Source organism: Butyricimonas sp. (assembly GCF_019423355.1).
Taxonomy (GTDB): domain Bacteria; phylum Bacteroidota; class Bacteroidia; order Bacteroidales; family Marinifilaceae; genus Butyricimonas; species Butyricimonas faecihominis.
The window spans coordinates 1-57671 of record NZ_JAHZBP010000002.1 but is presented as its reverse complement, the minus strand read 5'-3'; the positions used below and the strand labels follow the sequence as shown (position 1 = coordinate 57671).

Annotated in this window: 46 protein-coding genes (1 of these 46 running past the window's edge); 30 read left to right on the top strand and 16 right to left on the bottom strand. The window is 46.5% G+C overall.

Going from position 1 to position 57671, the window contains the following annotated elements; genetic code table 11:
* From QVC79_RS02945 to QVC79_RS02885, 13 genes are all read left to right on the top strand, one after another.
* Positions 1 to 191, top strand: partial view of a DUF4843 domain-containing protein gene (locus QVC79_RS02945; RefSeq protein ID WP_270593867.1) — the final stretch only. Its footprint begins 505 nt before the window's first position; 191 of the gene's 696 nt are visible here — the last part of the coding sequence; its start codon lies off the left edge, out of view; it ends in the stop codon at positions 189 to 191.
* A 22-nt stretch (positions 192 to 213) separates the two neighbouring features.
* Entirely contained in the window at positions 214 to 1737 is a 1524-nt protein-coding gene (locus QVC79_RS02940; RefSeq protein WP_270593868.1) for a PKD-like family lipoprotein, read from the top strand.
* Between the two features lie 149 nt (positions 1738 to 1886).
* Positions 1887 to 2828, top strand: coding sequence for an ABC transporter ATP-binding protein (locus QVC79_RS02935; protein WP_270593869.1), 942 nt, complete (start codon positions 1887 to 1889; stop codon positions 2826 to 2828).
* 11 nt (positions 2829 to 2839) lie between these two features.
* A complete protein-coding gene (locus QVC79_RS02930; RefSeq protein ID WP_270593871.1) occupies positions 2840 to 5140 on the top strand; it encodes a Gldg family protein in 2301 nt (766 codons plus the stop codon).
* Between the two features lie 25 nt (positions 5141 to 5165).
* On the top strand, positions 5166 to 6101 hold the full coding sequence (locus tag QVC79_RS02925) for an ABC transporter ATP-binding protein (protein ID WP_151411472.1): 936 nt from the start codon (positions 5166 to 5168) through the stop codon (positions 6099 to 6101).
* Positions 6102 to 6109: 8 nt separating this feature from the next.
* Entirely contained in the window at positions 6110 to 8398 is a 2289-nt protein-coding gene (locus QVC79_RS02920; protein WP_270593874.1) for a Gldg family protein, read from the top strand.
* A 149-nt stretch (positions 8399 to 8547) separates the two neighbouring features.
* Positions 8548 to 9879 carry an SWIM zinc finger family protein gene (locus QVC79_RS02915; protein WP_270593876.1) on the top strand — a complete coding sequence of 444 codons (1332 nt, stop codon included), beginning with the start codon at positions 8548 to 8550 and terminating at the stop codon, positions 9877 to 9879.
* Positions 9863 to 11335 (top strand): DUF5691 domain-containing protein, encoded by a 1473-nt coding sequence (locus QVC79_RS02910; RefSeq protein WP_270593877.1) that lies wholly within the window; start codon positions 9863 to 9865, stop codon positions 11333 to 11335. Before QVC79_RS02915 ends, QVC79_RS02910 begins: the two co-directional genes overlap by 17 nt.
* Positions 11336 to 11451: 116 nt before the next feature.
* The gene (locus QVC79_RS02905; protein ID WP_270593878.1) at positions 11452 to 12531 is read left to right on the top strand and encodes an ATP-binding protein; all 1080 of its coding nucleotides are present in this window, start codon (positions 11452 to 11454) and stop codon (positions 12529 to 12531) included.
* A gap of 117 nt (positions 12532 to 12648) precedes the next feature.
* Positions 12649 to 14952: a DUF5682 family protein gene (locus tag QVC79_RS02900; RefSeq protein WP_270593879.1), complete on the top strand. Its 2304-nt coding sequence runs from the start codon at positions 12649 to 12651 to the stop codon at positions 14950 to 14952.
* A gap of 80 nt (positions 14953 to 15032) precedes the next feature.
* Positions 15033 to 16157 (top strand): VWA domain-containing protein, encoded by a 1125-nt coding sequence (locus tag QVC79_RS02895; protein ID WP_270593881.1) that lies wholly within the window; start codon positions 15033 to 15035, stop codon positions 16155 to 16157.
* Positions 16154 to 17020, top strand: coding sequence for a GNAT family N-acetyltransferase (locus QVC79_RS02890; RefSeq protein ID WP_164719588.1), 867 nt, complete (start codon positions 16154 to 16156; stop codon positions 17018 to 17020). The genes QVC79_RS02895 and QVC79_RS02890 overlap by 4 nt, the downstream gene beginning before the upstream one ends.
* Before the next feature lie 391 nt (positions 17021 to 17411).
* On the top strand, positions 17412 to 18416 hold the full coding sequence (locus QVC79_RS02885) for a YwqG family protein (protein WP_124316297.1): 1005 nt from the start codon (positions 17412 to 17414) through the stop codon (positions 18414 to 18416).
* A 66-nt stretch (positions 18417 to 18482) separates the two neighbouring features.
* Here QVC79_RS02885 and QVC79_RS02880 read toward each other — a convergent pair whose 3' ends face one another.
* On the bottom strand, positions 18483 to 19712 hold the full coding sequence (locus tag QVC79_RS02880) for a mechanosensitive ion channel family protein (RefSeq protein ID WP_124316298.1): 1230 nt from the start codon (positions 19710 to 19712) through the stop codon (positions 18483 to 18485).
* A 320-nt stretch (positions 19713 to 20032) separates the two neighbouring features.
* Positions 20033 to 22996, bottom strand: coding sequence for a PEP/pyruvate-binding domain-containing protein (locus QVC79_RS02875; RefSeq protein ID WP_124316299.1), 2964 nt, complete (start codon positions 22994 to 22996; stop codon positions 20033 to 20035).
* Positions 22997 to 23539: 543 nt separating this feature from the next.
* On the opposite strand from QVC79_RS02875, the gene QVC79_RS02870 reads away from it, so the two are divergent.
* The 8 genes from QVC79_RS02870 (at position 23540) to QVC79_RS02835 (ending at position 31584) form a co-directional block, all read left to right on the top strand.
* Positions 23540 to 23893, top strand: coding sequence for a hypothetical protein (locus tag QVC79_RS02870; protein ID WP_124316657.1), 354 nt, complete (start codon positions 23540 to 23542; stop codon positions 23891 to 23893).
* A gap of 13 nt (positions 23894 to 23906) precedes the next feature.
* Positions 23907 to 24887, top strand: a complete 981-nt coding sequence (gene bioB, locus QVC79_RS02865) for a biotin synthase BioB (protein WP_270593889.1) — start codon at positions 23907 to 23909, stop codon at positions 24885 to 24887.
* Between the two features lie 37 nt (positions 24888 to 24924).
* The gene (gene bioA, locus QVC79_RS02860; protein WP_270593890.1) at positions 24925 to 26208 is read left to right on the top strand and encodes an adenosylmethionine--8-amino-7-oxononanoate transaminase; all 1284 of its coding nucleotides are present in this window, start codon (positions 24925 to 24927) and stop codon (positions 26206 to 26208) included.
* A 65-nt stretch (positions 26209 to 26273) separates the two neighbouring features.
* The gene (locus QVC79_RS02855; RefSeq protein WP_270593891.1) at positions 26274 to 27431 is read left to right on the top strand and encodes an aminotransferase class I/II-fold pyridoxal phosphate-dependent enzyme; all 1158 of its coding nucleotides are present in this window, start codon (positions 26274 to 26276) and stop codon (positions 27429 to 27431) included.
* A gap of 91 nt (positions 27432 to 27522) precedes the next feature.
* Positions 27523 to 28173: a DUF452 family protein gene (locus QVC79_RS02850; protein ID WP_124316654.1), complete on the top strand. Its 651-nt coding sequence runs from the start codon at positions 27523 to 27525 to the stop codon at positions 28171 to 28173.
* Complete coding sequence (gene bioC / locus QVC79_RS02845) at positions 28164 to 28922, top strand: malonyl-ACP O-methyltransferase BioC (protein WP_124316653.1); 759 nt, start codon at positions 28164 to 28166, stop codon at positions 28920 to 28922. The genes QVC79_RS02850 and bioC overlap by 10 nt, the downstream gene beginning before the upstream one ends.
* Before the next feature lie 167 nt (positions 28923 to 29089).
* Positions 29090 to 29779: a dethiobiotin synthase gene (bioD, locus tag QVC79_RS02840; protein ID WP_124316652.1), complete on the top strand. Its 690-nt coding sequence runs from the start codon at positions 29090 to 29092 to the stop codon at positions 29777 to 29779.
* Entirely contained in the window at positions 29776 to 31584 is a 1809-nt protein-coding gene (locus QVC79_RS02835) for a peptidase U32 family protein (RefSeq protein WP_270593895.1), read from the top strand. The genes bioD and QVC79_RS02835 overlap by 4 nt, the downstream gene beginning before the upstream one ends.
* Here QVC79_RS02835 and QVC79_RS02830 read toward each other — a convergent pair whose 3' ends face one another.
* Positions 31585 to 31905 carry a DMT family transporter gene (locus QVC79_RS02830; protein ID WP_087420125.1) on the bottom strand — a complete coding sequence of 107 codons (321 nt, stop codon included), beginning with the start codon at positions 31903 to 31905 and terminating at the stop codon, positions 31585 to 31587.
* Between the two features lie 109 nt (positions 31906 to 32014).
* Between QVC79_RS02830 and QVC79_RS02825 the strand changes: the two genes are divergently transcribed.
* Complete coding sequence (locus QVC79_RS02825) at positions 32015 to 32557, top strand: Crp/Fnr family transcriptional regulator (protein ID WP_124316650.1); 543 nt, start codon at positions 32015 to 32017, stop codon at positions 32555 to 32557.
* 141 nt (positions 32558 to 32698) lie between these two features.
* Positions 32699 to 33886 (top strand): clostripain-related cysteine peptidase, encoded by a 1188-nt coding sequence (locus tag QVC79_RS02820; RefSeq protein WP_270593896.1) that lies wholly within the window; start codon positions 32699 to 32701, stop codon positions 33884 to 33886.
* Positions 33887 to 34452: 566 nt separating this feature from the next.
* On the opposite strand, the gene QVC79_RS02815 is transcribed toward QVC79_RS02820, so the two are convergent.
* Positions 34453 to 35592 carry a M20 metallopeptidase family protein gene (locus QVC79_RS02815; protein WP_270593897.1) on the bottom strand — a complete coding sequence of 380 codons (1140 nt, stop codon included), beginning with the start codon at positions 35590 to 35592 and terminating at the stop codon, positions 34453 to 34455.
* Between the two features lie 96 nt (positions 35593 to 35688).
* Between QVC79_RS02815 and QVC79_RS02810 the strand changes: the two genes are divergently transcribed.
* Positions 35689 to 36753: a DUF2157 domain-containing protein gene (locus QVC79_RS02810; protein ID WP_270593898.1), complete on the top strand. Its 1065-nt coding sequence runs from the start codon at positions 35689 to 35691 to the stop codon at positions 36751 to 36753.
* 3 nt (positions 36754 to 36756) lie between these two features.
* Positions 36757 to 37221 carry a YqaA family protein gene (locus QVC79_RS02805; RefSeq protein WP_124316646.1) on the top strand — a complete coding sequence of 155 codons (465 nt, stop codon included), beginning with the start codon at positions 36757 to 36759 and terminating at the stop codon, positions 37219 to 37221.
* Between the two features lie 11 nt (positions 37222 to 37232).
* On the opposite strand, the gene QVC79_RS02800 is transcribed toward QVC79_RS02805, so the two are convergent.
* The 4 genes from QVC79_RS02800 to QVC79_RS02785 all read right to left on the bottom strand — a co-directional run bounded on the left by QVC79_RS02800 (position 37233) and on the right by QVC79_RS02785 (position 40751).
* Positions 37233 to 38006 carry a TPM domain-containing protein gene (locus QVC79_RS02800; RefSeq protein ID WP_124316645.1) on the bottom strand — a complete coding sequence of 258 codons (774 nt, stop codon included), beginning with the start codon at positions 38004 to 38006 and terminating at the stop codon, positions 37233 to 37235.
* A gap of 58 nt (positions 38007 to 38064) precedes the next feature.
* A complete protein-coding gene (locus QVC79_RS02795) occupies positions 38065 to 38499 on the bottom strand; it encodes a TPM domain-containing protein (RefSeq protein WP_124317869.1) in 435 nt (144 codons plus the stop codon).
* Positions 38500 to 38626: 127 nt separating this feature from the next.
* Positions 38627 to 39217 carry a LemA family protein gene (locus tag QVC79_RS02790; RefSeq protein WP_087420133.1) on the bottom strand — a complete coding sequence of 197 codons (591 nt, stop codon included), beginning with the start codon at positions 39215 to 39217 and terminating at the stop codon, positions 38627 to 38629.
* Positions 39218 to 39326: 109 nt separating this feature from the next.
* Positions 39327 to 40751 carry an MFS transporter gene (locus QVC79_RS02785; RefSeq protein ID WP_270593899.1) on the bottom strand — a complete coding sequence of 475 codons (1425 nt, stop codon included), beginning with the start codon at positions 40749 to 40751 and terminating at the stop codon, positions 39327 to 39329.
* Positions 40752 to 41101: 350 nt separating this feature from the next.
* On the opposite strand from QVC79_RS02785, the gene QVC79_RS02780 reads away from it, so the two are divergent.
* On the top strand, positions 41102 to 42262 hold the full coding sequence (locus QVC79_RS02780) for a DEAD/DEAH box helicase (RefSeq protein ID WP_270593900.1): 1161 nt from the start codon (positions 41102 to 41104) through the stop codon (positions 42260 to 42262).
* A gap of 69 nt (positions 42263 to 42331) precedes the next feature.
* On the opposite strand, the gene QVC79_RS02775 is transcribed toward QVC79_RS02780, so the two are convergent.
* The 5 genes from QVC79_RS02775 to QVC79_RS02755 form a co-directional block, all read right to left on the bottom strand.
* Entirely contained in the window at positions 42332 to 43531 is a 1200-nt protein-coding gene (locus tag QVC79_RS02775) for an acetate/propionate family kinase (protein ID WP_270593901.1), read from the bottom strand.
* A 46-nt stretch (positions 43532 to 43577) separates the two neighbouring features.
* Positions 43578 to 44579, bottom strand: a complete 1002-nt coding sequence (gene pta / locus QVC79_RS02770; RefSeq protein ID WP_270593902.1) for a phosphate acetyltransferase — start codon at positions 44577 to 44579, stop codon at positions 43578 to 43580.
* A gap of 129 nt (positions 44580 to 44708) precedes the next feature.
* Positions 44709 to 45173, bottom strand: a complete 465-nt coding sequence (locus tag QVC79_RS02765; protein WP_087420138.1) for an alanyl-tRNA editing protein — start codon at positions 45171 to 45173, stop codon at positions 44709 to 44711.
* A gap of 3 nt (positions 45174 to 45176) precedes the next feature.
* Positions 45177 to 46226 (bottom strand): virulence RhuM family protein/type II toxin-antitoxin system death-on-curing family toxin, encoded by a 1050-nt coding sequence (locus QVC79_RS02760; RefSeq protein ID WP_270593903.1) that lies wholly within the window; start codon positions 46224 to 46226, stop codon positions 45177 to 45179.
* A 4-nt stretch (positions 46227 to 46230) separates the two neighbouring features.
* Positions 46231 to 46680 (bottom strand): hypothetical protein, encoded by a 450-nt coding sequence (locus tag QVC79_RS02755; RefSeq protein ID WP_270593904.1) that lies wholly within the window; start codon positions 46678 to 46680, stop codon positions 46231 to 46233.
* Between the two features lie 220 nt (positions 46681 to 46900).
* Between QVC79_RS02755 and fabG the strand changes: the two genes are divergently transcribed.
* A complete protein-coding gene (fabG, locus tag QVC79_RS02750) occupies positions 46901 to 47647 on the top strand; it encodes a 3-oxoacyl-[acyl-carrier-protein] reductase (RefSeq protein ID WP_087420141.1) in 747 nt (248 codons plus the stop codon).
* 60 nt (positions 47648 to 47707) lie between these two features.
* Here fabG and QVC79_RS02745 read toward each other — a convergent pair whose 3' ends face one another.
* Both QVC79_RS02745 and QVC79_RS02740 read right to left on the bottom strand, forming a co-directional pair.
* Positions 47708 to 49333 (bottom strand): sensor histidine kinase, encoded by a 1626-nt coding sequence (locus QVC79_RS02745; protein WP_270593905.1) that lies wholly within the window; start codon positions 49331 to 49333, stop codon positions 47708 to 47710.
* Positions 49330 to 50244 carry a helix-turn-helix domain-containing protein gene (locus QVC79_RS02740; protein ID WP_270593906.1) on the bottom strand — a complete coding sequence of 305 codons (915 nt, stop codon included), beginning with the start codon at positions 50242 to 50244 and terminating at the stop codon, positions 49330 to 49332. Before QVC79_RS02740 ends, QVC79_RS02745 begins: the two co-directional genes overlap by 4 nt.
* A 276-nt stretch (positions 50245 to 50520) precedes the next feature.
* On the opposite strand from QVC79_RS02740, the gene QVC79_RS02735 reads away from it, so the two are divergent.
* The 3 genes from QVC79_RS02735 (at position 50521) to QVC79_RS02725 (ending at position 55972) form a co-directional block, all read left to right on the top strand.
* Positions 50521 to 51504, top strand: a complete 984-nt coding sequence (locus QVC79_RS02735; protein ID WP_270593907.1) for a DUF6340 family protein — start codon at positions 50521 to 50523, stop codon at positions 51502 to 51504.
* A gap of 13 nt (positions 51505 to 51517) precedes the next feature.
* Positions 51518 to 52675 carry an iron-containing alcohol dehydrogenase gene (locus tag QVC79_RS02730; RefSeq protein ID WP_087420145.1) on the top strand — a complete coding sequence of 386 codons (1158 nt, stop codon included), beginning with the start codon at positions 51518 to 51520 and terminating at the stop codon, positions 52673 to 52675.
* A 111-nt stretch (positions 52676 to 52786) separates the two neighbouring features.
* Complete coding sequence (locus tag QVC79_RS02725; protein ID WP_270593908.1) at positions 52787 to 55972, top strand: UvrD-helicase domain-containing protein; 3186 nt, start codon at positions 52787 to 52789, stop codon at positions 55970 to 55972.
* Between the two features lie 60 nt (positions 55973 to 56032).
* Here the strand turns inward: QVC79_RS02725 and QVC79_RS02720 are convergent, their stop codons facing one another.
* Positions 56033 to 57421: a DUF5723 family protein gene (locus tag QVC79_RS02720; RefSeq protein ID WP_270593909.1), complete on the bottom strand. Its 1389-nt coding sequence runs from the start codon at positions 57419 to 57421 to the stop codon at positions 56033 to 56035.
* Positions 57422 to 57671: the final 250 nt, after the last annotated feature.

The following is a 57671-nucleotide window of genomic DNA, read 5'->3' as shown; positions in this document are numbered from 1 at the left end:
GAACTTACTCGCAGAAGAAATTTGTTCTATTCCTTCAAGTGACAGAGGCTGACCTGACGGGGGCAAGCGACAGCGAGAAACGAGCTTATGCTTTGGAATTTAAGCAATACCTGATTGACCATCGCGGGGAACCGGAAACGATAGACGAGAACGGGCAACCCATGACAGTTCCGGTGTTAGGTTTGGAGTAATAATAGTTTGATAAAGATGAGTATGAAAACAATAAAACTATTTTTAGGATATTTGATAGCAATAATAATGCTATATTCCTGTATTGACGATGAGGGGAATTATGATTACACGGAATTAAAAACCGTGGTGATCAGTAATGTATCCAGTAATTGGTCAACCCCTCTGGGTGAAGAATATGTTATTACCCCGGTTATTGATTATGGAGGTGCAGATTCTACCGAATTTGTTTATGCATGGGTAAGCGAGATTCAGGAGGAATGGAGTGATACTATTTCAAGAGAGAAAGTGTTACGATATACTTTTAAGGAAATTGCACGTTACATGACCGTATTCATCGTGGAGCATGTACCGACCGGTTCATTGACATCGAAACAGATTGATATTAACACGGTATCACGTTATTCCACGGGGTGGACAATTTTATCCGAACAAAATAATAAATCTATTTTGAGTTATGTTCGGGCCGAGCAAGCGGGTGAAAATGAAATAACCTATAATCTTTTTGAAAATATTTACACGGAACTCCGTGGAGATGATTTGGGAACCGGGCCAATCCGCTTGGGACGACATTTTTCTAGTGCAAGTGATGAGATTCTGGTTATCCAAGAAAGTGGTGCTGTAGAAATAAGTGGTCTTGATTTCTCGAAAGTGATTACCACGAAAGAGGAATTTGTAAAAAAAGACTATCCTTCTGGTTTTGTACCGAAACAAGCGGAGTATGGCAGTCGGTTAGAGGCTATTTTAGGAACCGATGGAAATCTTTATACCCGAATAAACCCGAATGGAAGTTTTCAAGTATGCCAATATAATGATGTTCCTGCGATTAGTAATGCTAAAATTGCTAATATGTACTACTGTGCGTATTTGGGTTATATTTATATGTATGATGAATTGAACCACCGAATGATGGGTATGTATGATAGTCCTCAGCTATATACGGAGAAAATCATCTATGTTAGTATGCATCCGGATAGTACGCATTTGCCAACTTTTACTCCAATAAATAATATGGGCGAAGGTACTCAAGTGATGTATATTGATTCGTATAGCGTGGAAGGTGCTTCCGGGAGAGATTTCGTGCAGATTATTAAAAAAGGGTCTGATTATTATTTCCAAACCTATAAAGCTGCTTTTCCTGCTTTAGGTGATGCGAACCTGTATGTCTATGGTGGTAAAGAAGAATTGTTTGTCGGGAATGGTTACGTGAACGATAATTCTAAATATTGCATGGATGGGAGTTCGTACTTCTATTTTACGGCGGGAAATGTTCTTTACTATTGGGATCGGGTGAGTAAGGTTGAGCCGTACTACACGTTTCCCGGTGGAGCCACAATTTTGGATATAGAGCGTTACGCTTACGAGGACAGGGAGGAAATAGCGGTAGGTCTGGATAACGGAGAATTCTATATACTGGATGCGTCTTTCGAGGCTATGACTGGTCAGAAGGAAAAAGTGCTGTTCAAAGCCGAGAATTTGGGACGTGTCGTGGATGTGCAGTATAAATACGGAAATTCGTCTAATTTTAATCAACAGTCAAGACAATAATAATAATTAATTCTATCGTGAGGAGGTGAGTTGAAAGCGATGTTTTTAACTCCCTCACACGATGAATATTGGATATGATTAAGGGATTGTAGAAACAATCTCTAAGGGAGTGTTGTGTATAAAAAATAAGTCATTGTAAAAAGAAATTTATGGAAGAACCAATTGTAAGAGTGGAGCATTTATCCCATCGCTATAGTGTTCAGTGGGCGATCAGGGATATAAACTTCGAAATTAACCAGAAGGGGATTTTGGGGCTTTTAGGCTCGAACGGGGCGGGGAAGTCGACCACGATGAATATTATCTGCGGGGTATTGAACCAGACGGAAGGAACGGTTTATATTAATGGTATCGATACCCGTAAGCAACCCGTGGAGGCCAAGAAGTACATCGGTTTTCTGCCACAGAAACCGCCATTGTACACGGATCATAACGTGAGTGAATACCTCACGTATTGCGCTCATCTGCGGCTGATGGATGACCGGGAGGTGAAGGCCGCCGTGGAATCGGCCATGAAACGTTGCGGGATCGCTCATTTTAGCAAGCGGCTCGTGAAGAACCTTTCGGGTGGGTATCAACAGCGCTTGGGAATAGCGCAGGCCATCGTGCATAACCCGAAATTGGTGGTGCTGGATGAACCGACAAATGGTTTGGACCCGAACCAGATCTTGGAAATCAGGGATTTGATTCGGGAGATTGCGCAAGATCATGCCGTTTTGCTTTCCACTCATATTTTGTCGGAAGTAGAGGCCATTTGTCAGAATATTAAAATGATAGAACACGGTAATTTGATCTTTTCCGGGACACTTGATGAATTTCATGACAGTGTTAAATCCAATACTTGTATTGTGAAGTTGGAGAATGCTCCTGCGGAAGGGGAATTAGGAAATATTCCGGGAGTGATCAAGGTGAAGAAACTCGATGAACATTCTTTCCGGTTGCAGCTCGAACAGGAAGGAGAAGAGGTGGCCAAACGAGTTGCGGAAATTTGTGTGAACCGGGGATGGAGGTTGAGCGAGATGCAGATGGAAAAGGTATCCATGGATGAGATTTTTGCTCAGCTATCGGGAAAACGAGTGGTTGATAAATTTTAATGTTACAGGATATGAAAACAATATATAGAATAGCGAAATCAGAACTAAACTCTTTATTTTGTTCCCCGATAGCTTGGTTAGTGCTGGTCATCTTTACTTTTCAGATGAGCATGACTTTCACGGACAGGATTATATGGGAATTGAAAGATTTTGTCATCAATAACCGGGAAAAGGATGGAATGACGGCTTATTTTCTGCTTACCGGTTTCGGTACGCCATTATTTCCCGGTGTACTTTCCTATTTGTATCTTTATTTTCCGTTGTTGACGATGGGATTGATGAGCCGGGAATTTAGTAGTGGATCCATTAAATTACTATATTCTTCGCCGATTACTAGCACGCAGATCGTGTTGGGGAAATATTTGTCGATGATGCTCTACGGGTTGATCATGCTAGCGATTGTTACGGTTTACGTGGTTTTTTACATGTGCGTGCTGAAGGACTTTGATTATCCCGTGGCGATTACCGGATTGATAGGTATTTACTTGATCATGTGCCTTTATTCAGCTGTGGGATTGTTTGTTTCCTGTTTAACCTCGTATCAAGTCGTGGCGGCTATCGGTACGTTTGCGGCGTTAACCATTTTGCAGGTTATTGGCGGAGTTTTACAAGGAGTGGATTTCTGGAGAGATATAACTTACTGGATTTGTAGTGGACCTCACGGCCCGATAGCCGGGTTAATTAATAGTGGTGACGTGTTATACTATTTGTTAATGCCTGCGCTGTTTATCGGGATGTCCATCATGAAATTGCAGTTTGCTCGGCAGAGTAAACCGTGGTACACGAAAGTGGTGAAGTATTTGGCTTTGGTGGTCGTGATCGTGGGGATTGGTTATGCAACTTCCCGACGAAACACAGTATGTATTACGGACCTTTCCCGTGACGAACAGTTGACACTAACTCCAAAGAGTCGTGATATACTGGAACGTTACAAAGGGCAGGAACTAACACTGACAACCTATGTCAACATCATGGACGAACATACGGCTGCCAGAATGTTCCCGAAGAGTCGGATTGGGGATATGTCCGTGTTCAGCAAATATTACCGTTTCAAACCGGACATGAAGTTCAAATACATTTATTATTACGATCACGTGTTGAACGGGCATTCCTGTTGTGCGCCGGGAGAAGATCTGGAAGAGGCTGCCCGTAAACAAGCCAAGGTGAACGGGTTGGATTTTGATGATGTGCTTTCTCCCGAGGAAATACGGAAGATTCATGATTTAAGCGGTGAAAATAATCAAGTTGTCCGTACGCTTGAGGATAGCGAGGGAAATTGGACCTATTTGCGAATGTTCAATGACCTGAATCCTTACCCGAGTGAACAGGAAATATCTGTTGCCCTGTTGCGCATGAAGGATGGAGCCGTGAAAATGGGTTCTCTCTACGGACATGGTGAACGGGAAATGAACAAAAGTGGGGATCGGGAGATCGGGTGGCTTTTCACGAATGGTTCCGGTCGCGGGTCGTTGATTAACCAAGGTTTTGATCCGGTAAGCGTGCCGCTCACGGAAGAGTGGGCGATCCCGGATGACGTGCAAATCCTTTTAATTATAGACCCGAAAGAACCTTTTTCTGCGGTGGAACTGGAAAAAATCCGTGCTTACGTGGCAAGCGGGCGCCATTTGATCCTCGCAACGGATGTTAATCGTTCGGGGGTGACGGGGGAATTACTCGAGGATTTTGGGGTGAAGGCTTTACCCGGAATGTTGATACAACCTCGTAAAGATGAGGACCCGACGAATATTAACGCTGTTTTCACGCCACAGGCAGGAGCGATTCACCCGACGTTCGCCCAGTGGGCAAGCCGCAACTACCCGTTGAGCATGACGGGGGCCGTTGGGTTGAGTTACACGATGGATAAAGGGTATAACGTTGTACCGTTAGTGGTTTCACCGGTAGGTTCATGGACCGAGTTGGAAACGATGGATTTCGAGGGGGAAGTCCCGGTGTTTAACCCGAAAGCAGGGGAAATCAATCAACAGTTACCCGTGGTGCTTGCCTTGACCCGCCAATTGAACGGGAAGGAGCAGCGTATTTTGATTTTCGGAGATGCTGACTGGATGACGACCGGGGAGTTTAGCAAGAGTAGATATTATGGAGTGGCAAACGGGCCGTTGACAACGCTTATGTGTAGCTGGATGGCTGATTATCAATACCCGACTTATTTTCTTCGCCCGGCACAACCGGATAATCACTTGAAATTGTCCTACCAGTCACGGGGGACCTTGAAGGTGGCGTTTGTTGTTGTCTTCCCGGCCGTGATCTTGTTGTTATATCTTTTGGTGTGGTTTAAGAGAAGAGGTAAGTAGTAATTATTAAATGATAAAAAAAGATATGGAATCTATTGTAAAAGTAGAGCATTTGTCCCATCGTTACACGGTGGATTGGGCAATTCAAGATATAAATTTCGAGGTGAACCGGAAGGGAATCTTGGGATTATTGGGATCTAACGGGGCGGGAAAGTCCACGACGATGAACATTATCTGCGGCGTGTTGAATCAAACGGATGGCACGGTGTATATTAACGGTATTGATACTCGCAAGAATCCCGTGGAGGCAAAAAAGAATATCGGTTTCCTACCGCAGAAACCACCCTTGTATTCGGACCACACGGTTGATGAATATCTTGAATTTTGTGCGGAATTGCGATTGATGGAACCCAAGAAAATCAAGCAAGCTGTAGAGATGGCCAAGGAACGGTGCGGTATCGCTCATTTCAGCAAGCGGTTGATCCGTAATCTTTCCGGCGGGTATCAACAACGTTTGGGAATAGCGCAAGCCATCATACATAGTCCTAAATTCGTGGTGCTGGACGAGCCGACGAACGGGTTGGACCCGAATCAAATTCTTGAGATTCGCAAGTTGATCAAGGAGATTGCTGTTGATCATGCCGTTTTGCTTTCCACGCATATCCTGTCGGAAGTGCAAGCCATGTGCGACGATATCAAGATGATAGAACACGGGCATCTGGTCTTTTCCGGGACGCTGGAAGAATTCGATAATTACGTGAAACCGGACACGTTTATCGTGAAACTTGACAACCCGCCTGCCGACGAGGATATATTGGCTATCCCCGGGGTGACACGTCTCAAACACTTGGATCGAAACACCTTGAGAGTGCAGTTTGACAAGCGGGACGACATCACCGAGGTGGTGGCCGACACGTGTGTGCGTCATGGTTGGGGATTAAGCGAGATTACGTTGGAAAGAATCTCTTTGGAAGAGATTTTTGCCCAGTTGTCAGGAAAAAGATTGATCGATAAATTTTAATAAACGTTATGAGAGTAATATATAAAATAGCAAAATCGGAGTTAGGTACACTCTTTTATTCTCCGATAGCTTGGTTAATCCTAGTCATATTTGTATTTCAGGTTTTTGGTAGTTTTGCGAACTTACTGGAATATACCGTTAACGCGAAAACTCTTGGACAAATGCAGGGGTACCAGAGTTATATGCTTTTCGTGATCGGTGGTTTCGCCCCTTATACAACCATCCAATCTACCCTTTATCTTTACATTCCCTTGTTAACAATGGGGCTTATGAGTCGGGAATATAGTAGTGGTTCTATTAAATTACTTTTTTCTTCCCCAATCAGTAGTTTGCAGATCATATTGGGAAAATACTTTTCCATGTTGATTTATGGGCTGATCATGATGGGGAGCGTGTTGGTACTGGTGGTCGTGGCGTTTTTCTCGATCAAAGATTTTGATCTTTCGCTCGTACTTTCCGGTTGGTTGGGCTTGTACTTGCTCATGGCGACATACGCGGCTATCGGGCTTTTCATGTCGACCTTGACTTCTTACCAGATCATTGCGGCTTTAGGAACGTTAACTTTCATTAGCTTTTTAAACTTTATCGGTAGCTTGTGGCAACATATTGAGGGGGTGCGTGAAGTGATGTATTGGTTCTCGCTTAAAGGACGTGCGGATGAATCTATCCGGGGATTGATTTGTAGCGAGGATATACTTTATTTTATTCTCGTTTCGGGAATGTTCCTCGGGTTCTCGGTGCTGAAACTGCAATTTGCTCGTCGGAGTTGTTCCATGAGCGTGAAAGTGGGCAAATACGTGGGATTGGTAGCCTGTGTTGCCCTACTCGGGTATGTCTCCACGATTCCTCAATTGAAGTGTTTCTACGATGCTACGGCTAACAAGGATCGTACGATCACCCCGAACAGTCAGGAAATACTGAAACAGGTGGACGGAGGCTTGACGATTACTTCTTACGTTAATCTCCTTGACAAGTTTGGCTATCTTGGAATGCCATCCAATTGGTTTAATACCCGGAATATCTTCGAGACATTTACTCGTTTCAAGCCGGAGACGAAGTTGAAAAGCTATTATTATTACGATAATAGTGCAGGGATGAATCTTTCCCGCAAGGAAATGGATAAGGCAATAGAGAGACTCGTGCTGACTTCCGATATTAATCCCAAAAGCATACTCACCCCGGAACAGATGAGGGAGAAGATCGACCTCTCTGCCGAGGAATACCGCTACGTGTTCTTGATCGAGCGGGAGAACGGGCAGAAAGCTTTCCTACGTATGTTCGATGATCAGGGAAAGTATCCTTCCGAGGCGGAGATTTCCGCCGTATTGAAGACGATGGTAGCCGAGAGTCCGCATATTGCTTTCTTGAATGGACATGGCGAACGCAATATTTATGATGGTTCCGGGGTAAATTATACCTCGTTCACGACAGTTCTTGATTCAAGAGGTGCGTTGGTCAATCAAGGGTACACGCCCTACACGCTCACGCTGACGGAAGGGGGAGATATTCCATCGGATGTGGATGTACTCGTTATCGCCGATTTACGGAAAGCTTTGACGGATGATGAATTGATTCAAATTAAACGATATATCGAACACGGGGGAAACTTGGTGGTGATCGGGGAACCGCGTCGGCAGGAGTACATGGCACCCGTGCTGGAACAATTGGGCCTCGCTTTTGTTCCCGGTGTGCTGGTGCAGCCTCGTGAGGGGTATGTTGCTGATTATCTTTGGGCAACATTCACACCGGAAGGGGCAAGTTTGGAACCTATTTTTGCCCGTATGGTGGAGTTGGGTAATGTCCTCACGATGCCTTCTGCGGCAGCTATTTGCGAGACGGAAAATAAGGGATTCGAGGTGATTCCCGTGTTCACGACGGCAACTCACGGGTGTTGGAATGAACTGGAAACAAAAAACTTTACTCTCGAAGAACCCTGTCTAAACACGGCTTTGGGCGAGGAGGAAAAAGCCTATGTGACTGGTTATGCCTTGCGTCGTGACGTGAAAGGAAAGGAACAGCGTGTCTTTGTGCTTGGGGATGCCGATTGTATCAGTAATGGGGAGCTCGGAGCAAATCGAGAGTTCCGTCGCTCGAATTATGCACTTACGGATGGAATGTTTCGTTGGCTTGTTTACGATGAGTATCCTATTGATGTCAGTCGTCCTGCGGCCAAGGATAATGACACGTACCTGACCCCGGGAGGATTTGCGTGGATCAAGATATTCTTGCGTTGGATATGTCCAGTACTGATCGTGGTGTGTGGTTGCGTGATCTGGGTGATGAGGCGGATGAAGTAAAGTAAGTGTTTCTGATCATACAAAGATTCAGGTTTTAGCCGTAGGATGGCTGATACCTGAATCTTTTTTTAGTAGATAATGGTTGAAGGTGTTTCAAGTCTCGGATTAAGCGTTAAATTTGTCGGAATGGATATTGAAATTTGGAGTACATGCAATTATCAGAAGATCAAATTATAAAATTGGCCCCGGATGCGGCATCCGTGAAAGCCGGGAAGGGATTGGCCTCGGCAGCGAAATGGGTGTTGCGGGGAGCGAGTGACCGGGCGTTATGGGGGCATTGTCAGGGAAGTGGTAAGAATCCCTACCAGACGCAGGTCGATTTGCAGAATATCGCTTTCAAATGTTCGTGTCCCAGCCATAAGTTTCCTTGTAAACACAGCTTGGGGCTTTTGTTTTTATATGCTTCTCAACCGGATTTATTCACGACAGGGGAAGAACCCGATTGGGTGAAGGAGTGGTTGGAGAAACGTGCGGGGAAAGTGACGGAGAAGAAGGAAAAAGCGGATAAACCCGTGGATGTAGAGGCTCAAGCGAAGAGGCAGGAGGCTCGACACAAAAAGGTGCTGAACGGTGTGGACGATTTGCAAGGGTGGTTAAAGGACCTTGTGCGAAGTGGTCTGTTAAACGTTCCGGAGCGGGCGCAAGCCCTGTTTGCCGGGATTTCCAAGCGTATGGTCGATGCACAGGCTCCCGGTTTGGCGGGGATGATGCGGCAGTTACAGGAGATTCATTATTTCGGTGAGGACTGGAAGTACGAGCTGACGGCGGGAGCAAGCCGGGCGTACCTCGTGGCGGAAAGCTACAAGCACCTCGATCAGTTGTCCCCGGAATGGCAGGATGAAATCCGTACTCTCGTGGGATACCCGCAGGCCAAGGAGGAGGTGTTGGCTAACGGGGAACAGGTTTCCGACGATTGGTTGGTTGTTGCCTCGGAAAGTCTGCAACAAGATCGGTTGACGGTAGAGTACAATTGGTTGTACGGCCGACAAACCTGTCGTTATGCGCTCTTCTTGCAATTCTTAACACCGGGAGCTTTGACGGAAACCGCTTTATTACCGGGTAGTGTTGTTGCGGCTGATGTGGCGTTTTACAAGGGCGTGACCCCGACCCGGGTATTATTCCGTGAACAGAAAGGTACAAGAGAACCCTTTATCCCATCCGGAAAAGGATGTTGTGCGGGATTGGCAGAGGCCATGCAAGTCTATCGGGAGAGTATGACCCGTAATCCTTTCACGTATGAAGTACCCGTGTTGGTTAGCGAGGTACGCCTTGTGATGCACGAAAAACAGGTGTGGATTAAGGATAGCAACGAGTATCTGATTCCGTTAACCTTGGGTGAGGCCGGCAAATTGAAAGGTTTTGCCGTGACCGGCGGACGGGAATTCACGGGGTTCTTCCTTGCCGGGGAGCGGTCATGGAGAGTGTTATCGTTATGGATAGAAGATAAATATTACACGTTAAGCAATGAGTATAACGGATAATGTCATAAATATAGCCTTGTTGGGAACGGCTAACCGGGAGATGACTTCCGGCGAGTTACCGGAAGAGCTTGCCGGGACGTTGGAGCGGGTAAAAGAGAACGCTACAGACGGGGAGGAGGTCTTCTATAAGGGGGCTGCGGCTTTTTTCGCTTACTATCGTTCGGGTTTGGAACCTTTGAAGTTAAAAGATCCTGTTCCAGTTTCAGAGGCTGGGCCGGAAATGCGGCCTTATGTCGGTCAGAAAGCGGCCGCAATACTAAGTATTTTGCTGGGGGAAAAGTATGCTAATATGTTGCTTTTTTGGTACCGGAAAGCGGCAGAGCGGGAACAGTTGATTCCGCCGGAATATTTGCCCCAAGTGCTGACACGGGTATTTCAACCGGGGAGCCAGACGGCAAAACGGGAGCGGCAATTACTAATCTCTCTGGTGGGTAACCGGGGACGTTGGTTATTACCCATTATGGGATATGCCGCTTTGCAGGAAGAGGATGATGATACGTGGGAAACGGCCACTCATGCTGACCGGAAACTGATACTTTCACGGGTACGTCGTGAGAATCCTGCCCGGGGTATCGAGATGTTACGTGCTGAATGGAAAAACGAGTCTGCCCAGCATCGTGCGGAGTTTCTGGCTTGTCTGGAGACTGGTTTGTCGGTAGCGGATGAGGATTTTTTAGAGGAAGTACGGGGTGGTGACCGGAGTTCTACCGTGCGGGACGAGGCGCTGCGTCTGTTACGTATGATCCCGGAATCCCGAATCTTGCACTTGTTTGCCGAGACGTTAAAGAAGCATTTGCATTATCGTCGTTTGCTTGGTTGGTCTGTGGATCCGATTGCTTACACGGAAGAATTCAAGAAGTTAGGAATAAACGAAGTGAGTAGTAATAAAGGCGAGAGCGACAGTGATTATATCCTGCGACAAATGGCACAATGTATGCCTTTGTCCTTTTGGTGCGAGTTTTTCGATTGTGATCCGGAGACGGCAGCTCAGCGGATGCGTAAATCACCCCCTTTTTCAAAACATATTTACTTGACGGACACGATACTGGGTTATAAAGACCGGGATTGGGCTTACCACGTGCTGAAAGATGAACGGGTACTTCAGTCATCCGACTTGATGCAATTGGTTCCCTTACTATCCGTGGAACAGCGGGAGCAATTGAATTTAAGCGGGAAAGCCGACCGGAATTTTTATATCAGTCAATGGTTCGGCGAGGATGACGGCGAGTGGGGAGAGAAATTCTCCCGGGGCGTGTTGAAGATGATTTACGCCATGGATTATTGTTATTACGATCGTCCGACTTGTGAGGCGCTGGCTTTACGCCTTCCTGCCTCGATGTATGATTACGTGTCCACTTTAGGGGCGTCACGGGAGAGTAGTGCTAGCCACTGGGAGTTCACGGTTCGTTTGCAACAACTGTTATTGATGAAAAAGGAAATAATACAAGCGTTTTAATTTTAGATTTATGATTTTAGATTTTAGATTTCAGCCGCACGGGGCTAGCGCTTTTTAAAGGATTCTTTCATCTAAAATTGTTTGGGTATAAGAGACAAATATCAAAAAGTAAAAATATGGGTTTATTATTAAGACAACACGCGGAACAGCAATTCGAGGAAGAGTTGCACGAGTTAAAGAAGAACGAGACAAATAAAGTACCGGAAAACTGGCAACTATCCCCGCAATCGGTGGTTACCTACCTGATGGGCGGGAAACTGGCAAACGGTTTCGAGGTGACCCCGAAGTATATCGGGCATCGTCGTTTGATGGAGATCGCCGTGGCCACGCTGGTCACGGATCGGGCATTATTGTTGTACGGTCTGCCGGGTACAGCCAAGAGCTGGGTAAGCGAGCATCTGGCGGCGGCCATATCCGGAGATTCTACCTTGATCGTGCAGGGAACGGCAGGGACGGGCGAGGAGGCTATCCGTTACGGGTGGAACTATGCCAAGTTATTAGCCGAAGGTCCCAACGAGGGGGCTCTTGTACAAACTCCCGTTATGCGTGCAATGAAGGATGGTAAACTGGCCCGTATCGAGGAGTTGACCCGTGTCGGTTCGGACGTTCAGGACACGCTGATCACGATTCTTTCCGAGAAGACGTTGCCTATTCCCGAGCTGGATCGTGAAATACAGGCTATCCGGGGCTTTAACGTGATCGCTACTGCCAATAACCGGGACAAGGGTGTAAATGATTTGTCAAGCGCTCTAAAACGCCGTTTCAACACGGTAATCCTGCCTTTGCCCGACACGATCGACGAGGAAATCGACATCGTGCGTCGCCGGGTGGAGAGTTTTGAGGCCGTTATGGACCTTCCGGCAGAGAAACCTGCATTGGAAGAGATTCGCCGAGTGGTTACCATTTTCCGGGAGTTACGTCAGGGAGCAACCGAAGATGGTAAGACCAAGTTGAAAACTCCCAGTGGTACGCTGAGTACGGCCGAGGCCATCTCCGTCGTGAATAACGGTTTGGCCATGTCCGGGTATTTCGGTGATGGCCGGTTAAACGCCACGGACCTTGTATCGGGAATTATCGGGGCGGTTGTGAAGGACCCCGTGCAGGATCAGGTGATATGGCAGGAGTACCTTGAAACGGTCGTGAAGGGACGCGATGGCTGGAAGGACATCTACCGGGCATCTAGGGAAATGTTATAGTGACTAGTTTTAGATTTAGAAATCGGATTGATTCGGTGATTTAGTGATTTCCGATTCGGTGATTGTAGAATCACGGAATCATGTAATCGACAATCACGTAGTCATTTAATTTATACAATGGTTGATGGAATACATTTTTTAGGCATACGACATCATGGGCCGGGGTCTGCCAAGAACGTGCGAGCGTACTTGGAAGAACTGGAACCCGATGTTATTTTATTGGAAGGTCCCCCGGAGGCGGAGCCGCTTTTGCCGGGAGTACTTCATGAGCAGATGAAACCGCCCGTGGCCTTGCTGGCGTATCAGCCCGACGAGCCTCGACGGGCCGTGTTTTATCCTTTTGCCGAGTTTTCACCCGAATGGCAGGCCATGTGCTATGCCATGAAAAAGGAGGTGTCATTACGCTTTTTTGACTTACCTTTGGTGCATCATTTAGCTCTTTGGAAAGAACGGGAGGAACAAGCCGTGGCCGGGAAAACCGGCGAAGAGGGGGAGTGCGATGAAGTACAGGGGGAGGCGTCCGCAACCGAGACCCCGGAAGAAGTTCGGGTAGTTGACGTTCCGGAATTACTGCCCGTTGATCCTTTTGCTCATCTGGCGAAAGCGGCCGGGTACGATGATCCGGAATTGTGGTGGGAAGTGAACTTTGAGAATCGTCAGCGTAACGAGGAGGTGTTTGCCGCCGTGAAAGAGGCTGTTTCGGTGTTACGGGAGTATTTCCCCAAGACCGATCGGGAGACTTTGTTGCGGGAGGCGTGGATGCGTAAGATGATCCGGGCTGCCCAAAAAGAGGGTTTCAAACGTATAGCCGTGGTGTGCGGGGCTTGGCACGTGCCGGGTCTGGAGAAGATGCCCACGCAGAAAGAAGACAACGAGTTATTGAAGGGATTACCGAAAGTGAAGGTGGAGTGTACGTGGATTCCGTGGACCTACGATCGGTTGTCTTTCCGGAGCGGTTACGGGGCGGGAATCGTTTCCCCGGGGTGGTACGATCATTTGTGGCATTATCCGGATGACGATGGAACCCGTTGGATGAGCAAGGTGGCCGCCCTTTTCCGGACGAAAGGAATGGATATTTCCGTGGCTCACGTGATCGAGGCCGTGCGTTTGGCACAAGTTGCAGCCGCGTTACGCGGTTTGCCCCGTCCTTCTTTGGAGGAATACAATGATGCCGTGACCACGGTGATGGGATTCGGTGATCCGATTCTGTTACAAGTGATCCGGGAGGCCTTGGTGATTAGTGATCGCATGGGGAGCGTACCGGATGATGTGCCTAAAGTTCCTCTTCTCGTGGATGTAGAGAAGTTATTGAAACGCTTGCGCTTACCCCTCACGACCGAGGTGAAGGAATTCCAGCTGGATTTGCGGAAACCGATGGATTTGGAGCGGAGTATCTTTTTCCACCGCCTGAACTTGCTCGGTATAAAGATGGCCCGTCCGTTACGGGTTGACGGGAAGGGGACTTTCAAGGAGGCTTGGTCCGTTTATTACGAACCGGAGCAGACCCTTGCCGTGATCGAGAAGGCCGTGTGGGGAAATACTTTGTCCGAGGCAGTTATCGCATATAACACCCATTTGTCGAAAGACATCACGTCTATATCCGAGTTGGTGGACTTGCTGGAACGGGTGATTCCCGCGGATTTGCCCGCTCTCGTGGAAGAAATGACTTCCCGGCTGGATGCGCTTTCCGCCTCGACAACCGATGTGCTGGAGATGATGAAGACCATCCCCGGTATGGTGAACGTGGTTCGTTACGGGAGTGTGCGGAACTTGGATTACGGGAAGGTTAACGATATGTTGAACGCCATGATGGCCCGTGTGCTTGCCGGGGGAGTGCTGGCTTGCACGAACGTGGACGAGGATGCGGCAGCAGAGGTCATGGAGCGATTGGTGGCTGTCGATTACGCTATGGCCACGGCGAACCAACCGGGATTGATGGAGATGTGGACGGAACTGGTGAATAAGATCCGGGAAGCACGGGGTTCTCATCCCTTGTTGTCCGGTTATTGTACTCGTTTACTGCGGGATAAGAATATCCTTGGATACGAGGAAACGGCCCAAACGTTGAGTTATTACACGTCTCCCGGGAACACGGCATCCGACACGGCATTTTGGTTTGAAGGATTCCTTAAATCATCGGGTACTATCTTGTTGCTGGACGATCAGTTATGGGGTTTGGTGAATAGTTGGTTGGCCACTCTGAACGACGGGAGTTTCATGGAGTTATTGCCCATACTCCGCCGAACTTTCAGCGAGTACAGCCTGCCGGAACGTCGTAAACTCGGTGAGAAAGCCAAGGGAACTTCTGCCGTGAAACGGGTAAACGCGGAAAGCGAGGCGTTTAACGGTGAAGATGCCCGGAAGGTAATTCCGTTGATTGAGCGGTTATTAGGCATTTGGAACGAGAAAGGTAAAAGATAAAAACTAAAAGATAAAAGTAGGAAATCAAAAAACGTTGGCCTGTGTAGGAGGAATTTAAAATCTAAAATTTAAAATCTAAAATGGAAGAAGCTCTTTTAAAGCGATGGCGATTAATACTGGGAGGAAACGAGGCGGATGGAACGGGAGTTTCTCTCTCTGCCGAGGAGAGTCGCGTGGATGCTGCCTTGAATGCTTTGTACGATAGTGACCGTAAAGGGGGATTGAGTGGTTCGGCTCCCAAGGTAAGCCGTTGGTTGGGAGACATCCGGGAGTTTTTCCCGCAGACGGTTGTACAAGTGATTCAAAAGGACGCTATCAAGCGATTGAACTTGACTTCGTTACTGACCGAGAAAGAGATGCTTGAATCGGTGGTGCCGGACGTGCATCTGGTGGCAACGTTGATGTCCTTGAGCCGGGTGATACCGGAGAAGAACAAGGCTATTGCCCGGGAAGTGGTGCGTAAAGTGGTGGACGAGCTGATGAAAAAGCTATCGTCACCCATGCAACAGGCCGTTACCGGGACTTTGAACCGTTCCAGCAGGCGGCGAAATCCCCGCTATAACGAAATTGACTGGAAGACGACGATCGAGAAAAACCTACGGAACTATCAGCCGGAATACAAGACAATTATCCCGGAGGTTCGTATCGGTTTCGGCCGGAAACGCCGGGCGTTGAAGGACATCGTGCTGTGTCTCGACCAGAGTGGTTCGATGGGGGCGTCCGTGGTTTATTCGGGAATATTCGGCTCCGTGCTAGCCTCGATCCCGTCCGTGCAGACCCGTATGGTGGTGTTTGACACCTCGGTAGTTGACTTGACGGATGATTTGCAGGACCCGGTGGACTTGCTTTTCGGCGTGCAACTGGGTGGCGGTACGGATATTGACCGGGCCTTGGGGTATTGCCAGACGGTGATTACCCGTCCTGCGGACACAGTGCTGGTTCTCGTGACCGACTTGTGCGAGGGGGGTAACGAGCGGGAGATGCGCAAGAAGATGATTTCTCTCGTGCAGAGTGGGGTGCAGTTGATCGTGTTGTTGGCTCTGAATGACGACGGGGCGCCTTTCTACGACAAGGAGAACGCCCAATTCTTGGCAGAACTGGGTGTTTCGGCATTTGCCTGTACCCCGGACAAGTTCCCGGACTTGATGGCGGCGGCCTTGGCAAAACAAGATATCGGGATGTGGTTATCAAAGAATATGCAATGAAAGAAAAGAGAAACCGAGCGGAAATCGTGGAACGATGTGTGGAATTATGGGAGGCCTCCGTGCGAGCCACCCATGATTTCCTCGTGGAAGGAGATATAGAGTTTTACAGGCCTTTTGTGCGTGAGAATTGCGAGAAGTTGCCCTTGCTACTTCATTATGAAGGGGATGAAATTGTAGCCTTTTTGGGGTATGACATGACATCTATCGAGATGCTTTTCGTGGACCCGGATTACCGGGGAAAGGGCATCGGTCGTGATCTTATCGAGTGGGCGATCGAGGATGTTCACGCGGAGACGGTGGCCGTGAACGAGCAAAACGGGCAGGCCGTGAGCTTTTATGCCCGGATGGGGTTTGAGGTGGAACGCCGCACGGAAACGGACGGTTGCGGGAAACCTTACCCGATCCTGTACCTGCGTTTAAAGAATCCCCCGCAGCGAATGGTAAAGGTGACGGGGGATAAGAAAGCGTATCTTCATCTTCTACTGGATGCGGACCCGTGCGAGGCGATGGTTGACCGTTACTTGGAGGAGAGCGATATGTTCGTTTTGGAGAGGGACGGGAAGGTGATCGGGGAGGCTGTCGTTGACGAAAAGGGGGAAATCAAGAATTTGGCCGTGTTGCCGGAGTATCAAGGGAAACTGTACGGAATGTACATTCTTTCTTTTCTGGCCGGTTACTATAAAGATCGTTTTTCTTGCTTGTGGGTAGGGACGAGCGAGGGTGGCGTGGGGTATTACGAGCGTTACGGTTTCGTGCAGGACCACGTGGTGAAGAATTTCTTCACGGATAATTACCCGGAACCGATCATCGATAACGGGAGGCCTTGCGTGGATATGACTTTACTGCGTTTGGAGATTCGTTAAAAAGAACTATTTTTTGGATATACTTGCTATTCTCTCTGGATGGTAGGCTGGTTGCTTAACTAAATGTAGCCTGTTTTAGGCTTGGTACTAGCCTAGGTAGAGCAGGCTAATACCAAGCTTTTAGCAGGCTTTAAGCAGGCTATGAACCTTCTGAGCCCTTTGCTGGCGCGGGTTACGAGAGGGTGGAAACGTAGATTTGTTGTAATATGCTTTATTTCAGCTACTTAAAAATGTGTTATGTTAACGAATATTTGGAGTTAATGAGTGTGCTTATACTTAAAATAAAGTTAATAGAAATCTAGGCTTTTATTTCTAACTTTTATTTTTTAGCTTTTAACTTTTAGTTTCTTTTTGTATTTTTGGCACGGAAATCATTTAATAAGACGATATTATGGGATTCTTTAATAAAATATTCGGAGGTGGAGGAAATGAAGGGAAGAAAGAGACTTCAGCAGATCGAATACTGCGGGTTATCAAGGAGAAAACAACGACAGAGTGCGTGACGCTGATCCCGTCAAAAGGAACGACTAAACCTTGGGAGAGCAAGATCGGGGGGATGCCTTATATGCCTAAAGGGTTTGACTATCCTTACGAGGAGGCGGGGAGTACGGTTGTCACGGAAGGACAAGCACCTGCGGTGGCTGCGAGCGTGGTAGCCGGGCCGTTTGCCGGGTTGGATGGAGGCACAACCACCGTGCCTTCCGCAGCCGCAGGAGAGGCTGTTGAACAGGTGGAAGAACGAAAGTTGTTGCCCTTGCGTTTCTTGGCACAGGTGAATTTCAGCGAGATGCCGCCGTTGGATGGTTTCCCGACAAAGGGAATTCTCCAGTTTTATATTGCGGGAGAAAATGCCCACGGGTTGAATTTCGAGAATCCGGAAGAGCAGAAGGGATTCCGGGTGATTTATCACGAGGAAGTCGTGGAAGACGAGACGGCCTTACTTTCCGTTTTGCCGACAGATGGCGTGGAGTACCCGGATGGTTTCCCGGTGGATGGTGAATTAAGACTGAATTTCGAGAAATCGTCCATGCCGATGGGGGGCGGAGACTATCGTTTCGATAAATTGCTGTTGGATGCCTATAACGAGGCAAATCCCGATGCCCGGGTGGCCTCTCTGGACCGAGCCCCGGAGGATGAGCTGGATAAGGTTTACGACCAACTGGATATGGGAGGGCATCGCATGGGAGGGTATCCCTTCTTCACGCAGCTTGACCCGCGGGAGTATCATCAGGAGTTGAAGGAAAATTCAATCTTGTTGTTCCAGTTGGATTCGGACGAGACGGACGATTACAAGATCGTGTGGGGGGATTCCGGCGTGTGCAATTTCTTTATCCGTCCGGAGAACTTGGCTAAACGGGATTTTAGCCGGGTGTTGTATCATTGGGATTGCTACTAGAAAGATAAAAACTAAAAGATAAAAGTTGGAGGCCGTGAATGACTTCCAACTTTTAGTTTATAGCTTTTAGTTTTCCTGCATCCACTCCATGTTTGTTGGGTATTGGAACACTTTCAGTTTGAAAAGTGGGAGAATGGCAAACAAGTGGTCGAAAATGTCGGCTTGTACTCGTTCGTAGATTACCCATTGTTTTTGTGCCGAAAAACAATAGATTTCTAACGGGATTCCCGTCGGGGTGGGTTGTAGTTGCCGTACCATGTGGGTCATGTCGAGGTTGATGTTGGGGTTGGCGGCAAGCCACGCCTCCATGTATTCCCGGAAAGTCCCGATATTGGTCAGGCGGCGTTTATCAAGCGGGTTTTCCACGTTGGCATTATACTCGTTCAGCTCCTTCATCTTTCCCTCTATGTAGCTTTTGAGCAGGGCTGATTGTTTCAGGTTTTCAAGGTCTTCGTTCGTGAGGTAATGCACGGAATAGATGTCGATGTTGACGGATCGTTTAATGCGTCGTCCGCCGGATTCCTGCATTCCCCGCCAGTTGGTGAATGACTCGGAAACGAGCTTGTAAGTGGGGATCGTGGAGATGGTTTTGTCCCAGTTCTGCACTTTCACGGTGGTGAGGTTGATCTCGATCACGTCACCATCCGCGTTACTACTGGGCATGACAATCCAGTCCCCGATGTTTACCATACGGTTGGAGATTAACTGTATTCCGGCCACGAACCCTAGAATAGAATCCTTGAATACCAGCATGAGGACGGCGGAGATGGCTCCCAGTCCGGCAAGTAGTGCAACGGGGTCTCTATCGATCAGTATGCTGATCACGATGATGGTGGCGGCACAGTAGAAAAATATCTTGATCACTTGGATGAACACCTTGATCGGGCGGTCCTTGGCCATCGGGTAACTATCGTATATCCGGTTGATGCCGTCCAGTATGCTCGACACGATGAGCAGGAAGGAGAGTGTGATCCAGACATTGATCAGTTTCATAAGGAAGGCAAATTGAGTCCACTCGAATTCCTTGAATACGATTTGTATCACGATGGGGGCGATGAGAAGTCCCAGCCGGTTAAAGAATCGTTGATCGAGCATGAGATCATCCCAGTTCGTTGCCGTCCGTTTGGTCAGCTTTAGTACGATACGTGCTAGCCATTGGCGGGTAAGCACGTGGATAATCCAGTTGATGATACCGATAATCACAAGCAGGGCCATGAAGTAGATGATGTCGGAAATACTTTCCGAGTAAACACCCAAATGCTGTAAGCCGGCTTGAATGTAATTTTCAATCGTCATGTTTCAAATATTTTAGTTGGTTTAACGCAGGAACAAAATTAATAATTTTAACTCAATATATAGAATTTACTGCCATTTTGGATTGTTTTATTTCTGGGAAGGGCTTTGGAAAGGGAGTTATCAGGTCTATAAAGCCCGTGGACCTCTAGCGGGGCGCTTTGGGGTGTGTCAAAAGTCTTGTATGGTATTGTCAACTACCCCCTCCGGCTCCCCCTTACACAGGGGGAGAGCTGATTGCCAAGCGGTTTCTCCCCCTGTGTAAGGGGGGAGTTAGTGGGGGTAGTTGTTTAAAATTGACTTCTTGGACAGCCCCTTTATGACTAATACGTAACCACCGACGTCTGTTTCTTCCCGTCCATCCACACGGTCAGCGGGGCCTTGAAGCGCACGTGGCGGGAGTATTTAAACTCCTCGATAACGTCCTGTTGCCGGAGGATGTCAAAGTTGATGAAGGCATCTGCGGACTGGAAGGGGATAGCGAAGTAACCCACTTTCATGGAGGTGACGTTATGGAAGAAGTGCGAGCCGAGGGAGGCATCCAGCGGGAAGTCGGGAAGTCCTTGCTCCACGATGACTTTGGCATTGGCGATGTCTGACCATTGCACGGGTATCCCGGTGAGCGGGTCGCGTGTACCCCAGCGTCCCGGTCCGATGAGCAAGTACTTATCGCCTTCCCGGGCGATCTGCGAGTTATGACGTTTGATTTCCTCGGCGATTTCTTCGGTGCGTAATCGGTCAAATTTGTCGGGATCGACGTACACGACATCCCGGATATATTGCAATTTTCCGTTCCCCATTCCTTTATCAGCCTTTAACAGCACGTGTGTCGGGTCGATGGACAGGTCGTCGATGTCGATGTTATACTCGTTTTTGATTAGCGGTTTGATCTGCAAGAGGTAGAAGATGGGGGTGCCGCTCTCGAAGTTAACGGAGAATTCGATCTCGACGGGGGAACCCATGGCCTGCGAGAAAATGTTCAGTAGGATTTGCAGGGTAGGTGCCAACGGGAAATAGTCGTACTGGAGTATTTTGGAGAAATCCACGATGCGGGGTCCTTTGACGGAAAAGTCGTAAGTAATCTGGTCGTTCATGAAGTCGTAGACGGAGGCGGTGTATTCCAGCGTACCGTCACGCTCGGCCTCCGAGATGTCATACGCTTTGATAGCGGCATTTTCCCCGTCCCGGTAGAGGTCGTAATCCTGCGCAAGCATATTCACTCCATAGAAGTAGCGTTGCGATGCCTTGATTTTGTCCTGCGTGGAGGCCAGTTGCAACTTGGGATAGGCGGGACTGAAACGATGCGTCTTTTCACCACCCACGACGTAGGCTCCCAACCCGATGGCAGTGACGGCGAACCCGTCTTCCGGCTGGATATAGGAGAAGGGGTAAAAGTTGTAGGACTGGGCGACACCACTGATTTCGGGGTAGTATCGTCCGTTATGTTCGTTACCGATGACTTCCTGTATGATGACGGCCATTTTCTCTTCCTCGATCATGTAGTCGATGGCGTTGAAGTATGCCCGGGATTCCGGCGAGTAGATGGAGGCGAAGACGAGCTTGATGGCGTTCTCAACATCCTCCAGCCGACGCTCGAAGTCCGGGTGGTTGTTGGGGAGCAAGTAGGTGGAATAGACCCCGGCAAACGGTTGATTGAGCGAGTCCTCGAAAAGCCCGGAGGAACGCACTGCTAGCGGTTTAGTCATGACCTGAAGGTACTTCCGCAGGTTGTCACGTAACTTCTCGGAGAGGCGTGCGGTGCGGAAGGCCTCCAGAACGTGATCATATTCTTTGTCCTCAAAGATGACGTCGTAGAGGTTGTTGGTCTCTAGGAAGTTGTCGAATTCATCCACGCCGATAACGGCTGTCTTGGGGATAGCCACGCGTAGGTCGGGGATGAGTTTCTTGAGGTAAACATTCTCGATGAAGTTGGAGAGGAACGCCAATCCTCGCCCCTTGCCACCGAGCGATCCGTCGCCGAGCAGGGTGATGTAGCGATTGGAGTTCACGAGTTTCGGGTTGAACTTGATGATGCGTCCCCGTAGTTTCTTGAGTTTCGATGCCTCGAAGACGTTCGCTATGAAACGGCGTATTTCGTCCGGGCTTTTGAAGTAACTGAAACTGTAACGGCGTAGTTTTTTCGCTAGATTGATTTCAGCTCGTGCCATGAGCCACGTGGAGATCCCGTTGCGAATAGCATGGTATTCCAGTGATTCATCGGGGATGGTCATGAGCTTTTGGCGGAATTCCTCGATATTGTGTGCCCGGTCAATGGCCTTTCCGTTGTGGTCCCGGAAGATGAAATCTCCAAAACCGAGTTGGTTTTTGATGAAGTCCTGTATTTCCCGTGCCAGCGTGAGAGAGTTCTTGTTGATGAAATGAGCGTTCACTTCCCGTGCCCGACGCTCGTTGTTAGCTTCGTGGCTTTGGAGTAAGCAGGGTATCTTGTTGTCAAGTTGCTGCACGTATTTTATGAGACTGACCCCGGCGTCCTCGTCTTCCACGCCGTTGTGGGCGTAGCGGACGTCGGAGATGACACCGATAATGTTGTTGCGATATTTGTTGATGATGCCCACGGCATCCTCGAAGTTACTGACAAGGATCAGTTTCGGGCGCACCCGCATCCGGAGGATCACGCCCATCTCGTCGTTGGAGGGTTCCTCGGCAATGATGGCCTGCGTCTGGCTCATGATCTCGGTGTAGAGTAGGGGCAAATAGCGGGAATAATACTTTACAGAGTCCTCGACGACGAGGATCACCCGCACGTCGCCCAGCTTGGTATCGGCCTCTAGATTGATCTTGTCCTCTAGGTATTTGGCCATGGCGAGGAACACTTTCGTGGAGCCGTTCCACACGAATACCCGCTCGATGGATTCGCTGATCTCTTTTTCTGAACTCAGCAGGTAAGAGAGGTCCGCGTTATTGTTGACCAGCATGAGCTGGCAGATGTCGGGGTAGAGTTCTTTGATGTGACGGCTGGTGAGGATGGGGGTTTCTTTGTCCAATCCTGCCATGATGATGATCAAATCGAAATGGCGTTTTTTCAGCTCGTGCAAGGCTCCTTCCTCGTTTGCCACGGAGGTGAAACGGGGAGCGGCGAAAAGGTTCAGTTGGAGATATTCACCGAATATCTTCCCGGAGAATTGTCCTTCCCGTTCGATGGTGTAGGAGTCGTAGTAGTTGGCGATGAGCAGAATTTCTTTTACCTTGAAAGGCATGAGTTCCTGAAATATGTCACGGTCGCTCTTTTTCCGCTTGTATATTTTGTTCAAGTCTATTTTTTCCATGATGTTTTGTTTTGTACAAAGCTAAAGATTTGTTGGCGGAATGACAAGAGAAAATAAGATAGGATTTACGATTTATGCTTCATGGCCACGATCGTTTAAATTAACGTTCGGTTGAAAATAATAATTAAAAATATAGCCGCATAGCTATATTTTGTAAAAATATTTGTATATTTGACAAATCGTTATATGAAAATCTATCGTCGAGATGACGAAAGCGAAAAACGGGACCCCCGGGATTTCATATTCTCCCGGGGGATTTACAAAAGGAAAGACAATTATATACTTAACCTGAACTTAAGTTTCGCGCTACATATTTTTTCATGACGAAAAGATGGATTTTTATATATTGATGCGCGATTTTCCGGGTGGCATTAGTCACCCGGCCTTTTTATATTTTTATTGGGAGTAGTTTGTCATGATTCTACTCATGTGTGGAGTCGGAGTACATGGAATTATCCGTGGGAGAAATACACGAATTTATTCCTCCGATTAAAAAGATTTTTATTAACTTGCGACGTTTTATTGTAATGGTAACATTTTGATATGAACAAACGTGCTATGCGATCCGGTTTGATGTTGTGCTTTTCCCGTTGGAACAGGAAAGGGTACGCTATTTTCGCCTCACTGGGACGGAATGTCCGGATCGGGCGGCTGGCTATTCATATTTGCGAAATGTCGTTACAGAAATCGTCGAGGAAGGGCGTGATCGTGATGCTGGCGGAAGTGTTCGAGCGGTTGGAGAGGTTGTTCGAAGGGTACGTGGAGAAGGTGAAACGAGCGGGGTGCGAGCTATTGCCGACTCGCATGGGTATGGAGGATGTCTTCATTAATTCTTATCATAATTTGAAATTTGAAGGTATTCCTGTCCTTGGGCAGGGTACCTTTTTTATTTTTTAACAGGAAACAGAAAATGAAAGAAGAAAATATTATAGAGGAATTAAAGCGAAAGGTGGAAGAGGGAGGACAGGTTACCCGGGAAGAGGCGTTGGTATTGTCACGGGTGGAAGATAAGAAGGCTTTGTACGAGGCGGCCGGGGCTATTCGGGATCGTTTTGCCGGGCGGTATTTTGATACTTGCTCGATCGTGAACGCCCGTTCGGGACGTTGTTCCGAGAATTGTAAGTGGTGTGCGCAGTCGGCCGTGTTCAAAACGCACGTGCAGGAGTACGAGCTGATTGACGAGGAGAGCTGCGTGGAGCTGGCCCGGTTGAATGCCAAGTACGGGGTGAACAAGTTTTCGTTCGTCACGAGCGGGCGTTCCTTGTCGGATAAGAATATTAACAAGTTGTGCGAGTATGCCGTCAAGATCAAGCAGGAGATGAAGATTAACCTTTGCGCTTCCATGGGGTTACTGACGAGAGAGCAATTGAAAAGACTGAAAGATGCGGGTATAACCCGCTATCATTGTAACTTGGAAACGTCCCGCCGTTATTTCTCTACTCTTTGCACGTCCCACACGACGGACGAGAAGATCGAGACGATTCGCCATGCGCTTGAGCTGGGGATGGAAGTGTGTTCCGGGGGTATCATCGGCATGGGCGAGACGATGGAAGATCGCGTGGACTTGGCGCTGACGGTACGGGAGTTGGGCGTGAAATCTATCCCGATGAACGTGCTGAACCCGATTCCGGGTACCCCGCTGGAAGGAGCAGCGCCACTTACGGACGAGGAGGTGTTGACGACGGTGGCAGTTTTCCGTTTCATCAATCCCGATGCCTTCTTGCGCTTTGCCGGGGGACGGGCGCTGATCGCTCATATCGAGGAAGATGCCATCCGGGCCGGGATTAACTCGGCTATCGTGGGTGATCTTCTGACCACGATCGGCTCGAAGGTGATAGAGGATATGGAGAAGGTGAAAAGATTAGGCTTTACGACAGAAGATAATCTTTAACTTTTAGTTTTTAACTTATAACTTTTAACTTTATAAAGTGAACACGGCAGAATTATTGAAGTTTGACAGGGAGCATTTGTGGCATCCCTATACGTCAACGGTTAACCCACTTCCGGTTTATCCGGTGAAGAGGGCGGAAGGTGTGTATATTGAACTGGAGGACGGGACGCGTCTGATTGACGGGATGTCCTCGTGGTGGTGCGTGGTACACGGGTATAATCACCCGGTTATTAATGCCGCTATTGAAGAGCAATTAAAGAGTATGTCACATGTCATGTTTGGCGGGCTAACACATCGCCCTGCAGTAGAACTGGCCGAGAAACTGGTGGAACTGGCCCCCGATGGGATTGACAAGGTATTCTATTGTGATTCCGGCTCGGTGGCCGTGGAAGTGGCGATGAAGATGGCCCTACAATATTGGTACGCTGCCGGGAGAGACGATAAACGCCATTTTCTGACGATCACGAAGGGATACCACGGGGATACGTGGAATGCCATGTCCGTGTGTGATCCCGTGACGGGAATGCATAATATATTCCGGGGATCACTGCCCATGCAGTATTTTATTCACCGGCCGGAAGCCCGTTACGGGGAGCCTTGCCTACCGGAGCATATTGAAGAACTGAAACAAAGCCTGCGGAATAACCACAACCGTATTGCTGCCGTGATACTGGAACCTATTGTGCAGGGTGCCGGGGGAATGTGGTTTTACTCGGCGGATTACTTGCGGCAGGTGAGGGAGTTATGTAACGATTACGACGTGTTGCTGGTTTGTGACGAGATTGCCACCGGGTTTGGGCGCACGGGTAAGATGTGGGGAGTGGATCATGCGGGTATCGTGCCAGACATCATGTGTGTAGGGAAAGCGATTACGGGCGGGTATATGAGTTTTGCTGCCACGATGGCGACGGAGAATGTAGCTACCCAGATTTGTGCGAAAGATCCCGGTGTGTTCATGCACGGTCCGACGTTCATGGGTAACCCGTTGGCTTGTGCCGCGGCAAATGCCTCGCTGGATCTGATCAAGAGTTATGACTTGACGACCATGATCGGGCATATTCAAGACCAGTTGGAAAGAGAACTTGCCCCGGCTCGGGAATTCCCGAACGTGGCGGACGTGCGGGTGTTGGGCGCTATCGGCGTGGTGGAGATGAAGGAACCCGTGAACATGGGGCTGATCCAAGCCGCTTTCGTGAAAGAGGGCGTGTGGGTGCGTCCGTTCGGTAAGCTGGTGTATGTCATGCCGCCTTTCATCATCCGTGACTGGGAACTGCAAAGGCTGACATCCGCCTTGTTGCACGTGATTTCGTATTTGAAGTAATTGAAAATGCAAGGATTTGTAACCTGTAACTTGCTAACTTGTAACTTTGCCGAAGGCAAAACACTATGAATAAAGAACGATATATTAATAAACTGAACAAGATAAAGGAATCGGGGAATTACCGGGTGCTGCGAGACGTGCAGCATAACGGTTTCCTGATACATTATAATGGACGGGAGATGCTGAATCTCTCGTCGAACGATTATTTGGGGTTGGCGTCGAACCCGGTGTTATACGAGGATTTTCGTAAGGAGACGGACGTGAAATTGTTGTCGTATAGTGCCGTGTCGTCCCGCTTGTTATCGGGGAATCACGAGTATTATAACCTGTTAGAGAATGATTTGAGCGATTTGTACGGGAAGGAGGCCGCCTTGGTGTTAAATTCCGGTTATCATGCAAATATCGGAATATTACCCGCATTAGTAGGGAAACGGGACTTGATCGTGGCAGATAAGCTGGTACACGCCAGTATTATCGACGGCTTGCGGTTGAGTGAGGCCGAGATGTTGCGTTACCATCATTTAGATTACGAGCATTTACGGGAAATCTTGTTTAATCATCGGGAGGAGTACGAGAACGTGTTTATCGTGACGGAGTCAATCTTTAGCATGGATGGTGACGTGGCAGACTTGCAGGAGTTGTGTGATCTGAAGAGGGAATACGATACGTTCCTGTATGTGGATGAGGCGCACGCTGTCGGGGTTCGGGGTACGAACGGGCTGGGATGTTGCGAGGAGCAGGGCTGCATGGATGATATTGATTTTATCGTGGGTACTTTCGGGAAGGCATTTGCATCTTACGGGGCTTTCGTGGTTTGTGACGAGATGTTTCGGGATTTCTTGGTGAACACGCAGCGCAGTTTGATTTTCACCACGGCATTGCCTCCGGTAAACGTGGCATGGACTCGTTTTATCCTTAACCGGATGCCGGATTTTTACTCTTATCGTATGAAACTGACCGGTCTTGCCGAACGACTGCGAGTGACACTGGCAAACCGGGGATTCGAGACCCGGGGAGATTCTCATATCGTGCCTTTCCTGTGTGGGAGTAACGAGAATAGTGTTTATATGTCCGAGTTGTTCCAAGATAATGGTTTTTTTGTGTTGCCTGTGAGATACCCGACCGTGCCGAAGAACGAGGCACGTATCCGGTTCTCGTTGAATGCAGCGATTCCGGAGGAGGATTATGATTGTTTGATGGAGTTTATAGAAATTAGTCTTTAATAATTTTAGATTTCATGATTTTAGATTTTAAATTTCATCCGCACAGGTCTGATCCTCAACTTGAAACTGATAACTCGTCAAAGGCGATCTCATGAAAAGGAAATGGATTACTAAAGAGGGAAACCGGGTGCTCACGTTATTTTTTTGCGGTTGGGGTATGGATGAACATACTGTGCAACACGTGAGGGGTATGGGTGATTTGCTTTTGTTCTACGATTACCGGGATATTTCCGGGGAGGATGCACCGGAGGTTGAGGGGTACGAGAGTGTCCGGGTCGTGGCTTGGTCGATGGGAGTGTGGGCAGCATCGGTGTTGTTGAGTCGTTGGAATATTCCTGTTTCCTGCCGGGTGGCTATCAACGGGACAGAACGCCCGGTGGATGAGCATTATGGGATTCATCCTAAGATATATTTGCTGACCGAACGGGGTATGACCGAACAAGGAAGAGACAAGTTCTTTGCCCGTATGTTTTCCGGGAAGGAAGAAATGGAACGTTTCAAGGAAAACAGGCCTTGCAGGGCTATTGATGAGCAAAGGGACGAATTGCGACTTATCCGGGAGCAGTCGGCACGGGAAATGCCCGAAATGCACTGGGAGCGGGTTTATGTTTCCGAGGGGGATGTTATCTTCCCGGTGGAAAATCAACGAAACTGGTGGGGGAATCGTGTCGAGATTATTACGCTACCGGGGGGACATTACCCGTTTTACGTGTTAGATAATTGGGAAAAGATATGGAAATAAATAAAGAAGAGGTAGAACAGCGTTTTAGGCGGAGTCGGGTCAGTTACAATGACAATGCGCGAGTGCAGAAAATGGTCGTTGATCGGATGGTTCCCATGATTTTGTCATCCGTGGAGCGTGTGCCGGAGAAGATATTGGAGATCGGTTGCGGTACGGGTTTGTTGACCTCGCAACTGCAACGAACTTTTCCGAGTGACGGGTTGTACTTGAATGATCTGGTGGAGGAGTTGTGTTATCACGCGGCGACGGTTAATCATGTGCCGCTGAAGCATTGTTTCCCGGGGGATGTGGAGAAGTTGTTTTTGCCCCTTAGTTTTGATCTGATTGCTTCTGCGTCCACTTTTCAGTGGTTTACGACTCCGGAAGAAACGTTCAAGAAATTGTCCAAGCGATTGGAGCAAAGGGGGGTGTTGGTGTTCAGTACCTTTGGGAAATTTAACTTGCGTGAAATTCGACTGACCACGGGGGGCGGGCTTGATTATCGGAATAAGGAAGAACTGGAAAAGATGCTGAAACCTTACTTTGAAATCGAATTGATAGAGGAAGAATTTCATATGCTTGAATTTGATACCCCGTTAGCGGTACTCCAACATCTGAAAAAGACGGGGGTGAATGTTTCGGGTGATCCGACAATCTGGACGAAAGGACGGGTGGATGCCTTTATCAAGGACTATAACGCCCGCTTTGCCATTGACGGAAAGGTTGCCCTAACTTACCATCCGCTTTATTTTGTGTGTAGGAGGAAATGAAGCTAAAAGTTAAAAGCTAAAAACTAAAAGTGGAGAGTGGAAAGATTCAGTGATTGCCGATTCAATGATTAGGTGATTAAAAAGAGCGTCGCGTAGAGGGTGGGAATCACTAAATCGGAAATCACTAAATCAAGAAATTAGTAGGATCTAAAATTATTAAATCTAAAATCAATAAGGTGGTATATTTTGTAAGTGGAATAGATACAGATGCCGGAAAGTCGGTGGTGACCGGGTTACTGGCTCGCTCTTTGAGAAAGAGAGGGGTAAACGTGATTACCCAGAAGTTTATACAGACGGGATGGGTCGGTATATCAGAGGATATTCTGAAACACCGGGAGATTATGGGAATCGAACCGCAACCCGTGGATAAGGATGGGACGACGTGTCCTTACGTGATGACGTATCCGGCCTCGCCTCATTTGGCGGCGGAGATTGATAAGGTGACGCTGGATATGGAGCGGATTACGGTTTCAACCCGTAAACTGGAAGCTTTGTACGATATGGTGTTGCTGGAGGGAGCCGGGGGACTGTACGTGCCTGTTACTAGGGATTATTTCACGATAGATTATATTCAGGAGTATGATTATCCTTTGATTCTCGTGGCGTCTTCCAAACTGGGAAGTATTAACCACACGCTGATGAGCCTAGAGCTTTGCCGTACGCGGGGAATTAAGGTGGCGTGTCTCGTGTACAATCGTTTCCCGAATGATAGTGAGTGGATCACGAATGACTCGATTACGATATTCAAACATTACTTGGAACAATATTTCCCGTCGACAGCGTTGATTGAGGTTCCCGTGGTACACGGAACCGATTATCCGGACGTGGATGTCAGCGCATTGGAGGGTAGAAGATGAGAAGAGTGGAGCTACTTTCCCCGGCAAAGAATGTTGATGTGGCGATTGCCGCTATCAATAACGGTGCGGATGCCGTGTATATCGGTGGTCCGGCTTTCGGGGCCCGGAAAGCGGTAGGGAACAGTCTGGAGGACATAGAGAAGGCCGTATGCTATGCACATCGGTTTTATTGCCGGGTGTTTGTCACGCTGAACACGATTCTTTATGACGAGGAGTTGCCGGAGGTAGAACGATTGATTCACAGCCTGTACCGGATCGGCGTGGATGCTATTATCGTGCAGGACCCGGCCATATTGAAGTTGGATTTGCCACCGATAGCGTTGCACGCCAGCACACAGATGCATAATTATGATCTGGAGCGTATCAAGTTTCTCGATCGGCTAGGATTCCAACGTATCGTGTTGGCGCGGGAATTGTCACTGGAACAATTACGGGAGATTCGCCGGGAAGTGAAAGCCGAGCTGGAGTATTTCGTTCACGGGGCCTTGTGTGTCAGTTTAAGCGGACAATGCTATATGTCACATTACTTGACGAAACGATCGGCTAACCGGGGCGAGTGTGCCCAAGCCTGCCGGATGCAGTGGACGGTGGAGGATGATGCGGGAAAGGTGGTGCTGAAGGATAAGTATGTGCTTTCGCTGAAGGATTTGAACTTATCGGCTCATTTGTCGGAGTTGGTTGAAGTAGGCATTGATTCTTTCAAGATCGAGGGACGGTTGAAGGAGGCGGATTATGTGGCAAATGTCACGAATTATTATTCCGGTCGTCTGGATGAAATTGTGGCTCGTAATGAGGATTTGGCACGAGTGGGTGCCGGATACGTGAAGGCCGCTTTCGAGGCCGATCCCGAGCGGAGTTTTAACCGGGGATACACGGACTACTTCTTCGTGCAGAGGAAAACGGGTATGGTGAGCATGGATTCCCCGAAGTCGATGGGGAAGAAGGTGGCCATGGTGAAGCAGGTGAAGGGAAATCAGATGTGGGTAGAGTTGTTGGAACCCGTGCATAACGCTGATGGGTTGTGTTACTTTGATGGCCGGGAATTGCGGGGAGTGAAGGTGAATACGGCCGAGGGAAATCGTCTGACTTGTAACGAGAGATTGAACGTGAAACCGGGAACGTTGTTGTACCGGAATTATGACCACGAGTTTGTAACACGTCTTGCTAAAGGGACTTCCGTGCGTAAGATTAAAGTGAAGGTTGACGTGTACGCGGAGGATGCTCGGCTGGTACTGGTGGCCACGGACGAGAATGGGGTTTCCGTGATGATACGGAGTGACGAGACGTTCGAGGTGGCCACGAATCCCGCACAGATGGAACGTGTGGTGGGACAATTGCGGAAGAGCGGGGACACGGAGTACGATTGTTGCGAGGTGGAATATCTCGATGAAACGGTGCTTTTCATTCCTTCTTCCGTGGTGAATGGCTATCGTCGGCAATTGCTGGATACCTTGAGCCGGGAACGGGAGGAGCAACGGGAGAGATGGGTACAGGAGCCTTTGAACCGGGACGTGAAGTATACTGGGAGTGCCGACTGGCGGCTGAACGTGGTGAACCGTCTTGCAACGGAGTTCTATCGGGAGCATGGGGTGGAGACGGTTGAACCGGGATTCGAGAAGGAAAACAGGTGGAGTGGCCGGGAAGTAATGACTACCCGCTATTGCCTATTGTTCGAGCTGGGGATGTGCCGTAAGACGGGGAAGGATAAGGCGTTGAAATTTCCGTTGTATCTTTCCAACAATTTGGGACGGTTCCGGCTTGAATTCGATTGTAAGAATTGTTTCATGAAGGTGTTATCTATTTAATTAATGCACTAGTTTCAGCCCGACAACTCCCGTTAGGATCAGGAACACGAAAAGGAGACGGTATATATTCGTCGAGTCATGGAAAAAGAAAATTCCCAATAGCACGGTACCGACTGCACCGATTCCGGTCCAGATGACGTATGCCGTGCCGATGGGGATGCTCTTTTGTGCCAGATAGAGCAGGAACCCGCTCAGCCCCATGGAGACCACGGAAAGGGCGATGAAGTGGTAGAAGTATTTCTCGTGTAATCCGGCAAGTTTAAAGCCGAGGGGCCAGCCGATTTCCAATAATCCGGCACATACCAGTAAAATCCATTGCATAGTTGTATTTATTAAGTGTTACGGGACAAAGTTAGGGCGACCGGGAGGGAAAATACTTGATAATTATCAAGAAGTCTGTATATTTGTTTTTACAATAATAATATCTTGTATGATTGATGAAAACGTGTTGGAACGCTTGAAACCCTACCTGACGGAAGTGAGTTACCCGAAAGGGTATGTTTTGTTCAACAACGAGAAGTTGGAGAGAAATATCTACTTTATCAAGCGGGGAATGGCGAGGGCATTTGTCGAGGTTGATGGCCGGGAGGTCACGATCTGGTTCGGACAGGAGGGAGACGTGATTATATCTGCCAGAGGGTACGTGTACGGGGAGAAAGGTTACGAGACTATGGTGCTTTTGGAAGATTCGGAACTCTACCGGGTGAGTGGGAAGGATTTACAGGATTTGTATTGTAACGATATTGTTATTTGTAACTGGGCAAGGCGATTGATTGAGCGGGAATTTGTGAGGACAGAACACCATCTGATTGCCAACCTCTCGGAACCTGCAGCCGATAGGTATATGCAGTTATTGCGGGAAAAACCGGAGATACTGCGTCGGGTGCAGTTGCAGCATATCGCATCTTTCTTGGGGATTTCCTCGGAACATCTGAGCCGGATTCGGGCGATCACTAAAAACAGAACGAAGTAACGAAAAGTTTCACGAACTGAAACTGTCCTGTTTTTTCCGTGTATGATTTTGTCAACCATGAAAGAAAGGCTTGATAAAATGGGAATATATCAGTGATTTTTACTATCTTGCACAAATTTATGTAATTATTGCAAGGAAGTTATGCGAATTATTCAATATATCGGTGTGATTCTTTTCTTTTTCCTCGTGTCCTGCGAGAAAAATGACGTGGAGCCACAGAAGACAAGGACGTTGATGGTTTATTTGGCGGGAGATAATAATCTTTCGGGGCATATGCAGAAGAATATCAGTTCCATGATGTCCGCTTGGAAGAAGAGTTATAATGCGAATATTGTGATTTATTTTGATGCTCCCAATGCCGCACCGGAGCTTTACACGTTCCGATTTAACGGAAAAGAGGTGGAGAAACAAGTGCTAAAAACGTATGAGGAGATGGATTCCGCGGACCCGGAAGTGCTGAAAAAGATATTGAATGAGATGCAAGATTTGTACCCGTCAGATTCGTATGGTTTAATTCTTGGTTCACATGCTTCAGGGTGGATTCCTTCAGGGGGATTTGGTCGGAGTAGTCGGATGTTATATGCCGAACCCGTGCTGACCCGGAGTTTCGGTACGGATTATACCGGACCGAACGAGATGGACACGCGGGATATGGCAAAGGCAATTCCTTTCAACAAGGAGAATCTGGAGTTTATCCTGTTCGATGCTTGTCTGATGTCTTCTATTGAAGTGCTTTATGATTTGCGGGACAAGGCAAAATACGTGATTGCCTCCCCGGCTGAACTTCCGGCACCGGGTTTCCCTTATACCCGGGTGATGCCTTATTTCTGGGGGAAGGGTACGGATTTGGAGAAGGATTTGGTGAAAGTGTGTGATGAGTTTTGGGATTATTATAACACGTATAATGCCGCTAATCGGTTTGGTACGATTGCCTTGATAAAGATGGACGGGATGGAGCATTTATTTGATCTTACTCGTGAGGTTTTGCAAGGGAAGAAAGAGAATGTAGCCACGATAGACAAGAATGCCGTTTATTGCTATCCTATGGTGGAATACTTCAAGTATGACAGGTTTTTTGATTTGGGAGAGTATATGAAGTATATGACCGAGGGGAGAGAAGGACTTTACAAGGAATATCGTGATTTTTTGGATAATCAGGTCGTGATCTATAAAAATGTAACGAATCCATTTTATTACACGGAGATACCGGAGGAAAAATTTAGCGGGATAGCCACTTATATCCCTCTTGGTATTGATGAATGGCGTGATGAAACTGGCGCTTATTGGGGATTTTCATGGTCGGGTGTCTATGATATGGTAACGGAATAGGCGATGTATTCCTAAATCCCGGCTTTTCTTGGGGATATAATGGCTCGTAATTTTATTTTTGAGAGTAAGTTGTCTCGTTGTTGGTTTACTTGACAGGATATTCGTTCGTGTTATTTTTAATTATCATCTGTTAAAATGGCGGCTATGATCGGGCGATAAGCGGGCGAGTATCGGGCGATGGCGCCTAATTGCCGCCTAACAATCACTCAACCATCAGGTAACAAGGATGGATAACCCTGAGAAAGGGGATATAAAACCCTTGTTAATTTTAGATTTAGGGATTTTAGATTAAGGAGGGTGCGTCAAAAGGTATTTTATCCTCAAAGAACTCCTCCGTCACTTCGTGCCACCTCCTCTATAAACAGAGGAGGAGCTGGAGACTCTTCCCGAAGACAGGGAGTATTTCAACTCTCCCTCTGTTTATAGAGGGAGTACGGCGAAGCCGGGAGGGAGTTTGAAAAATGCCTTTTGACACACCTCTAGTTAAAGCGTTAGCCTTGTGCGGTTGGAATCTAAAATCATAAATTATAAATCTAAAATTAGTAAGTTCCCAAAACACGCTTACATCATAGTCCCTGATTTTCTTCGGCGATCGTGTAAAACAGGGTTGCTCCTGTTTCAATCACTTCGTCTGGGAAGTCATACTGCGGGGAGTGGAGCGGGGCGCAGTTTTCCCCGGAACCTAGACCGAACATGGCTCCTTTATATTGCTGTGTGAATAAGCCGAAGTCTTCGCCCCAGCTGAATGGTGTCTGTAATTCTAAGTATGGTAAATTGTTGCGAATGGCTGCACTTTTTACCAGACTCACGGACTGCGGGTCGTTTTCATTGGCGGAGAACGGTTCCAACCATTCCATCTCGTGTTGCAAGCCGGGAGTACGTTCGCACTCGGTGGCTACCAGATTTTTTAGTTGCTCGGCGTGTTGGTGTAGCAGTTTGTCTGTCTTGGCTCGAAGCGTGGCTCGGATCACGCCGTTTCCAGCCGACACGCCGTATGCTTCTTCCCCGACGTGTATTTCTACTATGGTAGAGAGAAAGTAGTCGTCGGATTGCATATCGGTGTTATTCCAGCGTGATAACTCATCAACAATTGTGAGCATGGCGGGAATAGGGCTGATACCCTTCTGTGGTTCTGCGGCGTGTGAGGTTTTTCCCGTGAGCGTGATGGAAACGCTCACCACGGCACACGTGAAACTACCTTCCTTGCAGAGAACGGCGTGCAACGGGTAGCCCGGTATGTTGTGCAGGGCAAACGTCTTGTCGATCTGGTAATAGTCCAGCACCTTCGTGTCCAGCACGGCTTTTGAGCCAGAGCCGTTCTCTTCTGCCGGTTGGAAAAGGAGCAGTATGCGTCCTTTTGTCAACGGGTGTTCCGATAACATTCGAGCAAACCGGAGCAGTATGGTCGTGTGACCATCGTGACCGCACTTGTGCGCCACTCCCGGAGTTTGTGAATGGTGGGATATCTCCTCCGGTTCTTGTACAGCGACGGCATCTATGTCTGCTCGGAACAGGACGGTGGGACCGTCTTCCGAGAAGAAGTATTCTACGAGCAGCCCGTGGCCGCCCACGTGACGGATGATTTTGGTCGGGTTGAATGCTTGTAATTTATCCTCGACGAAACGGGCCGTCTGAGCTTCGTGTCCCGAGAGTTCGGGGTGTTGGTGTAGCTTGCGGCGTATTTGGTAAAAAGTATCTTCTTGCATAGCTTTTCAATTTACACCGCAAAGGTAAAATAATTAATTATTCGTGTGGTTACATTTATTTTCTATCTTTACGTCGAATTATAAAAGAAAGCAGGCATGAAGTTAAATAAGTCGCAAGGGGATTTGTTGAAACGGGTGATCGAGCGATGGGAGGCGGACGGCACGATTGACGTGAGTACGGCGGATCGGTTGAAGGAAAGTTACACGGTGCGATCTTTCGAGTGGAAGGAGTTGGCGAAGTATTCGTTCTGGATAGCCATCGTGTGCGGGGTGATCGCCGTGGTGTCGGTGTTGGCGGATCATTTGATCATGGATTTGCTTGAAAGATTGTTTCTTTCCTCCTATTCTTTGGCCAGCGGCGTGTTTGCCGTGGGAGCGGTCTTGGTGTATTACTGGGGGTGGCGACGACGGAAACGGATGCCTTACAAGGTTTTCAGTAACGAGACAATTCTTTTTTTGGGCGTGTTGCTGACGGCAGTCTCGGTCGGTTACTTGGGGGCGGCCATGGATAACGGGAGCGGGCATTTTTCCTTGCTTTTCCTACTGGCGGCGGTGATTTATGCCGTGCTGGGCTTTTACTTCTCGTCGGTGCAGGTGTGGGTGTTTGCCTTGTTGTCGCTGGGAGCGTGGTACGGGGCCGAGACAGGGTATCTGAGTGACTGGGGCAATCATTTTCTGGGACTGAATTACCCGCAGCGTTACGTGGCTTTCGGGGGATTGCTGGTAGTATGTCGTTTCTTGCTGGCCGGAAAGAAGTGGTTCACGACTTTTGATTACTCTACATACGTGGTGGGAATGCTTTACCTGTTTATCTCGTTGTGGTTCCTTTCTATATTCGGGAATTCGGAAAGCTGGATTCGTTGGTATTCCACGAAACAGGTGGAGTTGTGGGCTTGGAATTTGCTGATCCTTTTCGGTTCGGTAGTGGCTATATTTGTAGGTTTGAAACGGGATGATGCCGTTGCCCGTGGGTTCGGGATCACTTTTTTTCTGTTGGGTATTTACACGTTGTATTTCTCCCTGCTGTGGGATGTCATGCATGCCGGGTTGTTCTTTTTTATACTGGCTATATCTTTCTGGTTGCTGGGGCGTAAAGCAGAGAAGGTATGGAACTTGGAGTTTCTGCGAGACCCGAAGAAATTGAATGATGATATGAATTAAGTTATGGATACACTGGTAAGTTTAGGATACTGGGGGTTGTTTATCGGTTCTTTTCTGGCGTCAACGATTATCCCGATGAGTGCCGACGTGCTGTTGGTAGGCGTGCTGGCTTTAGGGGGGAACGTGTGGGGATGCTTGGCGATAGCCACGGTGGGTAACTGGCTGGGAGGGTTGACCTCGTACTGGATCGGGTGGCTGGGACGCTGGGACTGGATTGAACGCTGGTTCAAGGTGAAACGAGAGAAGTTGGAGCAACAGAAAGGACACGTGGATCGTTACGGCGTTTGGCTTGCTCTTTTCACGTGGTTGCCGATCGTGGGAGATTTGTTTGCCATTGCCCTCGGATTTTATCGTGTCCGTCCGAAGATGTCCGCTTTCTATATGCTCGTGGGGCGTTTCGCCCGCTTTCTGGTGTGGGTATTGCTGTATATCAAGTACGCTGATCGTTTTATCGAGTGGATCAGTTGATCCGGTGACCGTTACCAGCTACCACTGGAACCACCGCCACCGAATGAACCACCGCCGAATCCACCAAATGACCCGCCACCGCTGCTGAATCCACCGAATCCGCCGCTACTGCCACCGCCCATGGGGAAGATGAAGAACCCGCCGCGACCGGAGGTGTGACCGGGTGAGTAACCTCCGCCGCCCCGTTTTCGGAATATGAGTGACAGGATGATCACGAAAACAATGAACCCGATCACGATGTCAAAAGGACTGCCTTCGTTCTTTTTCTTGTACTCGTCCGCGGTGTATTCTCCTTTTGATAAGTCGATTAGCACGTCAGTGGCTTTGTCAATACCTTTGTAGTAGTTGTCAGCTTGGAAAGCGGGAATGATTTCATTACGGATGATGCGGGAGGCAGTCACGTCCGGAACGACACCTTCCAACCCGTAACCGACGGAAATGGCCACTTCTCCTTTTTCTCTTCCGGATTTGGGTTTAATCAGAATGACGATACCGTTGTCTTTTCCCTTTTGTCCGATACCCCATTTTTCCCCGAGACGGGCAGCATAGTCGTTGATGTCGTACCCGTTGAGTGAAGGTACGGTGACCACGGCGATTTGGGTGGAGGAGTTATTATTGAAGTTTACCAGTTTCTTTTCCAGCGCAGCTCGTTCTTGGGTGCTGAATAATCCCGTGAAGTCATTCACGATGCGTTTCGGGGTCATGGGTTCCGGAATATCCTGAGCATGAACGGAGAGCAGGGTTCCCGCGATGACGGTGAATAATATGAGGAGTTTTTTTATCATTTTGCTATATATTACAAATTAGAAGTTCAGGTTGTTCGTGTAAACCTGTGATGTTCCTTTACTGAAAGGAGATTTCGTCGGGAAGTTCATTCACGTCATCGGTTTGATAGGGGAAGTATACTTTCAATTGTTCACCGGCGGTGATGACGGCTTCGCAGATGCCTTCCGTGATCTTGCCTTCCTTGAATTTTGCAACCATGTTTTTCATGATTGAATCCCAGAAGTCCGCGGGTACTTTGGCATTAATCCCGGCATCTCCAAGGATCGCGGATTTGTGGTCGAGTAAGGCCACGTAGATCAGTACACCGTTTCTTTGCGCCGTTTTGTGCATGTTTAAGTGGGCAAAAACGTCGGCAGCCCGGTCAAGTACGTCTATTTTACTACGGTTTTCGATATGTACCCGGATTTCCCCGGACGTGTCTTTTTCCGCTTGCTTGATAGCGGCTACCATGGCATCTTTTTGTTGTTGGGTAAAAGCTTTTTCGGGAGACATAAGCTGATGATTTTAGATTTTAAATTTTAGATTCCAGTCGCACGAGGCCAACGCTTTTTGATTTTTATCTTTTCAACTACCCCCTCTAACTCCCCCTTACACAGGGGGAGTTAGAGGGGGTAGTTGTTTAAAATTTAACTTCCGGAGCTTTTTCTGCACCGGCGGCAGCCTCAAAGTAAGGTTTCGGGAGGAAACCGAACATCCCGGCGATGATGTTTTTTGGGAATGAACGAATGTAGGCGTTATAACCTTTCACTTCCTCGTTGAATTTGCGTCTTTCAACGGCAATTCGGTTTTCTGTTCCTTCCAGTTGGGCTTGCAAGTCACGGAAGTTCTCGTTGGCTTTCAAGTCCGGGTATTGCTCGGAGATCGCCATCAAACGGGAGAGGGCAGAGGAAAGTTCGCCTTGCATATTATTGAATTTCTGGATGGTTTGCTCGTCCAGTTGATCAAAGTTTACCCGCATTTGCGTGGCTTTTGCACGGGCCTCCACGACTTGGGTCAACGTGTTCTGTTCATGCTCCGCGTAGCCTTTCACCGTGTTCACGAGGTTCGGGATTAGGTCCAGACGACGTTGGTATTGATTTTCCACGTTCGACCATTGGGAGGATACGTTCTCACTCCGGGTTACCATCTGATTGTAACTTCCTTTGAACCACATGAAGATTCCAATCACGATGACGATAATTACTCCTATTACAATATAACTCTTTTTCATGTTTTGCTTTTATTTTAGTGTTACGAGTACAAATATAATGCTTTATTGATTGTCCGCTGCAGAATGAGGATGTTAAGATTTAAGATTTTAAACTTTTATCCTTTAGTTTTTATCTTTTAGTTTTATTTATCACCCGGTCGTAAATGTAGAGCAACAAGGTAGTGCCTAGCCCGATAGCCAGTATTACCATCCATATGTTGGAGGGGGAATACTCGTTCCATAGTAGGTTGGTTAACTCGTGAGGGGTGAGGTTGACTTGTTGGGCTACATGCTCGAAATAGGCGTTATTTGACAAACCGTCCGGTAAATGGAGGCCTTTTTCGGCAACAAACTGACGAGTGATCATCACTTTATCCGCCATATTTTGATAAACTACACCGGAGATAATTCCGGCAAAAACGTTACCAATGAAGACGGGGATAAAGGAGTACCCCATGTAGAGAGCCTTTTTGTCGTGTGGGGCAATCCGGCCGATATATTCCGTGATTTTCGGGGATCCGGCCATTTCTCCCAGCGAGAAGATCAGTATCGCCACAAGCGTGAACAGCACGTTTTGTGAGAATAGGGTGAGGGCCATTCCGATGGAGCAGACAAGGAATCCCGAAATCATGGATTTAAGGGGTTTCATGCGCATCACGACACTTGACACGATAATCTGGAAAATAATAATGTAGAGGGCATCGAAGTTCGTCACGAATTCAGCATCCATAACTCCCGGAGCCGGACTGTAGTTGGTGCTGATGAAAGGGATATACTTTTCAAAGAAATGGTACAACACGCTCGTGTCTATCCATTGCGAGATAAAGACGGGTAGGGTGAAGAAGAGTTGGTTGTACATGGTCCAGAATCCGGCCACGATGAGCAGGAATACCACGAATTTCAAGTCTTTCACAATACTGAACATATTCCGGAATATATCCCCGAAGGTGCGAGTGAGAGAAGTCTGTTGCACGACTCCCCGGTGGGGTTCCTTGTAAAAAAGAAGTAGCACGAAGTTCAGTGCGATAATACCAGCCGATACATAGAACACGAGGTTGGACGATCCTTTGAACAAAAGGGTGACCATCGGTCCGAAGAAAGCGCCGATGTTAACCATCATGTAGTAGATGCCAAATCCGATGGAAGCTGTTTCATCCGTTGTGGTCTTGGCTATTGTGGCCGAGATGATCGGTTTGAACAGGGCGGCACCCAGAGCCAAGTAAAGGTACATGAGGAATACTCCCGTGAACGTGGAGAACATGGGTAGGAAGATGAAGGCGGACGTGTAGATCACGAAAGCGAGGGCCAGTACTTTTTTGTAACCGTAGCGGTCAGCTATGGCCCCGGTCAAGACGGGCAGGAAGTAGAGTATTCCCGTTCCCACACCCATCAAGATTCCTTTTTGACTTTGCGTGAATTCCAGACCACCCATGTCGGATGATCCCGTGAGGTAATTGGCAAAAAGCATGAAGAAACCATACCATGCCCAGCGTTCAAATAATTCAATAGTATTAGCCACCCAAAAGGTGCGGGGAAATTTACGAAACACGCCCATCTTTTACGTTTTTAGTGATTGATTGGCAAATATAACGAATTCGACAGATGAAAGGAAGTAAACGTTCTTTTTTCTGAGAAATAAGCTATTGAGATAAGGGTTTTTGCAATTATTCCAAGAAATATGGTGTAAACTGAATTATATTAACTATCTTTGTGCCGTGAAACATTGTGAGTTCATTTTGATCTTTATCTTCTTTGTATTTTCCGGACATATTCCGTTCGGCTCTTTCCATCGTTGAATTGACCTTTGTAAGCTTTCTTTGTTCAGACAGTTTCTTTGCCCGAGTAGGTTTATATGTACGAACCGAAAATGGCTGGAGGCAATTTTAAACGTAACAATTATTTATTATGACATTTAGAGAATTAGAAATTGCAGAGCCTATTTTAAAGGCTATCTGTGAAAAAGGATATGAAAAGCCCACCCCGATACAAGAGAAGGGTATACCTGTGGCTCTTAGTGGTGGCGATATGCTAGGAATTGCCCAGACCGGAACCGGTAAGACAGCGACGTTCGCTATACCGATCCTGCAACATTTACTGGCTGATCGTTCGGAGGAAAAAAGTTCGGAAACACGAGGCAATAAAGGACGTCTCGTGAAAAGACGGGCAATTAAGGCTTTAATCTTAACGCCAACCCGTGAATTGGCTATCCAGATCGGAGAGAATATCACGGATTACGGGAAGTACACGGGGATTAGGCACGCAATTATATTCGGCGGAGTGAAACAAGGACCGCAGACGGATCTGTTGCAGGCAGGAGTAGATATTCTTGTTGCCACACCGGGACGTTTGCTCGATTTGATCCGGCAGGGATACGTGAATCTTTCATCAATTACGCATTTTGTTCTGGATGAGGCTGACAGGATGCTGGATATGGGATTTATTGCGGATATACGACGTTTGTTACCCATGCTGCCGACAAAGCGGCAGACGCTGTTTTTCTCGGCAACGATGCCTAAGGATATAGTGAATTTGTCGAGAAGTATTCTTTCAAACCCGACGAGGGTGGAGGTAACCCCGGTTTCTTCTGCCGTTGACACGGTGGAACAATGTGTCTATTTCGTGGAGAAACCGGAAAAGAAGAAACTTCTTGTTTCCTTGTTGAAACAAGAGAAAAAGTCGGTGCTTGTTTTTTCACGTACCAAGCATGGGGCAGATAATATATCACGCTTGTTGAAGAAGTCCGGCATCAAGAGTGAGGCGATTCACGGGGATAAATCACAAGGACAACGCCAGCGAGCTCTGTCGAACTTTAAGGCAGGAGCTATCCGGGTGATGGTAGCCACTGACATTGCAGCTCGAGGAATTGATATTCAGGAGTTGGAGATTGTCATAAATTATGATCTGCCTGATGTGGCTGAAACATACGTACATCGTATCGGGCGCACCGGGCGTGCGGGACATTTCGGTACAGCGGTGACGTTCTGTTCGGAAGAGGAACAGTCTAAAATTCGGGAAATCCAAGTTCTAACTGGCAAGAAAATCAATCGGTTGTCTTTTCAAGCATGATGACTGAACGTATATAAAAAAGAACGATCTGTGATGCAGATCGTTCTTTTTTTATATAGAAATAATAGCTTATTTCACTAGATTCATGGTGTCCGTTGCGATAACCAATTCTTCGTCCGTGGTGATGCTCATCACGATTACTTTGGAATCGGCGGTAGACAGTACTTTGTCTTGTCCGCGAACGCCTTTATTGGCGGCAACATCAAAGTGAATACCCATGTATTCCATGTTGGTACATACTTGTTCACGTACTTCACTGTCATTTTCCCCGATACCCCCGGTGAAGACGATCAAATCCGCTCCGTTTAGGGCGGCAGCATAGCTACCCACGTATTTCTTCACATCATAAGCAAGAATATCAAGGGCGAGGCGAGCCTTGTCGTTTCCGGATTCAGCTGCAGCCTGTAAGTCACGACAATCGGAAGAAACTTCAGATACTCCTTGCAATCCTGATTTCTTATTTACTAGGTCGTTTGCCTGTGCTGCGTTTAAACCTTCTTTCTCGCAGATATACAATAATGCTCCCAAGTCAAGGTCTCCCGTACGGGTTCCCATGATCACACCAGCATTGGGAGTGAAACCCATGGAGGTGTCAACGGATTTACCTTTGTTGATGGCGGTTATGGATGAACCATTACCCAAGTGGCAAGTGATGATTTTTTTCTCCTCAATATTCCATCCCAGTATTTTACATGCTTTTTCAGCCACGAACTTGTGAGAGGTTCCGTGGAATCCGTAACGACGGATACGATAATCCTCGTAGTATTTGTATGGGAGCCCGTAGATATATGCTTCTTTCGGAAGAGTTTGGTGGAATGACGTGTCGAATACTGCTACTTGTGGTACGCCCGGTAACAGTTTCTCCATGGTCTCGATTCCTTTCAAGTTTGCGGGGTTATGAAGTGGGGCTAACTCGCAGCAAGCGGCGATCTTTTTCTTGGCATCCTCGTCAACACGGGCGCTCTTAGCAAAGAATTCACCTCCATGAGCTACGCGGTGTCCCACGGCATTAATGTCCGTCAAGGCCTTGATTACCCCATGTTTCGGGTCAACCAGAGCTTTCAAGATCAGATCGATCCCGGCTGTATGGTCCGCGATAGGTTCTTCTACCACGTATTTATCTTTTCCTTCCGGTTTGTGAGTGAAACTTCCCACGGGTAAACCGATCTTTTCCACCAATCCTTTAGCGAGTAACGTCGGTTCTCCTGCCATGTCAAGCAATTGATATTTAATAGAGGAGCTACCGCAGTTTAAAACTAATACGTTCATTATAATTTAATTTGAAAATGGTAATACTTGTTGAGTCTATAAAAGTCTATTTTGCCGTTGCCTGATTTACCGTGATGGCAACAAGGTTCACGATGTCACTTACGGAACAACCTCTTGACAGGTCGTTAATCGGGGCTGCCATTCCTTGGAGGACGGGACCCACCGCTTCAATTCCGGCAATACGTTGCACGAGTTTATAGCTGATGTTTCCAACTTCAAGACTCGGGAATATCAACACGTTAGCTTTACCGGCCACGGGACTGCCCGGGGCTTTGCTGGCACCTACCGATGCCACGAGGGCTGCGTCAGCTTGCATTTCACCGTCGATCATCACGTCGGGAGCCATTTGTTTGGCGAGTTCCGTTGCTTTCACTACTTTGTCAACCAGTTCGTTTTTAGCTGATCCTTTGGTGGAGAAACTTAACATGGCAACTCTCGGTTCGATTTTAGCGATAGCTCTGGCTGTTCCGGCAGTAGCCACTGCGATCTGGGCCAATTCTTCCGCGGTCGGATTAGGCAGTACGGCACAGTCGGCACATACGATTAGGCCGTTTTCTCCATATTCCGGTTTGTTGGTTAATAACAAGAATGCTCCTGATACAACAGACATACCCGGTAAGGTTTTCACGATCTGTAACGCGGGACGTAACACGTCTCCGGTAGCATTTTTTGCTCCGGCAACTTCACCATCGGCATCCCCGCTCTTGATCATCAAAGTGGCAAGGTATAGCGGGTCAAGAACGAGTTTCAAAGCTTGTTCTTTTGTCATACCTTTACTCTTGCGAAGTTCAACCAAAAGGTCTGCATACGCTTCTTTCTTCTCGTGATTTTCGGGATCGATGATTGTGGCTTTACCGATGTTTTTCAACTCGAATTTCTCGGCCAACGCTTTAATTTCAGCCGGATTACCGATCAAGATGATTTGAGCAATACCTTCACCTATCAAGATGTCGGCTGCTTTCAACGTACGTTCTTCTGTTCCTTCCGGAAGTACAATCCGTTTGTTGCACTTCTTCGCATTTTCTTTGATTTGTTCAAGGAGATTCATGATATTTTTATTTTAAATATATAGTTACTCGCAATCGTTAGCGCGAAAGTAGAAATAAATAATCAATTTGTAATGCAGACATTACAAAAAAGTTCATTTTCGGGGAAAAGTTTATTATTTACTCTTATTTCATTTTCCGAGTTTGAAACGAATACGCAATACTCCATCATTGAAATCGAACGAGATGATGCGGAACGTGCCGATCTCGGCCGTGTTGGTGACATGAAGTCCGATGCAGGCGCATTGATCGTAATCCCCGATACGGATTACCCGCACGGTCTTTATACCCGGTTCAGGAAGGCGGGTAAGGTTGATGCCTGCCGGCACCTGATCGATCGGGTAGAAAATTTCTTCCACGTTGATGTTTTGTTGTATAATGTCGTTTACCGCTTGCTCCACGGTGGCAATGTCTTCGGCAGAAGGTGCCGTTTTGAAGTGGTAATCACATTTGGATTTCTTTTTCTCTATATGGGCGGAGAAAGAACGTTCACAATGGAAGTATTTGACCATCTGAGAATTTAGTAGGTGTTCCGCCGTGTGCATAGGTGGATATTCTTGTTTGTTGTGTTCGTTGAGTTGAATTTCTTGTTCCATATATTAGTTATTTTGATTGATTAAATTTACGACGACTTTGACCATACTATCTTTTTCTTCCGTGTGGCTTTCTGCTATCATCAGTGTAAGAGCTACTAGGGTATTATCCGCAATCCTTTTTTCTCCATTGGATCGATACAAGATTCCATTATTTTCCATGAACCAAAGGAATAACATGGCAGCGATCCGTTTATTCCCGTCGCTGAAGGAATGATTTTTTGTTACAAGATAGAGTAACATTGCAGCTTTTTCTTCTACGCTTGGATATAGTTCAATGCCATCGAAAGTTTGATAAATGGTTGAAATTGAACTTTTGAATGACTGGTCTTTTTCATGTGCAAATAAGTTACTTTCACCGAATTTACCTTTTAAAAGTTGAATGGCTTCCATTGCATTTTCATAGGTTGCGTGAAACTTGTCATTTTTTGTTGTTTCTTCTATTGTCAGTTGCTGATAATCATATTTATCCAACGTATCAAGGGCATAAACATAATCGGTTATGACAGCTAGTAATCCTTTAGATTGATCGGATGTTAACTGTTCTTGGTTTTTGATTGTATGACCAAGAATATGAACCATTTCTTTCAGTTCTTGATAACGTTCTAACTGTATTTTCTGATTGATAGCATATCCTTTGATTAGATAGTCCTTTAATATTTTATTTGCCCAGATACGAAATTGGGTACCGCGTTTTGAATTAACTCTGTAACCAACGGATATTATCATGTCTAGATTATAATAAGGAATATTTCTGGTTATATTCCTTTTTCCTTCCTTACGAACCTGTGCAATTTTTGCACAGGTTCGTTCTATTTCTAATTCGTGTTTTTTATAAATATTGTTTATATGACGTACAATGGAGGTTCGGTCCGTTTGGAACAATTCACTCATCTGTATTTGTGTCAACCACACAGTTTCTTTATCCATTTTTACATCCAACCTGATTTCTCCATCTTCCGTTTGATAAATGACAATATCATTTAGAGATGTGTTAAAATCAGTCGTGTACGTTGGAGAATGTTCTTGTTTGTTGGGTTGAATCTTTTGTTTCATATTTTTATTCGTGTTTGTCAAAGATGAGTTCATATTTTCTTAATCTTCGTTTGGATTTAAATGTCCATTTTTCCGGATTCCAGTAGGAGTATTCCACGGGAATTGTATTGGCATAGATATGTTGAATCCATTTTCCCCAGAATTGAAGATCATTGTCTTCAAACCTGTAATCATCTGGTTTATAGTATTTGCCGCATAGTTCAGATCCTTCTTCCAATACTATTTTGGTGTGGGGGTAGACGACATGAGTGGTGTCGTCCAATCGAGTGTCCATGTTTTCTTCGGTTCTCCAATTCCCATATAGCCGGAGCGTGTCGTAATTCACGATGATCCGGAGCGTGTCGTCCGTATTGTTAATCACGTGATACTCGTCTTGACACCAGTAATCGCATCCTGTAAATAGAATTGCCAGTAGGGAGAAAAGTAATGTTTTTAGTCGGTTCTTGTTTTTCATGTTGTATTGTTATTGGTTGCGTGTAATATAAAATGCCTGAGGTGTATCTTGTAACTACAAGTGTAATGCTTTTTAGGAGAATAAACAATCGAAGTGAAAATAATTTCTTGGTTTGAATTAAATCACTAACTTTGTCGCTTGATCGGGTGGGATTTTCCCGCCGCGGGATCACTTGACAAGTGGTTCCGGTTTAAATTTAGGTTTAAATAAAACTGTAATTATGAAGTTATTAGAAGGAAAGACCGCCATTATCACGGGGGCATCAAGAGGAATCGGAAAGGCTGTGGCATTGGAATTTGCCCGTCAAGGAGCGAACATCGCTTTCACCGATTTAAGATATGATGAAATAGCTCAGGAAACCGAAAAAGAAATTGCCGCTTTGGGTGTGAAAGCTAAAATGTTTGCTTCCAATGCTGCTGATTTCGCGGCTACGAATGCTACCGTGGATGAGATTGTTAAAGAATTCGGACGTGTAGATATACTTGTAAATAATGCTGGTATCACGAAAGACACCTTGTTAATGCGTATGAGTGAAGAACAATGGGATGCCGTGATCAACGTGAATTTGAAATCTGTGTTTAATTTCACGAAAGCCGTGTCTGCCGTTATGTTACGTCAGAAATCGGGTTCCATTATCAGCATGAGTTCCGTGGTAGGAGTGAGTGGTAATGCCGGACAAGCAAACTATGCTGCATCTAAAGCCGGGATTATCGGATTCACGAAGAGCGTGGCCAAAGAACTTGGCTCTCGTAATATTCGTGCTAACGCTGTTGCTCCGGGATTTATCATTACCGATATGACCGCGCAATTGTCTGAGGACGTGCGTAAGGAGTGGGCTGCTAAAATTCCATTGAAGAGAGGCGGTACTCCGGAAGATATTGCAAAGGTATGCGTATTCTTGGCTTCTGATTTGTCTGCTTACGTGACAGGTCAGACAATCCACGTTTGTGGGGGAATGAATATGTAAGATCCGCTTAAAAGTTTGGTTATAATTGTCGCAGATGCGAGACGATAGGGGTATTGAAATTCAATACCCCATTTTTTTTACCGGATGTTGAATTGTGAAACAGGAGCCTTCTCCAACTTTGGAGGTTACCGTGATTGTCCCTTTTAGATGCTCTATGATTGTATGGCTGATTGCTAAGCCTAGTCCTGTTCCTTGAACAAAATTGTCACCCTTGTAGAAACGTTCGAAAATACGGTTTATCTTATCTTCGTCAATTCCGCTACCTGTGTCTTTCACGAAAATGGAAACCTGATCGTTATTCTGCCTGTAACCAAGTGTGACTGCTCCTTTGGAGGTGAACTTGATAGCATTGTTGATCAAGTTGTTAATGACTTGTTTTAAGCGTAGGGGATCGGTCGTGATGATCGTGTCGGTTGCAGGAAGGTCCAAAAGTAATTCTACCTCTTGCGGGACATTTATTTGTTGGGCTCGTAGGATATTTTGTAATAAAGGCGTAAGCGGTTGTTCTGTTATGTTGAAAACCATCGTGTTGGATTCTATTTTTGAGAGATCGAGTATGTCGGATATAAGTGCTAGTAGCTGTTCGCAATTCAGGTATATCAATGATAAAAATTCTTTGATCTCCTCTTTCTGGAAAGACATATCTCCATCAACCAGTAAATTGGAAAAGCCGACAATGGCATTTAACGGTGTCCGTATTTCATGGCTCATGTTGGCAAGGAATGCACTTTTAAGTTTATCGCTTTGTTGTGCTTTGTCACGGGCTTTGGTTAATTCTTCTTCAATTTTCTTGTGTTCCTGTGTACTCATGCAGACACCAACGAGCCGGAAAGGAGTTTGTGTTCCTTGACCGAGATAAGTGGATTGGGCCTCGAACCATTCCCATTGTCCGTCGCCTCGCCGAAGACGGTAGCTCACGGGGGTCTCGATTAAACTTCCATGAACAGTGAGCGTAAGAGCCGTGATTACCCCTTCAATATCATTGGGATGCACCATTTGGGCAAATTGTTCGTTTGTTAGCGTGCAATCCCCGGCAGGAATTCCAAGGTATTCGAAATAACGGGGATCAATAATCATCAGATTACATTTTATATCGTATGACCAAGGAAATATTTTCGTGCGGTGTAGGGCCATGTTCAACACGTATTCTTGGGTAAGTTCGGTCACGACGTTTCGGAACGTGAATATGATATAATTTGAATCTTCTTCTCCGGTAACATTTTTGAAATAGCCTTTCACCAGAAAAGAGATGGCATTGGTTGCCCCGTGGATGAACGTGTCAGGTGGGAGTGTAACTTCCTGCTCGTCTTTTTGTAGGAGACTCAAAAGTTTATCCAGAATATTGAGGTTCTCGTGGAAAATTGAAAATACTTCCCGAATGTTTTTATCCCTTATGTCTTGTTTTTGTACTCCGAGTTCGGTAGCGGCCTGACGATTTACCTGTTTGATTGTCCCATTCGGGGTTAATAGAATAAATCCCGCCGGTACGGAATCAAGAAGTTCTCGAGCGAACTTTTGTTGCGTGTCTAATTGCTTCTCCTTTACCAGTCTTTCGTATTTTCGCTTTCGTGCTATCAAGTAGAAAATGAGGGTAAGAATGACGATAGCGGCCAATAGAATAATGTTTAATGTTATACTATATTGAATAGATGCGTCGCCAGTGAATAAATTTATCTGGTCAATCATGATATTTTGTGTGTTGTGTTGTTTAATTGATTGTTCCTGTATTCCCGAGGGGACATCTTCATGATACGTTTGAAGAATTTCGTGAAGGTGGATGGAGAAGGGAAATTCAGGCTATAACTGATTTCCTGTATGGTCTTGGTACTTGAAACAAGTAGGGATTTTGCCAGCGTGATCACGTAATCGTCAATCCATTCCCCCGCAAATTTTCCGCTAGCGGCATGAATGACGGATGATAGGTATTTAGGGGTTAGACATAATTTGTTTGCATAGAAAATAATGTCTCGTTCTTTGAGGTGATATTCTTCGACGAGCGTGATGAATCGGTTGAATATGCTATTGGGGTGTGATAACTCAAAATCTTTATCTTGCATATGACGATAAACGAAATTGTAAAGATCATAAAATAAAGCATGTGCTAGTTTATGTACGGCTAGTTCAGAAAAATGAGGATTCAGTTTATCTGTTTTCCTAGATAATAGTGAATAATATGATTCCAATAGTTTAATTTCACCCTCTTTAAGTCCAACAACCGGATGGAATTGCATTTTAAATCGCAAGGGAATCATTTCTTGGCATTTCTCTTTGAAGTAGTCTGACGAGATGAAAATAATCTTTGTCTCGTAATCCGGTGTTGTATGAATCGGTTTGATGACTTGCTTGGGAAGCACGACAATCAAGTGGTTCTTTTTGATATGATAGTTTTGAGTATTGATCATGATTTCCGCTTCTCCCCGGGTACAAAGCGAGAAAGAACAGGTTTCTGTCACGATGAACCCCTGTCTACTGATTTCTTCTCCAATGAATGCTTTTTCATGGGTCACATGGTTATAAATGATTAGACTTTCCGAGGTATAATCCGGGGGTACCCGCCGGGCGAGTTCCTTGATATTGATAGTCGCAGATTCTTTCATTTTTCCATCTAAATAGTTAAGCAAAGGAATGAATAATCTACTACATATCCAACGGTGTTCCGACGTTTAGTTTATTTATACCGTCCTAAAGGAAACTAATAATTTATTGACAATTCGCACGCTTTATCCGGGAAGTTGTTTTTTCTCGATGACCGTTTGGTTATTTCCCGGAATATTTCTACTTTTAAAACATCGTATTTGAATGGTTGCCGAAAAGTCAGGCCGTGATTGTGGCTCACTTTTTGTAAACTCAAAATAAAACAAACAAGTAATTTCATGGAAAGGCGTGTAAAATATAAGATGAAGGCCGGGCTAAAGATAGTCGGGGCATTTTTATTTGTGGGCTTATTAGCCTCATGTAGTAGTTACAAAGTGCTGAATATAGACGTGTTGCATCCGGGAGAGCTGAATATCGGAAACAAGAATGCACAAATTTTGTTTATCGACCGGAAATTGGTGCATGAGTCGGATTCTCTCTCTGCGTACCAGTTGTTTGCTAGTTTGCGGTTACGGCGGGACGAGGTTGTCAATCATTTCTATAATGGGGTGCGTGATGGGTTACGTAACGGGGTACAACCTATCTTACTGGTTAAAGGGTTGGGATTGAACACGGGATATATTCCGGACGGGTATACTCCTGCACCGATTTCCCCGGCAGGTATTGCCGCATTGGAAAAGATTTCCGGACAAACATACGTTCTCTCGGTGGAATATTGTGAGTTCGGGTTGGATGGTGCGAGTCGGTTGATGCTTGATACCAATCTTTTCGTGCGTTTATATGACCCGGATGGTGTTGTGGTGGATTCCGCAACTACTCATAAATTGGATGATGTGGACGAGACGCTGTTCGAGGGAAATAATTATGATATAATATGTAATTTTTTCTACAATAACGGGGTGAAGTACGCGGAACGTTTGACGCCGACATGGAAACCCGAACAACGTAGGATTTACACGAATAACCGTCTGTTGAATCTCGGTTACTATCATTTTGAGAACGAGAATGATGAAGAGGCTCAGCGGATATGGAATGCGGCCTTGAACCTGAAGCCCAGAGTAGCGGCTCGTGCTGCGGTGAACTTGGCATGGTTCTATGAAAAAGATGGTAACTTCTCGTCAGCGAAAGCTTTATTGGAGGCGGCTTTGAAAACATTACAAGCAAATAACATCAATGACAATTTGTCCGTATATATTACGGATTACATAAAGCGTTTAGAGAAACGTATCAAGGATGAAACCAAAATTATGGAACAGTTATAAACGATTTTAAAGCATGAGAAATTTCGATTATTACAATCCCGTGAAAATTCTTTTCGGGAAAGGAAAAATTGCCGAGATCGCAAAATGGATTCCGAAAGGGATGAAAGTTATGATGACCTACGGTGGTGGAAGCATCAAGAAAAACGGTGTCTACGAACAAGTGATGGATGCGTTGCAAGGGTTTGATATTGTAGAGTTCGGGGGTATCGAGCCGAACCCGAAATACGAGACTTTGATGCGGGCCGTGGAATTGGCAAAACAGGAAAACGTGGGATTTCTTCTAGCTGTAGGAGGAGGTTCCGTGATTGACGGGACGAAATTTATTGCTGCTGCAACTTGTTTCGAGGGGAATGAACCTTGGGACATCGTGGCAAAGGGCGCACGGGTGAACGCGGCACTTCCGTTGGGAGCCGTACTGACCCTTCCGGCTACAGGATCGGAAATGAATAGTGGCGGTGTGATCACTCGCCAGTCCACTTTGGAAAAATTGGCGTTTAATTCTCGCCACGTGTTCCCGAAATTCTCTGTACTGGACCCGATGGTGACTTATTCATTGCCCATGAAACAAGTGGCTAACGGGGTGGTTGACACTTTCGTGCATGTCATGGAACAATATTATACTTTCCCGGAACAAGCTGAGATTCAAGATCGTTTCTCTGAATCAATCTTGAAGACTTTGATTGAGTTGGGACCGAAGTTGATTCATGCCGAGAAACCGAATTATGAAGATCGGGCCAACTTCATGTGGGCAGCCACGATGGGGTTGAACGGTTTGATTGCCTGCGGGGTATCGCAAGACTGGTCAACTCACCATATCGGTCATGAATTGACCGCTTTCAACGGGTTGGATCATGGAATCACGCTGGCGATCGTTTTACCGGGAGTGATGAATGCCACGAAAATTAAACGTCGTGAGAAATTGTTGCAATATGCCGCACGTGTGTGGAATATTGACACAGATCAGCCCGATGCTGCCGATCAAGCGATTGCCCGTACGGAACAATTTTTCAATGAATTGGGCGTGAAGACCCGCCTGTCTGATTATGGCGTGGGTATCGACACGATCGACCGTATTGAAAAGCGTTTCCGTGAACGGGGGGATTTTGCCCTAGGTGGTATCGATGATGTGAACGTGGATAATGTGAGAGCGATATTAACTTCAAGACTTTAATAATTTAGAATGTAGAATGTAGAATGTAGAAATTAAAATGTATACCAAGAAAACCCTTTACCACATTCTAAATTCTACATTTTACATTCTAAATTCTAAATTTCATATTGTATGTTGCGTGTATATCGGGCCTCAGCCGGTGCAGGGAAGACGTTTGCTTTAACGATGGAATATTTCAAGATCGTTTTCAATGTTTCTTCTGAGTATAAAAATGTGCTTGCGGTGACCTTTACCAATAAGGCCACGGAAGAAATGAAATCCCGTATAGTGCGGGAATTGAACAAGCTGGCGGAAGGTCAGAAGAGTGATTACCGGGAGGAACTTAAACGGACGCTGAAATTGACAGACGATCAGGTAAGGGAACGGGCCGGAGTGTTACGTACTTTGATTCTGCACGATTACGGGCGGTTATCCGTGACGACAATTGATCGTTTTTTTCAACGGGTAATCAAAGCGTTTACCCGTGAACTGGGGATATTTCCCGGTTATAATGTCGAGTTGGATAGTGACTACGTGTTACAGCGAGCCGTGGATCAAGTGATGCAACGCATGAATAAGGATAAGGAGCTAAGGGCGTGGATTACCGAGTTGATGAGTGATAGCGTGGAGGATGCCAAATCGTGGAGCGTGAAGAGTAAGATCGCGGAGCTGGGGAAGGAGTTGTTTGGAGAGAGTTATATGCTTTTCGACAAGGATGTGAGGGACAAGTTTAACGATCGAGGATTCCTGAAAGGTTATAAGATGTTCTTGCAAGGTGTGATCTCCCGTTTCGAGGATCGCATGGAGATGTTCGGTCGGTCTGCTTGCCGGAATATCGAGGAGAATGGATTGCACGCGGAAGATTTTAAAGGAGGGAAACGAAGTTTTATAAATTATTTTTACAAATTACGGGATAAGAGTCTGGATAAGATTCCCGATTCTGCCCGAAAAGCAATAGATAATCCGGATGAATGGGTGACCAAAAAGCATGATTCGTCGATCCGGACATTGATTGAGCATATCTACCCGGAACTGAATACGAACTTGCGGGAAAGTGTTGAGTATTATGACGAGAATTTTCGGGATTACGTGTCTGCGGTTTTGCTCTCGAAGAATCTTTACCAATTGGGGATTCTGAATGACTTGTACGGGGAGGTGAGAGATTATTGTGACGAAAAAGGGCTCATGTTACTGAGTGACACCACCCGGTTACTTAACATGCTGATTGCCGGGAATGATACTTCTTTCCTGTTCGAGAAAACAGGGAATTTCTACAAGCATATCATGATTGACGAGTTTCAAGACACCTCGACCATGCAATGGGGAAACTTCCTGCCACTTGTCGTGAACACGCTTTCCGAGGGAGGAAGGGCTATGATCGTGGGGGACGTGAAACAAAGCATCTATCGATGGCGTAACGGGGACTGGCGTTTGTTGGCGGAAGGGGTAGAGCGTGATTTGGCTACTTTCGGTACGGATAACGTGATTCTGGAGCATAATTGGCGGAGTTACAAGGAGGTGGTGGAATTCAATAACCAGTTCTTTATCCTAGCTGCACGGCAATTAAAGGAGTTGTATGACAATGAATGTGGAGAAGAGAATGTTTATTCCCGTTCGATCACCGAAGCCTATTCCCGGCCGGAGCAACTTGTGAGCCGTTCGGGAAGTGGGTACGTGGAGATCCGTTTCAGTGGGGAAAAACAAGAAGAGGGGAGTGATGCGGAGATCATGGACTCTGTCGTGGATGTTGTCAATGACACGATGCACCGGGGTGGAGAACTGAAAGACTGTGTGATTCTTGTGCGTAACGGTAAGGAAGGTGCTTTCGTGGCTGATTACTTGATAGAATATAACAAGCGGGAGAATATTCCTTTTCCGATACCTTTTATATCTAATGATTCGCTATACGTTTCCTCGTCGCCTTACGTGGAATTAATTATTAACGTGCTACGTTACATGGTGGAACCGTATGATGCGGTGAATCGAACGGTGTTGCTTTATAATTACCGAACTTTTGTCAGGGGTGAAGATACTTCACGGGAAGATGTTCTTTTCAAGGCCGGTAGTACGGACGAGAGTTTTCTTGACACGATCGACTTGCCGTTTTTACGGGAGCCGGAGAAACTGACATTTAGTTCCTTGTTCGAGATCACGGAGACGATTATTGAGGCTTTCGGTTTACGGGCTAGGATGGAAGAATTGCCTTACTTGATCGCTTTCCAAGATATTCTCTTTGATTACGAGAAAAACAACACGAACAGTATTCCTATTTTCCTTGAATGGTGGGAGAAGGAAAAGGATAAAAAAGTGTTATCTACCTCGGAAGAAGTGGATGCCGTGCGAATTCTCACGATACATAAATCCAAAGGGTTGGAATTTAAAACGGTTATTATTCCTTTCTGTGCTTGGGAGCTTGATGATATCCGTCACGGGCGCCGGATATGGTGTAAGAACCGGGAGGAGGGGTTTAGGGATTTGGAGTATGCACCATTGAACTATTCCTCTAAACTGGCAGATAGTCATTTCCGGGAGGATTACCTCAGTGAACACGTGAAGGCTTATGTTGACAACTTGAATCTGCTTTACGTGGCGTTCACGCGGGCGGAACGGGAGTTGTATGTTCTGCCTTACGCACCCAAGATAACGAAAGAAGGGAAATCGTCAGATATTGGTGCTTTTCTCTTTCAAGTTTTGGAGGCAAGCGGGATGCCGGAATGGAATTCCGAGAATTCGAGCTTGATCATCGGGGAGAAACAGTTGATAGCCGGTAAGGAAAAAATAGAAGACGATGATACATTAAGTCTGGCGGAATATCCGATTTATGAATTGAACGAGCGAGTGAGTGTCCGCTATAAATATGAAGATTACACGGACCCGGAGACAACAGAGATTTCTGCCGTTGACGAGGGGAAGATGTTACATGAGATATTCCGTCGTATCGAGACGGTGGATGATGTCGATCGGGCGGTAAATGATATGTATCATTCGGGTTTACTTACCTTGGTGGAAAGGGAGGAATACCGGGAGCAGGTGGTGTCTTATTTGAATAATCCAGTCCATTCGGCATGGTTTGATGGTCGATATAAGGTTATTAATGAACGGGATATACTTTTCTGTAACTCGGGAAAAGCTCGTCCGGACCGGGTTATGGTTGATGGGAAAAAAGCCATTGTTGTGGATTATAAATTCGGTCAGAAAGAAGAAAAATCGTATATCCGGCAGGTTGGTTTTTATTGTAAAACATTACGACAGATGGGCTATACCGATGTGGCAGGTTATATTTGGTACGTTCCCTTGGGGAAAGTAGTGTCCGTGTGAGAACATAAAAAATGGGAAGTTTCAAATGCAAACTTCCCATTTTTTATATCCGGAGATTTATTATCTACGATAGTCTGATCTCTTTTTGCCAAGAGGAACACTAACACCTAAGTAGGCATTTACCCGGTTGGCGTCACCTGCTGATTTGGTCATCAAATAGTCGGAACCGATGAAAACAGGGCCTAATTTCAAGCCTATTCCCAGCGTTTCGAAGTCACTATGTAAGAAAGAGTAACTTAATGTTGCCCCAAACCAGTTTCTCGGACGGTAGTTTGCTGAAAGTGTCAATTCGGAGTAAGCTTTAGGCTGAGTGAATTGAGTAGAGGACAACAGACCGAATCCGAGCTTGTTATTCAAAAGGGTATATTCTGCACCGAGGTTCAAGGTTGAACGAAGACTGGTACTCCGGCTTTTGGTTTTCTCTTCCGTTTGGAATTGGATCAAGTCGAAGTCGAACACGTCTCCTGCCTCGTAAGTTTCATAATTATTTGGATCGAAATTAGAGAAATCACCGTAATCATGTTCGCTGTCTGTCGTGGCAATCGTGGTAGATGATTTTGTCCAACTAATGAATCCTAGGTCGAGGATGGCTGCCGATACATTAATGCAACCAAGAAAATTGTAACTTGCTCCTAAATCGATACCGAATCCATAACCGGATACTCCGGGAGAATCAAAGTCAATATCATCAATATATCCGCCATCTGAATTATACCCAAATTCTAATCCTTTCATGGAAGTTTCCAATCGTCCTTTGGTTTTTACTTTCCAAGATTGATAACTTAAAATATCTTCCGTGTTTATTTTTGCGGTGATCTGATCAATTTTAGCATCTAGGTTACCTAATCCAACTAAAACTTTCACGCGTCCCCCGACAGTCAGGTCTTTTGTTACGGGACGGGAATATCCTAATCCTATTTCAGTGAAAATATCCGCATGGAGTTCCATATCCCGGATGTCGTAATCGAGGTTGAGCCTGTCGTCTAAATCCGGATCAATATTAGCGTAACGGGCAAATTCGAACATACTCTTCGGGATGGAGGCGCTAATGATGGACCGAGCTCCCAAATTTACAGTCCAAAATCCTTTCCCGCTGTAAAAACCGAAAGAAATAATGTCCACCGTCAAGTCGATATTCATCGTGTTCTTGTTGTCCAGACGACTGATGAACTTATCGCTATTCAAAAAGTCATTCTCGTTTTCGATAATGTCGATAAAATCATCGATACTCAATTTGTTGGAAGAAGCAGATAATCCGATGGCACCGATAGCCGGAATATTAAAATATCCTCTGGCGGGTTGCAAGGCAGGGTTCATTTTAAGTCTGGCCGGAACGTTGTCCATGAAATAAGAAGTTCTAAGTCCTTGTGCAAGACCCTCAGAAATTCCCATAATAGACAAAAGTATAGCCACACAGATAACTTTCAAAAAGGTAAAACTTTTTTTCATAAATAGTGTCGTTTATAAATCTGATTTGATATTTATTACGACACAAAATTGTCATTTTATTTTAGAATAGACAAGGATTATTATTAATTATTTGTTTCATTTTAATGTAGTGAAAGCATAATTTATCATCTGATATTTGGAAATGTAAAATAGATACTCTATCTTTGCACTCGCAAAACGAAAGAAGTTCTGCTTATATTGCGGGATGGAGCAGTTGGTAGCTCGTTGGGCTCATAACCCAAAGGTCGTC

Coding starts and splice junctions, on each gene's coding strand:
- QVC79_RS02875 (WP_124316299.1), bottom strand. CDS start 22,996: ATGGAAAAAATAGACTTGAACAAAATATACAAGCGGAAAAAGAGCGAC.
- pta (WP_270593902.1), bottom strand. CDS start 44,579: ATGAATCTCCTTGAACAAATCAAAGAAAATGCGAAGAAGTGCAACAAA.
- QVC79_RS02915 (WP_270593876.1), top strand. CDS start 8,548: ATGCAATTATCAGAAGATCAAATTATAAAATTGGCCCCGGATGCGGCA.
- QVC79_RS02755 (WP_270593904.1), bottom strand. CDS start 46,680: ATGAAAAACAAGAACCGACTAAAAACATTACTTTTCTCCCTACTGGCA.
- QVC79_RS02855 (WP_270593891.1), top strand. CDS start 26,274: ATGAATAAAGAACGATATATTAATAAACTGAACAAGATAAAGGAATCG.
- QVC79_RS02725 (WP_270593908.1), top strand. CDS start 52,787: ATGTTGCGTGTATATCGGGCCTCAGCCGGTGCAGGGAAGACGTTTGCT.
- QVC79_RS02745 (WP_270593905.1), bottom strand. CDS start 49,333: ATGATTGACCAGATAAATTTATTCACTGGCGACGCATCTATTCAATAT.
- QVC79_RS02940 (WP_270593868.1), top strand. CDS start 214: ATGAAAACAATAAAACTATTTTTAGGATATTTGATAGCAATAATAATG.
- QVC79_RS02820 (WP_270593896.1), top strand. CDS start 32,699: ATGCGAATTATTCAATATATCGGTGTGATTCTTTTCTTTTTCCTCGTG.
- QVC79_RS02765 (WP_087420138.1), bottom strand. CDS start 45,173: ATGGAACAAGAAATTCAACTCAACGAACACAACAAACAAGAATATCCA.
- QVC79_RS02785 (WP_270593899.1), bottom strand. CDS start 40,751: ATGGGCGTGTTTCGTAAATTTCCCCGCACCTTTTGGGTGGCTAATACT.
- QVC79_RS02880 (WP_124316298.1), bottom strand. CDS start 19,712: ATGACGATTGAAAATTACATTCAAGCCGGCTTACAGCATTTGGGTGTT.
- QVC79_RS02810 (WP_270593898.1), top strand. CDS start 35,689: ATGAAGTTAAATAAGTCGCAAGGGGATTTGTTGAAACGGGTGATCGAG.
- QVC79_RS02890 (WP_164719588.1), top strand. CDS start 16,154: ATGAAAGAAAAGAGAAACCGAGCGGAAATCGTGGAACGATGTGTGGAA.
- QVC79_RS02800 (WP_124316645.1), bottom strand. CDS start 38,006: ATGATAAAAAAACTCCTCATATTATTCACCGTCATCGCGGGAACCCTG.
- QVC79_RS02870 (WP_124316657.1), top strand. CDS start 23,540: ATGAACAAACGTGCTATGCGATCCGGTTTGATGTTGTGCTTTTCCCGT.
- QVC79_RS02920 (WP_270593874.1), top strand. CDS start 6,110: ATGAGAGTAATATATAAAATAGCAAAATCGGAGTTAGGTACACTCTTT.
- bioB (WP_270593889.1), top strand. CDS start 23,907: ATGAAAGAAGAAAATATTATAGAGGAATTAAAGCGAAAGGTGGAAGAG.
- QVC79_RS02760 (WP_270593903.1), bottom strand. CDS start 46,226: ATGAAACAAAAGATTCAACCCAACAAACAAGAACATTCTCCAACGTAC.
- QVC79_RS02910 (WP_270593877.1), top strand. CDS start 9,863: ATGAGTATAACGGATAATGTCATAAATATAGCCTTGTTGGGAACGGCT.
- QVC79_RS02775 (WP_270593901.1), bottom strand. CDS start 43,531: ATGAACGTATTAGTTTTAAACTGCGGTAGCTCCTCTATTAAATATCAA.
- QVC79_RS02720 (WP_270593909.1), bottom strand. CDS start 57,421: ATGAAAAAAAGTTTTACCTTTTTGAAAGTTATCTGTGTGGCTATACTT.
- QVC79_RS02835 (WP_270593895.1), top strand. CDS start 29,776: ATGAGAAGAGTGGAGCTACTTTCCCCGGCAAAGAATGTTGATGTGGCG.
- QVC79_RS02790 (WP_087420133.1), bottom strand. CDS start 39,217: ATGAAAAAGAGTTATATTGTAATAGGAGTAATTATCGTCATCGTGATT.
- QVC79_RS02735 (WP_270593907.1), top strand. CDS start 50,521: ATGGAAAGGCGTGTAAAATATAAGATGAAGGCCGGGCTAAAGATAGTC.
- QVC79_RS02935 (WP_270593869.1), top strand. CDS start 1,887: ATGGAAGAACCAATTGTAAGAGTGGAGCATTTATCCCATCGCTATAGT.
- QVC79_RS02895 (WP_270593881.1), top strand. CDS start 15,033: ATGGAAGAAGCTCTTTTAAAGCGATGGCGATTAATACTGGGAGGAAAC.
- bioC (WP_124316653.1), top strand. CDS start 28,164: ATGGAAATAAATAAAGAAGAGGTAGAACAGCGTTTTAGGCGGAGTCGG.
- fabG (WP_087420141.1), top strand. CDS start 46,901: ATGAAGTTATTAGAAGGAAAGACCGCCATTATCACGGGGGCATCAAGA.
- QVC79_RS02900 (WP_270593879.1), top strand. CDS start 12,649: ATGGTTGATGGAATACATTTTTTAGGCATACGACATCATGGGCCGGGG.
- QVC79_RS02925 (WP_151411472.1), top strand. CDS start 5,166: ATGGAATCTATTGTAAAAGTAGAGCATTTGTCCCATCGTTACACGGTG.
- QVC79_RS02885 (WP_124316297.1), top strand. CDS start 17,412: ATGGGATTCTTTAATAAAATATTCGGAGGTGGAGGAAATGAAGGGAAG.
- QVC79_RS02830 (WP_087420125.1), bottom strand. CDS start 31,905: ATGCAATGGATTTTACTGGTATGTGCCGGATTATTGGAAATCGGCTGG.
- QVC79_RS02730 (WP_087420145.1), top strand. CDS start 51,518: ATGAGAAATTTCGATTATTACAATCCCGTGAAAATTCTTTTCGGGAAA.
- QVC79_RS02815 (WP_270593897.1), bottom strand. CDS start 35,592: ATGCAAGAAGATACTTTTTACCAAATACGCCGCAAGCTACACCAACAC.
- QVC79_RS02795 (WP_124317869.1), bottom strand. CDS start 38,499: ATGTCTCCCGAAAAAGCTTTTACCCAACAACAAAAAGATGCCATGGTA.
- QVC79_RS02850 (WP_124316654.1), top strand. CDS start 27,523: ATGAAAAGGAAATGGATTACTAAAGAGGGAAACCGGGTGCTCACGTTA.
- QVC79_RS02930 (WP_270593871.1), top strand. CDS start 2,840: ATGAAAACAATATATAGAATAGCGAAATCAGAACTAAACTCTTTATTT.
- QVC79_RS02905 (WP_270593878.1), top strand. CDS start 11,452: ATGGGTTTATTATTAAGACAACACGCGGAACAGCAATTCGAGGAAGAG.
- QVC79_RS02740 (WP_270593906.1), bottom strand. CDS start 50,244: ATGAAAGAATCTGCGACTATCAATATCAAGGAACTCGCCCGGCGGGTA.
- QVC79_RS02805 (WP_124316646.1), top strand. CDS start 36,757: ATGGATACACTGGTAAGTTTAGGATACTGGGGGTTGTTTATCGGTTCT.
- QVC79_RS02780 (WP_270593900.1), top strand. CDS start 41,102: ATGACATTTAGAGAATTAGAAATTGCAGAGCCTATTTTAAAGGCTATC.
- QVC79_RS02825 (WP_124316650.1), top strand. CDS start 32,015: ATGATTGATGAAAACGTGTTGGAACGCTTGAAACCCTACCTGACGGAA.